The sequence below is a fragment of the Flavobacterium myungsuense genome, from assembly GCF_042677265.1.
In the GTDB taxonomy this organism is placed as follows: domain Bacteria; phylum Bacteroidota; class Bacteroidia; order Flavobacteriales; family Flavobacteriaceae; genus Flavobacterium; species Flavobacterium myungsuense.
This window is the reverse complement of the sequence record NZ_JBHTIZ010000005.1, coordinates 288,357-346,027: the sequence shown is the minus strand read 5'-3', so window position 1 is coordinate 346,027 and position 57,671 is coordinate 288,357. Positions and strand designations below refer to the sequence as shown.

At 32.7% G+C, this 57,671-nt stretch carries 55 protein-coding genes and 2 tRNA genes (2 of these 57 cut by a window edge); 23 read left to right on the top strand and 34 right to left on the bottom strand.

All coding sequences use genetic code 11. The features are described from left to right. The 3 genes from ACFQ0S_RS01995 to ACFQ0S_RS01985 all read left to right on the top strand — a co-directional run. A protein-coding gene (locus ACFQ0S_RS01995) for a hypothetical protein (RefSeq protein WP_379752661.1) crosses the window boundary here: on the top strand, window positions 1–907 show its 3' portion. It extends 83 nt beyond the left edge of the window; only the last 907 of its 990 coding nucleotides appear in the window; its start codon lies beyond the left edge, outside the window; the stop codon is at window positions 905–907. Between the two features lie 75 nt (window positions 908–982). Continuing rightward, entirely contained in the window at window positions 983–1,684 is a 702-nt protein-coding gene (rsmI, locus tag ACFQ0S_RS01990) for a 16S rRNA (cytidine(1402)-2'-O)-methyltransferase (protein ID WP_379752659.1), read from the top strand. 11 nt (window positions 1,685–1,695) lie between these two features. Next, the gene (locus tag ACFQ0S_RS01985) at window positions 1,696–2,040 is read left to right on the top strand and encodes a HopJ type III effector protein (RefSeq protein WP_379753037.1); all 345 of its coding nucleotides are present in this window, start codon (window positions 1,696–1,698) and stop codon (window positions 2,038–2,040) included. Window positions 2,041–2,116: 76 nt separating this feature from the next. On the opposite strand, the gene ade is transcribed toward ACFQ0S_RS01985, so the two are convergent. Continuing rightward, window positions 2,117–3,739 carry an adenine deaminase gene (gene ade / locus ACFQ0S_RS01980; RefSeq protein ID WP_379752657.1) on the bottom strand — a complete coding sequence of 541 codons (1,623 nt, stop codon included), beginning with the start codon at window positions 3,737–3,739 and terminating at the stop codon, window positions 2,117–2,119. Between the two features lie 166 nt (window positions 3,740–3,905). Between ade and recJ the strand changes: the two genes are divergently transcribed. The 3 genes from recJ to ACFQ0S_RS01965 all read left to right on the top strand — a co-directional run bounded on the left by recJ (window position 3,906) and on the right by ACFQ0S_RS01965 (window position 11,161). Further along, on the top strand, window positions 3,906–5,594 hold the full coding sequence (gene recJ / locus ACFQ0S_RS01975) for a single-stranded-DNA-specific exonuclease RecJ (RefSeq protein ID WP_379752655.1): 1,689 nt from the start codon (window positions 3,906–3,908) through the stop codon (window positions 5,592–5,594). A gap of 97 nt (window positions 5,595–5,691) precedes the next feature. Beyond that, the gene (locus ACFQ0S_RS01970) at window positions 5,692–9,759 is read left to right on the top strand and encodes an FG-GAP-like repeat-containing protein (RefSeq protein WP_379752653.1); all 4,068 of its coding nucleotides are present in this window, start codon (window positions 5,692–5,694) and stop codon (window positions 9,757–9,759) included. A 142-nt stretch (window positions 9,760–9,901) separates the two neighbouring features. Beyond that, entirely contained in the window at window positions 9,902–11,161 is a 1,260-nt protein-coding gene (locus ACFQ0S_RS01965) for an MFS transporter (RefSeq protein ID WP_379752651.1), read from the top strand. Between the two features lie 4 nt (window positions 11,162–11,165). On the opposite strand, the gene ACFQ0S_RS01960 is transcribed toward ACFQ0S_RS01965, so the two are convergent. The 3 genes from ACFQ0S_RS01960 to ACFQ0S_RS01950 all read right to left on the bottom strand — a co-directional run bounded on the left by ACFQ0S_RS01960 (window position 11,166) and on the right by ACFQ0S_RS01950 (window position 14,600). Continuing rightward, window positions 11,166–13,016 carry a cellulase family glycosylhydrolase gene (locus ACFQ0S_RS01960; protein ID WP_379752649.1) on the bottom strand — a complete coding sequence of 617 codons (1,851 nt, stop codon included), beginning with the start codon at window positions 13,014–13,016 and terminating at the stop codon, window positions 11,166–11,168. 178 nt (window positions 13,017–13,194) lie between these two features. Then, window positions 13,195–13,953, bottom strand: coding sequence for a UDP-2,3-diacylglucosamine diphosphatase (locus tag ACFQ0S_RS01955; protein WP_379752647.1), 759 nt, complete (start codon window positions 13,951–13,953; stop codon window positions 13,195–13,197). Window positions 13,954–14,147: 194 nt separating this feature from the next. After that, window positions 14,148–14,600: a 6-pyruvoyl trahydropterin synthase family protein gene (locus tag ACFQ0S_RS01950; protein ID WP_379752645.1), complete on the bottom strand. Its 453-nt coding sequence runs from the start codon at window positions 14,598–14,600 to the stop codon at window positions 14,148–14,150. A 313-nt stretch (window positions 14,601–14,913) separates the two neighbouring features. Between ACFQ0S_RS01950 and ACFQ0S_RS01945 the strand changes: the two genes are divergently transcribed. Beyond that, window positions 14,914–14,987 (top strand) — tRNA-Ala (locus tag ACFQ0S_RS01945). A gap of 34 nt (window positions 14,988–15,021) precedes the next feature. Next, complete coding sequence (locus ACFQ0S_RS01940) at window positions 15,022–15,270, top strand: GIY-YIG nuclease family protein (RefSeq protein WP_379752643.1); 249 nt, start codon at window positions 15,022–15,024, stop codon at window positions 15,268–15,270. Window positions 15,271–15,360: 90 nt separating this feature from the next. Here the strand turns inward: ACFQ0S_RS01940 and ACFQ0S_RS01935 are convergent, their stop codons facing one another. Together ACFQ0S_RS01935 and greA are read right to left on the bottom strand one after the other, a co-directional pair. Continuing rightward, on the bottom strand, window positions 15,361–15,750 hold the full coding sequence (locus ACFQ0S_RS01935; RefSeq protein ID WP_379752641.1) for an HIT family protein: 390 nt from the start codon (window positions 15,748–15,750) through the stop codon (window positions 15,361–15,363). Between the two features lie 5 nt (window positions 15,751–15,755). Continuing rightward, window positions 15,756–16,232 carry a transcription elongation factor GreA gene (gene greA / locus ACFQ0S_RS01930; protein WP_379752639.1) on the bottom strand — a complete coding sequence of 159 codons (477 nt, stop codon included), beginning with the start codon at window positions 16,230–16,232 and terminating at the stop codon, window positions 15,756–15,758. 155 nt (window positions 16,233–16,387) lie between these two features. Between greA and ACFQ0S_RS01925 the strand changes: the two genes are divergently transcribed. After that, complete coding sequence (locus tag ACFQ0S_RS01925) at window positions 16,388–16,807, top strand: hypothetical protein (RefSeq protein ID WP_379752637.1); 420 nt, start codon at window positions 16,388–16,390, stop codon at window positions 16,805–16,807. Window positions 16,808–16,853: 46 nt separating this feature from the next. Here the strand turns inward: ACFQ0S_RS01925 and ACFQ0S_RS01920 are convergent, their stop codons facing one another. The 6 genes from ACFQ0S_RS01920 to ACFQ0S_RS01895 form a co-directional block, all read right to left on the bottom strand. Next, window positions 16,854–19,034: a TonB-dependent receptor gene (locus tag ACFQ0S_RS01920; RefSeq protein ID WP_379752635.1), complete on the bottom strand. Its 2,181-nt coding sequence runs from the start codon at window positions 19,032–19,034 to the stop codon at window positions 16,854–16,856. A gap of 267 nt (window positions 19,035–19,301) precedes the next feature. After that, on the bottom strand, window positions 19,302–19,706 hold the full coding sequence (gene arfB, locus ACFQ0S_RS01915) for an alternative ribosome rescue aminoacyl-tRNA hydrolase ArfB (protein ID WP_379752633.1): 405 nt from the start codon (window positions 19,704–19,706) through the stop codon (window positions 19,302–19,304). 2 nt (window positions 19,707–19,708) lie between these two features. Further along, complete coding sequence (locus tag ACFQ0S_RS01910) at window positions 19,709–21,823, bottom strand: DUF4301 family protein (RefSeq protein WP_379752631.1); 2,115 nt, start codon at window positions 21,821–21,823, stop codon at window positions 19,709–19,711. Next, window positions 21,787–22,407 (bottom strand): nicotinamide riboside transporter PnuC, encoded by a 621-nt coding sequence (gene pnuC, locus ACFQ0S_RS01905; RefSeq protein ID WP_379752629.1) that lies wholly within the window; start codon window positions 22,405–22,407, stop codon window positions 21,787–21,789. Before pnuC ends, ACFQ0S_RS01910 begins: the two co-directional genes overlap by 37 nt. Before the next feature lie 2 nt (window positions 22,408–22,409). Continuing rightward, window positions 22,410–23,126, bottom strand: a complete 717-nt coding sequence (locus ACFQ0S_RS01900) for a geranylgeranylglyceryl/heptaprenylglyceryl phosphate synthase (protein WP_379752627.1) — start codon at window positions 23,124–23,126, stop codon at window positions 22,410–22,412. Window positions 23,127–23,144: 18 nt separating this feature from the next. After that, complete coding sequence (locus ACFQ0S_RS01895; protein WP_379752625.1) at window positions 23,145–23,816, bottom strand: 4'-phosphopantetheinyl transferase family protein; 672 nt, start codon at window positions 23,814–23,816, stop codon at window positions 23,145–23,147. Window positions 23,817–24,089: 273 nt separating this feature from the next. Between ACFQ0S_RS01895 and ahcY the strand changes: the two genes are divergently transcribed. Together ahcY and ACFQ0S_RS01885 are read left to right on the top strand one after the other, a co-directional pair. Then, window positions 24,090–25,406 (top strand): adenosylhomocysteinase, encoded by a 1,317-nt coding sequence (gene ahcY, locus ACFQ0S_RS01890; RefSeq protein ID WP_379752623.1) that lies wholly within the window; start codon window positions 24,090–24,092, stop codon window positions 25,404–25,406. A 95-nt stretch (window positions 25,407–25,501) separates the two neighbouring features. Continuing rightward, window positions 25,502–26,743: an ATP-binding cassette domain-containing protein gene (locus ACFQ0S_RS01885; protein WP_379752621.1), complete on the top strand. Its 1,242-nt coding sequence runs from the start codon at window positions 25,502–25,504 to the stop codon at window positions 26,741–26,743. Between the two features lie 69 nt (window positions 26,744–26,812). Here ACFQ0S_RS01885 and rpmA read toward each other — a convergent pair whose 3' ends face one another. Continuing rightward, entirely contained in the window at window positions 26,813–27,073 is a 261-nt protein-coding gene (gene rpmA, locus ACFQ0S_RS01880) for a 50S ribosomal protein L27 (RefSeq protein ID WP_379752619.1), read from the bottom strand. A 23-nt stretch (window positions 27,074–27,096) separates the two neighbouring features. Next, the gene (rplU, locus tag ACFQ0S_RS01875) at window positions 27,097–27,522 is read right to left on the bottom strand and encodes a 50S ribosomal protein L21 (RefSeq protein ID WP_379752617.1); all 426 of its coding nucleotides are present in this window, start codon (window positions 27,520–27,522) and stop codon (window positions 27,097–27,099) included. Window positions 27,523–27,778: 256 nt separating this feature from the next. Between rplU and ACFQ0S_RS01870 the strand changes: the two genes are divergently transcribed. Continuing rightward, window positions 27,779–29,104, top strand: coding sequence for a M16 family metallopeptidase (locus ACFQ0S_RS01870; protein ID WP_379752615.1), 1,326 nt, complete (start codon window positions 27,779–27,781; stop codon window positions 29,102–29,104). Window positions 29,105–29,116: 12 nt separating this feature from the next. Beyond that, window positions 29,117–31,159 (top strand): M16 family metallopeptidase, encoded by a 2,043-nt coding sequence (locus tag ACFQ0S_RS01865; RefSeq protein ID WP_379752613.1) that lies wholly within the window; start codon window positions 29,117–29,119, stop codon window positions 31,157–31,159. Between the two features lie 45 nt (window positions 31,160–31,204). Here ACFQ0S_RS01865 and ACFQ0S_RS01860 read toward each other — a convergent pair whose 3' ends face one another. After that, a complete protein-coding gene (locus ACFQ0S_RS01860; protein WP_379752611.1) occupies window positions 31,205–32,071 on the bottom strand; it encodes a DMT family transporter in 867 nt (288 codons plus the stop codon). A gap of 117 nt (window positions 32,072–32,188) precedes the next feature. Here ACFQ0S_RS01860 and ACFQ0S_RS01855 point away from each other — a divergent pair, with 117 nt between their 5' ends. Continuing rightward, window positions 32,189–32,704, top strand: coding sequence for a heavy-metal-associated domain-containing protein (locus tag ACFQ0S_RS01855; protein ID WP_379752609.1), 516 nt, complete (start codon window positions 32,189–32,191; stop codon window positions 32,702–32,704). A gap of 45 nt (window positions 32,705–32,749) precedes the next feature. Here the strand turns inward: ACFQ0S_RS01855 and gldD are convergent, their stop codons facing one another. The 4 genes from gldD to mutY all read right to left on the bottom strand — a co-directional run bounded on the left by gldD (window position 32,750) and on the right by mutY (window position 36,242). Continuing rightward, a complete protein-coding gene (gldD, locus tag ACFQ0S_RS01850; protein WP_379752607.1) occupies window positions 32,750–33,313 on the bottom strand; it encodes a gliding motility lipoprotein GldD in 564 nt (187 codons plus the stop codon). Window positions 33,314–33,398: 85 nt separating this feature from the next. After that, window positions 33,399–34,697 carry a gliding motility-associated protein GldE gene (locus ACFQ0S_RS01845; protein ID WP_379752605.1) on the bottom strand — a complete coding sequence of 433 codons (1,299 nt, stop codon included), beginning with the start codon at window positions 34,695–34,697 and terminating at the stop codon, window positions 33,399–33,401. A 23-nt stretch (window positions 34,698–34,720) separates the two neighbouring features. Further along, window positions 34,721–35,158, bottom strand: coding sequence for a single-stranded DNA-binding protein (locus tag ACFQ0S_RS01840; protein WP_379752603.1), 438 nt, complete (start codon window positions 35,156–35,158; stop codon window positions 34,721–34,723). Between the two features lie 31 nt (window positions 35,159–35,189). Further along, window positions 35,190–36,242: an A/G-specific adenine glycosylase gene (mutY, locus tag ACFQ0S_RS01835; protein WP_379752601.1), complete on the bottom strand. Its 1,053-nt coding sequence runs from the start codon at window positions 36,240–36,242 to the stop codon at window positions 35,190–35,192. 106 nt (window positions 36,243–36,348) lie between these two features. Here mutY and ACFQ0S_RS01830 point away from each other — a divergent pair, with 106 nt between their 5' ends. Together ACFQ0S_RS01830 and ACFQ0S_RS01825 are read left to right on the top strand one after the other, a co-directional pair. Beyond that, on the top strand, window positions 36,349–36,666 hold the full coding sequence (locus ACFQ0S_RS01830; RefSeq protein WP_262714079.1) for an HU family DNA-binding protein: 318 nt from the start codon (window positions 36,349–36,351) through the stop codon (window positions 36,664–36,666). Window positions 36,667–37,059: 393 nt separating this feature from the next. Beyond that, window positions 37,060–38,604, top strand: coding sequence for an Rne/Rng family ribonuclease (locus ACFQ0S_RS01825; RefSeq protein ID WP_379752599.1), 1,545 nt, complete (start codon window positions 37,060–37,062; stop codon window positions 38,602–38,604). A 59-nt stretch (window positions 38,605–38,663) separates the two neighbouring features. On the opposite strand, the gene accC is transcribed toward ACFQ0S_RS01825, so the two are convergent. The 6 genes from accC to pdxA form a co-directional block, all read right to left on the bottom strand. Then, entirely contained in the window at window positions 38,664–40,010 is a 1,347-nt protein-coding gene (accC, locus tag ACFQ0S_RS01820) for an acetyl-CoA carboxylase biotin carboxylase subunit (RefSeq protein WP_379752597.1), read from the bottom strand. An 88-nt stretch (window positions 40,011–40,098) separates the two neighbouring features. Continuing rightward, window positions 40,099–40,581 (bottom strand): acetyl-CoA carboxylase biotin carboxyl carrier protein, encoded by a 483-nt coding sequence (accB, locus tag ACFQ0S_RS01815; protein ID WP_151107256.1) that lies wholly within the window; start codon window positions 40,579–40,581, stop codon window positions 40,099–40,101. Between the two features lie 21 nt (window positions 40,582–40,602). After that, a complete protein-coding gene (locus tag ACFQ0S_RS01810; RefSeq protein WP_379752594.1) occupies window positions 40,603–41,598 on the bottom strand; it encodes a beta-ketoacyl-ACP synthase III in 996 nt (331 codons plus the stop codon). Between the two features lie 163 nt (window positions 41,599–41,761). Then, window positions 41,762–41,959: a 50S ribosomal protein L32 gene (gene rpmF / locus ACFQ0S_RS01805; protein WP_151107258.1), complete on the bottom strand. Its 198-nt coding sequence runs from the start codon at window positions 41,957–41,959 to the stop codon at window positions 41,762–41,764. Window positions 41,960–41,968: 9 nt separating this feature from the next. Next, entirely contained in the window at window positions 41,969–42,508 is a 540-nt protein-coding gene (locus ACFQ0S_RS01800; protein ID WP_379752592.1) for a YceD family protein, read from the bottom strand. A gap of 80 nt (window positions 42,509–42,588) precedes the next feature. Further along, window positions 42,589–43,653 carry a 4-hydroxythreonine-4-phosphate dehydrogenase PdxA gene (gene pdxA, locus ACFQ0S_RS01795; RefSeq protein ID WP_379752590.1) on the bottom strand — a complete coding sequence of 355 codons (1,065 nt, stop codon included), beginning with the start codon at window positions 43,651–43,653 and terminating at the stop codon, window positions 42,589–42,591. 57 nt (window positions 43,654–43,710) lie between these two features. Here pdxA and ACFQ0S_RS01790 point away from each other — a divergent pair, with 57 nt between their 5' ends. Further along, a complete protein-coding gene (locus tag ACFQ0S_RS01790; protein WP_379752588.1) occupies window positions 43,711–44,301 on the top strand; it encodes a riboflavin synthase in 591 nt (196 codons plus the stop codon). 18 nt (window positions 44,302–44,319) lie between these two features. Here the strand turns inward: ACFQ0S_RS01790 and ACFQ0S_RS01785 are convergent, their stop codons facing one another. From ACFQ0S_RS01785 to mce, 3 genes are all read right to left on the bottom strand, one after another. Beyond that, window positions 44,320–44,529, bottom strand: a complete 210-nt coding sequence (locus ACFQ0S_RS01785) for a hypothetical protein (protein WP_379752586.1) — start codon at window positions 44,527–44,529, stop codon at window positions 44,320–44,322. Window positions 44,530–44,739: 210 nt separating this feature from the next. Beyond that, window positions 44,740–44,813 (bottom strand) — tRNA-Ile (locus ACFQ0S_RS01780). Window positions 44,814–45,019: 206 nt separating this feature from the next. Continuing rightward, window positions 45,020–45,421: a methylmalonyl-CoA epimerase gene (gene mce, locus ACFQ0S_RS01775; RefSeq protein WP_379752584.1), complete on the bottom strand. Its 402-nt coding sequence runs from the start codon at window positions 45,419–45,421 to the stop codon at window positions 45,020–45,022. A gap of 301 nt (window positions 45,422–45,722) precedes the next feature. On the opposite strand from mce, the gene rbfA reads away from it, so the two are divergent. Beyond that, window positions 45,723–46,115, top strand: coding sequence for a 30S ribosome-binding factor RbfA (rbfA, locus tag ACFQ0S_RS01770; protein ID WP_151107234.1), 393 nt, complete (start codon window positions 45,723–45,725; stop codon window positions 46,113–46,115). 1 nt (window position 46,116) lies between these two features. Next, a complete protein-coding gene (locus ACFQ0S_RS01765; RefSeq protein ID WP_379752582.1) occupies window positions 46,117–47,316 on the top strand; it encodes an ABC transporter permease in 1,200 nt (399 codons plus the stop codon). Between the two features lie 6 nt (window positions 47,317–47,322). On the opposite strand, the gene dusB is transcribed toward ACFQ0S_RS01765, so the two are convergent. Then, entirely contained in the window at window positions 47,323–48,315 is a 993-nt protein-coding gene (gene dusB / locus ACFQ0S_RS01760; protein ID WP_379752580.1) for a tRNA dihydrouridine synthase DusB, read from the bottom strand. Between the two features lie 309 nt (window positions 48,316–48,624). On the opposite strand from dusB, the gene lepA reads away from it, so the two are divergent. From lepA to ACFQ0S_RS01745, 3 genes are all read left to right on the top strand, one after another. Next, window positions 48,625–50,421, top strand: coding sequence for a translation elongation factor 4 (gene lepA / locus ACFQ0S_RS01755; protein ID WP_379752578.1), 1,797 nt, complete (start codon window positions 48,625–48,627; stop codon window positions 50,419–50,421). 330 nt (window positions 50,422–50,751) lie between these two features. After that, entirely contained in the window at window positions 50,752–50,973 is a 222-nt protein-coding gene (locus ACFQ0S_RS01750; RefSeq protein WP_379752577.1) for an addiction module protein, read from the top strand. Between the two features lie 4 nt (window positions 50,974–50,977). Continuing rightward, the gene (locus ACFQ0S_RS01745) at window positions 50,978–51,280 is read left to right on the top strand and encodes a type II toxin-antitoxin system RelE/ParE family toxin (protein WP_379752575.1); all 303 of its coding nucleotides are present in this window, start codon (window positions 50,978–50,980) and stop codon (window positions 51,278–51,280) included. A 25-nt stretch (window positions 51,281–51,305) separates the two neighbouring features. On the opposite strand, the gene ACFQ0S_RS01740 is transcribed toward ACFQ0S_RS01745, so the two are convergent. Beyond that, window positions 51,306–52,238 carry a 1-phosphofructokinase family hexose kinase gene (locus ACFQ0S_RS01740; protein WP_379752574.1) on the bottom strand — a complete coding sequence of 311 codons (933 nt, stop codon included), beginning with the start codon at window positions 52,236–52,238 and terminating at the stop codon, window positions 51,306–51,308. A 201-nt stretch (window positions 52,239–52,439) separates the two neighbouring features. On the opposite strand from ACFQ0S_RS01740, the gene thiL reads away from it, so the two are divergent. Next, a complete protein-coding gene (gene thiL, locus ACFQ0S_RS01735) occupies window positions 52,440–53,489 on the top strand; it encodes a thiamine-phosphate kinase (protein ID WP_379752572.1) in 1,050 nt (349 codons plus the stop codon). Window positions 53,490–53,561: 72 nt separating this feature from the next. Here the strand turns inward: thiL and ACFQ0S_RS01730 are convergent, their stop codons facing one another. From ACFQ0S_RS01730 to ACFQ0S_RS01715, 4 genes are all read right to left on the bottom strand, one after another. Beyond that, window positions 53,562–54,221 carry a response regulator gene (locus tag ACFQ0S_RS01730; protein ID WP_379752570.1) on the bottom strand — a complete coding sequence of 220 codons (660 nt, stop codon included), beginning with the start codon at window positions 54,219–54,221 and terminating at the stop codon, window positions 53,562–53,564. A gap of 15 nt (window positions 54,222–54,236) precedes the next feature. Beyond that, window positions 54,237–56,279 (bottom strand): ATP-binding protein, encoded by a 2,043-nt coding sequence (locus ACFQ0S_RS01725; RefSeq protein ID WP_379752568.1) that lies wholly within the window; start codon window positions 56,277–56,279, stop codon window positions 54,237–54,239. A gap of 91 nt (window positions 56,280–56,370) precedes the next feature. After that, on the bottom strand, window positions 56,371–56,607 hold the full coding sequence (locus ACFQ0S_RS01720; protein WP_379752566.1) for a hypothetical protein: 237 nt from the start codon (window positions 56,605–56,607) through the stop codon (window positions 56,371–56,373). A 172-nt stretch (window positions 56,608–56,779) separates the two neighbouring features. Continuing rightward, window positions 56,780–57,671, bottom strand: partial view of a LytR/AlgR family response regulator transcription factor gene (locus ACFQ0S_RS01715; protein ID WP_379752564.1) — the 3' portion only. Its footprint extends 89 nt past the window's final position; 892 of the gene's 981 nt are visible here — the last part of the coding sequence; its start codon lies off the right edge, out of view; it ends in the stop codon at window positions 56,780–56,782.

Below are 57,671 nucleotides of genomic sequence, written 5' to 3'. Positions count from 1 at the left end.
GCATCAAGAAACTCAAAAATTATACGAAAAGTTATCCGTATTACTTTTTGTAGAAGAAAATTTTGGTGATGTAAAACCAACTATTGGCTATGCAGAAATAGAAGAAAAATTAGAAATTGCTTTTGAATCTCCTGCTGATGTAGTTGAAGAAGAAGCAAAACCTTCAGTTGAAGCTATTGCTGAAACAATAGAAGAAGTTGATACTATAGAAAATGAAGTTGAAGAAGAAATCACAGAAGAACCTATAATTGCTATTCCTGAAGCTGTTGAAGTGGCAGAAATAGAAGAAGAACCTATTGCTGAATTAGAAGAAGAAATAGATGAAGAAGAAATACCAGAACCTTTTCTTAAAGAAGAACCTGTCGCTGAATTAGAAGAAGAAGAAATACCTGAAACTTTTATTAAAGAAGAACCTGCTTTTAAACCCGCTTTTGAATTGGCCTTTGAATCTAAAATCGAAGAAGTAAAAGAGGTTAAGGAAGAAGTAAAAAGTAAACCTTCTCAAATTTCTTTTGATGATTTATTAGGAGCGGACTATGTTGATCCCGTTTTTGTAAAACCCGAAGAAATAAAGCCTGAAAATGTAATTCCAATTAGTAGAAGTTACTCAGATTCACCAGTAATTGAACTTAATAAAACAGATGATTATAAAGCTATTTCTTTAAATGATAGGCTTTCTAAAGGAATTACAATCGGATTAAACGATAGAATTGCTTTTATGAAACATCTTTTTGCAAACAGTAGCGAAGATTATAACAGAGTTTTAAATCAATTAATTACATTCGATACTTTTCAGGAAGTGCAGTCCTTTATAGACACTATGGTAAAACCAGACTACAACAATTGGGAGGGCAAAGATGAATATGCTGAGCGGTTTATGGGAATATTAGAAAAAAAATTCTCCTAATCACAACAACTTTCAACAAACACGAATTTTACTTATTTGCAAAAAGAGTAAGATTCGTGTTTCAATTTTAGGGCTATGTCAAAATTATATATTGTTCCTACGCCAATTGGCAATCTCGAAGATATGACTTTTCGAGCGGTTCGAATTCTTAAAGAAGTTGATTTGATTTTGGCTGAAGACACACGAACCAGCGGAAAACTTTTGAAGCATTTCGAAATTGGCACTCACATGCACAGCCATCACATGCATAATGAGCACAAAACCATCGAAAATTTAATTTCTCGATTAAAAGCCGGAGAAACAATAGCATTAATCTCAGATGCGGGAACTCCAGCCATTTCCGACCCCGGGTTTTTATTAACTAGAGCTTGTGTCGAAAACAAAATTGAAGTAGAATGTTTACCCGGAGCAACGGCTTTTGTACCAGCATTGGTCAATAGTGGTTTGCCTAATGACAAGTTTGTTTTTGAAGGTTTTTTGCCTGAAAAAAAAGGAAGACAAACTCGATATTTGGCTTTAGCCGAAGAAACTCGAACCATGATATTATATGTTTCGCCGCATAAATTAGTGAAAACTTTAGCGGAGTTTATCACTTATTTTGGAGAAGATAGACCCATTTGTGTGTCTCGCGAATTGTCTAAACTACACGAAGAAAATGTTAGGGGAACTGCTAGAGAAGTGTTGACTCATTTTGAAAAAACGGCTCCAAGAGGTGAAATTGTAGTTGTGGTTGGCGGGAAAACAACAATAAAAGAGAATAAGAAACAAACAGAGTAACTAATTATATGATGAGTATTGCATCTTTCCTACAAAAACTAAAACAAACGCCAAAAGGCATTGCATTTGCAGAAACTATTGCTGTGATTGAAGAAAATTATAATTTTACCCCAACAGCATTCCAAAATGGTTTACAACATAATAGCGTTGGAGAAAACTCAGGTTCTTGTAAACTATTTGCTTTTGCCCAATTGCACAATTTATCTCAAGAAGAAACATTAGCGTGTTTTGGTGACTATTATTTTGATGAAGTATTAAAAAATCCAGAAGGGACAAACCATCAAAACATCCGTAATTTTATCATAACGGGCTGGAGTGGAATTCAATTTGAAGGAAAGGCTTTGACTTTGAAATAAAAAAAATTAACCACAGATTAAAAGGATTTTTACTGATCTTTTTGTGCCCTTTGTGCCTTCTTCGTGCACTTCGTGGTTAAATAACTTCCAAATCCACAAAAGAAAACGTATTTCCACTAAACAATCCTTTATCTGATAATTTCAAATCGGGAATAACCAAAAGTGCCATGAAGGAAAGCGTCATAAATGGCGCTCTCAAATTGCTCCCTAAGGCTTTGGCCATAGCATCAATTTCTTCATATAATTTTCCGGTTTCCCAGCCATCTTTGTCACTCATGATTCCCGCAACCGGCAAGGCTAAGGATTTGTTTTCAGTACCATTTACTGCACAAATTCCACCTGTATTTTTAATGATAAGATTCACAGCATTGCAAATTTCTTCGTCAGAAGTGCCTACAACTAAAATATTATGACAATCGTGAGCCACAGAACTGGCAATAGCTCCTTTTTTTAAACCAAAGTTTTTGATAAAGGCAACGGCTGGTTTTGTATTCTGATAGCGATTGACCACCGCCATTTTTAAAACATCATTTTTTACATCAGAAATGATTTTTCCGTTTTCAAGTAACGAATCGTGATGAATCTCGTTAGTAATCAATTGTCCTTCTAAAGCTTCAATAACTCGAATTGTTGAGGCACTACTTGGAATTTCGAAATCACTTGTTGTTTTGGCAGTAATATTAAAATTATTCGGTGTTTCAAAAGGAACGTGTTTTACAAACGACTGCCCTTTTTCGGCAACTAATTCTCCGTCAATGTAGGTTTGTATAATTTTAAAATCAACCAAATCTTCCACCACAATAAAATCAGCTGCATCGCCTTTCAGCAATAATCCTACATTCATTTTATAATGATGCACCGGATTAATACACGCAGCTTGCAATACTTTAAAAACATCCATGCCTTTAGCCACAGCACGTGCGCACAACAAATTAATATGACCTACAATTAAATCGTCAGGATGTTTATCGTCTGAACAGAACATCATATTTTCATAATGCTCTGGAAGCAAATCAATCAAGGCATTGAAGTTTTTTGCAGCGCTTCCTTCCCGAATAATTACTTTCATTCCGAGGTTTAATTTTTCCTGAGCTTCTTCAAAAGTAAAACATTCATGATCTGTTGTAATTCCGGTAGCAATATATTTTTTCGCATTTTCGCCACGCAATCCTGGGGCATGACCGTCAATAGGTTTGCCAAAATGCTTAGCCCATTCTATTTTTTTCAGAACTTCCTCATCGTCAAATAAAACGCCAGGATAATTCATCATTTCGGCCAAATAATAAATATCAGGTGAAGCCATTAGCTCTTTAATTCCTTCCGAATCGATAATCGCTCCTGCAGTTTCAAAAGAAGTAGCAGGAACACAAGAAGGCGCACCAAAATGAAATTTCAAAGGCACTTTTTTACTATTCTCAATCATGTAATACACACCATCTTTTCCTAGAACATTTGCTATTTCATGTGGGTCAGAAATGGTAGCTACGGTTCCGTGAAGTACAGCCAGTTTTGCAAATTCAGAAGGCACTAACATCGAACTTTCAATATGAATATGCGCATCAATAAATCCAGGAAGAATATAATTTTTGACTTGATGTTCTTTTTCAATGATAGAAGTGATTTTTCCATTTTCAATGGTAACTTCACCGGAATAAATGCTGCGATTTACAATATCTACAATTTGTCCTTGAATTTGCATTGTGAATTGATTTATGTTTTTAATAAAAAAATAATTGGAGGTACAAGAAACGAATTATTTCTGGATTTATAAATTCAATGTTCATAATTTATTAGTAATGAACTCCATTTTAAAAAATAATAGTAAATTTGAATTTCATTTTATACACCATACAAAATTTTAATTTATGCGCTGGACTATCAAACCCACTCCCGAATTCGAAAAAATAAAAACGCTGTCTGAAGCTTTACAAGTGGATCACTTAATTGCGAAATTACTATTGCAACGAGGCATTACAACCTATGAAGAAGCCCGACAATTTTTTCGCCCTAAATTAACTGATTTACACCATCCATACTTAATGAAAGATATGGATAAAGCAGTACAACGAATTGAGAAAGCGATTGCAAATCAAGAAAATATTCTCGTTTTTGGCGATTATGATGTTGATGGAACAACTGCTGTTTCGTTAGTTTCATCGTATCTTAAGAGTTACTACCCTAACGTTGCTACATATATTCCCGATCGCTATGATGAGGGTTATGGGATTTCTTTTAAAGGCATTGACTTTGCCGATGATAATAATTTTTCACTGATTATTGCTTTAGATTGTGGCATAAAATCGATAGATCATGTGGCTTACGCCAAAGAGCGAAATATTGACTTTATCATTTGTGACCACCACAGACCGGGAGCATTTTTGCCTGATGCGATTGCTGTTTTGGATCCAAAAAGAGACGATTGCAGTTATCCGTATGACGAATTGTGTGGATGTGGTATTGGTTTTAAACTGATTCAAGCTTTAGGAGAAAAGAGAAACCAAACGATTGATGATTTAGTTCCCTATTTGGATTTGGTGGCTACTGCTATTGCTGCCGATATCGTTCCTATGACAGGCGAAAATAGGATTCTTGCCTATTTTGGTTTACAAGTAATAAATTCCGAACCAAGACCCGGAATCAAAGCATTAATCTATCAAATCAAGAAAAAGACGTTAGATATTACCGATGTAGTTTTCATTATTGCTCCAAGAATTAATGCCGCAGGAAGAATCAAACATGGAAATCATGCCGTGGAATTATTGACGGAATTTGATTTTGAACAAGCGCAACAATTTGCCTCTGAGATTGAAAAATACAATTCGGACAGAAAAGATTTAGACAAACAAATTACCAAAGAAGCCCTTTTACAAATTGAAACGAATCAAGAAAAAGAGCGATTCACAACGGTTGTTTTTCAAGATGATTGGCACAAAGGCGTTATTGGGATTGTTGCTTCAAGATTGATAGAAACTTATTATCGACCGACTTTAGTTTTTACGAAAAGTGGCGATAAATATGCAGCTTCGGCGCGCTCGGTAAAAGGATATGATGTGTACAATGCTTTGGAAGCCTGTTCAGAACATTTAGAACAATTTGGCGGGCATATGTATGCAGCAGGAATGACATTGACAGCAGAAAAATATGAAGATTTTAAAGCCGCTTTTGAAAAAGTGGTACAAGAAACCATTCATCTGGATTTATTAACTCCAGAAATTACGATTGATGCCGAGATTGATTTTACCGATATTACACCCAAACTGACTCGAATTTTAAAACAGTTTGAGCCATTTGGCCCGCAAAACATGACTCCTGTTTTTTTGACCAAAAATGTAAAAGATACAGGTTACGGCAAGCCAATAGGTAAAGAAGACGAACATTTAAAACTTTTTGTAAAACAGAAAGGGGCTGAAAGTTTTGGAGCTATTGGTTTTGGATTAGGAATGAAATACGACCTAGTGAAAAATCAAAAATTATTTGATATTGTTTATTGTATTGACGAAAATGAGTATAATGGAACAATTTCAGTTCAGTTGAAAGCAAAAGATATAAATTAATTATATCACAAAATGTTAAAAACAATCAATGTAATAATTTGATTATTAAATTATTAAATTAATATATTTGTAGTTGATTTTTTAGAAAATTATGCGTATGAAAAAATATTTTACCTTCAATTTTTATTGTTTAGTTCTTAGTTTATTCCTATTTAATACTACTGGATTTGCTCAAACTTTAGAACGTATAGAAACAATTTCAGGATTATCACAATTAGAAAATAATAATGGTGTTGCAACTGCTGATTATGATTTAGATGGTGATTTAGATATTTTTGTTGTAGCTAAAGATAGAGATGATGACAATGATGAAAAATCTCATAGCCGTTTATATCGCAATAACAATGATGGCTCTTTTACCGATGTAACAAACATTTCTAAATTAGTTAATCTTTTTCCAAAACAAGAAGAAATACCTGCTTGTAACCCCTTAAATATTCATAATTGTGAAGTCTTAGATGGTTATAAATACGGCGTTTATTGGGGCGACTATGATAACGATGGATATCCAGATTTATTTTTTACAAATATCTATAAAGTACAACTTTTTCATAATGAAAAAAACGGAACATTTTCAGATGTTACCCTTCTTGCAGGAATTAAAAAAAATACTGGCTGTATCAATACAGGAGCAACATGGGTAGATTATAATAACGACAGCTTTCTAGATCTTTTTATTTGTGATTGGAATAATTGTGGAGGAAATACATTGTACAAAAACAATGGAGATGGTACTTTTCAAAATGTTACTTCTAGTACAAAAATAGATCAATATCCAAACTTACCAAGTTATACTATGTTTCCCTTTGATTTCAATAATGATGGTTGGATGGATTTCTATATTGCTAATGACGGATCTCCAAACTCCTTACTAATAAATGAAAATGGAAACACTTTTATTGAAAAAGCTGGTGATTATGGCATAAATAATCAAAGTACCAGTATGGGAATTACAACAGGAGATTATGATTTAGATGGAGATTTTGATTTTTTTATAACTGCAACAAGTGATGCTTCATTCAATACAAATGCTTTACACAATAATAACGGTGATACTACTTTTAAAAATGCCGCCAAAGAATTAAATGTTGAATTTTCTGGTTGGGGTTGGGGTTGTCGTTTTTCAGATTTTGATTTAGATGGTGATGAAGATTTGTTTATTGTAAATGGCTTTAAAATATTACCACAAGGTCAAAAAAATGTATATTTCAAAAACTTATTTAAAGAAGGTCAAAAATCACTCATAAACATAAGTTCTGACCTTGGTCTAAATGAGTTAACAAGGAGTACCGAAGTTCTCGATTTTGATTATGATAATGATGGTGATTTAGATATTTATGTAACTAATGCAGATAGTAAGTCGTTTTTTTACGAAAATAAAACTTTAAATGCTAATATAACAAGTGATTTAGCATGGTTAAAAGTTTCATTAGTAGGAACTGTTTCTAATAAAGATGCAATTGGCACAAAACTTTCTCTTACTACCAACGAAGGAACCTTTATCAGATATTATAATGGCGTAGGTATGTTATCGCAAAGTTTAAAACCCGTACATTTTGGTTTAAATAAAGCAACAATAATAAACTATTTAAAAATTACTTGGCCTTCCGGTATTGTACAAGTATTTCCCAATTTACCCATTAATAAAAACATAAGATTCACCGAAGGGAGAGGATTTGAAATTTTGGATTCTTCCCCAAGTGCTAAAATATATGGATGCACCGACCCTAATTCTTGTAGATATAATTCTCTTGCCACAGCAAATGATAATAGTTGTTACAATGAGACTTCTAATATAATATCAGGGGCAATAGATTCTGGATTTAATTCCATTGAATCCTACAATTATCCTTTAGAAAATAATTCAGAGGCCATTTGGACTGTTGAAGGAGGAAAAATACTAAGCGGGCAAGGTACAGGTACAATTACTGTAAATTGGAAAATTGAGTCTAATGGAAAAATAAAGGTACAAGAAAAGCGCGATAATTGTATCGTTTCTACTAAAGAATTAAGTGTTAATCTGAATGTCAAAAACGCTCCAGAAAATATTTCAGTGGCTAGAATATGGAATGAAGCTTTACTCGCAGCCATTAGAAAAGATTTTGCACGACCTACAATACACGCTCGAAATTTATTTCACACTGCCATTGCATTATATGACAGTTGGGCCATTTATGATACTAAAGCAAAACCTTATTTAATGGGCAATACCTTAAACGGATTTCAAAGTACTTTACAAGAATATACTCCAAATGAAGATAAAGCAGATGCCGTAAATAAAACCATGAGTTATGCCGCATACCGGTTATTAACCTATCGTTTTTTAAATTCTCCTGGAGCTGTAAAAAGTAAAGCTCGATTCGATTTGATTATGAATCAATTAGGCTATGATATTAACAATTCATCCGTAGATTACGAATCAGGAGATGCAGCCGCTTTAGGAAATTACATCGGACAAACATTAATCAATTATGGTTTAATCGATGGATCAAATGAATTTAATGGTTTTAAAAATACATTTTATAAACCCATTAATCCACCACTTGATTTAAATTTAAAAGGACAAGGAACAGGAATATTAAATTGTAATCGTTGGCAGCCATTAAGTTTTAATACTTTTATAGACCAAAGCGGAAATATTATTCCAGGCTCGACTCCCTCTTTTTTAAGTGCGGAATGGGGGAAAGTATTTCCATTTGCTCTAAAAGATAAAAAAATACTACAACATGAGGGTAATGATTATACCGTTTACCATCAACCCAATTTGCCACCCCAATTAGATATCAATACACAAACAGAATCAGGTGAACAATACAAATGGAATTATAGACTTGTCTCCAAATGGAGTTCTCACTTGGATGCTTCAGACGGTGTCTTAATTGATATTTCGCCTAAATCTCTTGGAAACATTGCTTTTGAATCTTTACCAACATCACCAGCTGATTACCCTAATTTTTATGATGAAACTGAAGGAGGAGATATTGGAAAAGGGTATAGTATAAATCCTGCAACAGGACAGCCCTACCAAACGCAAATGGTTCCAAGAGGAGATTATGCTAGAGTATTAGCAGAATTTTGGGCTGATGGTCCTGATTCTGAAACACCTCCAGGACATTGGTTTTCTATATTGAATTATGCAAATGATCATCCCCAATTTGTAAAAAAATTCAATGGTAAAGGTGACGTTTTAGTTCCATTAGAGTGGGATGTTAAAGCCTATTTTATATTGGGCGGAGCTGTTCATGATGCCGCTGTTACTGCTTGGGGTATTAAAGGTTGGTCAGATTCTATCCGACCTATTTCGGCTATTCGTTATATGTGTGAATTAGGACAAAGTACCGATCCAAGTTTACCCAATTATCATATAGGAGGAATTCAACTAGATCCAGGTTTTGTAGAGTTAGTTAAAGAAGGTGATCCTTTAAGCGGCTTAAATAATGTTAATGTTGGAAAAATTAAATTAAAAGCATGGATAGGACACGACGCCATCAAAAATGCGAAAACTGATATATCAGGTGTAGGTTGGATATTAGGTGAAAACTGGTGGCCTTACCAAAGACCTACATTTGTTTCTCCTCCTTTTGGTGGATTTATTTCTGGACATTCTACTTTTTCTAGAGCAGCAGCCGAAGTAATGACACTTATAACAGGCAATAACTATTTCCCAGGAGGTATGTCCGAATTTAAAGCGCCTAAAAATGACTATTTGGTTTTTGAAAAAGGTCCAAGTCAAGACATCTTTTTACAATGGGCAACTTATCAGGATGCCTCAGATCAATGTAGTCTATCTCGAATTTGGGGTGGAATTCATCCTCCAGTAGACGATATTCCGGGACGATTAATTGGTAAAGAAATTGGAATTGAAGCTTATAATTTTGCTATTCCTTATTTTGATTCGGCCTTGTCAAATACAAGATTCCAAAAGGATAAAGAAATCATAATGTATCCTAATCCTGTAACACGAAGTGAAATTTATATTGCTAACACTTCGAAAACAGATGAAATAAAAGTATTTGATATGCAAGGAAGAGTAATACAAATCGAAAGCAAATCTTTTGATGTGCAAACAAGTACTTCAAAAATAAATTTATCAAAAAATACCGCAACTGGAATGTATCTACTAAAAGTGAATACCTTTTCTAAAATTATTTTAGTGAAGAATTAAATTATAAAACACACCTAAAAAAGGGACGAAATAAATTGATTATTTTCGTCCCTTTTTGTTTAATTTTTTATAATCAAAGCACAAAAATTAAAAAGATTACTTTTTAAAATTATCTTTGTTGTATCGATAAACAACTCATTAAATGAAAAAAAACGATCCTTATTCTGCCTTGCGTTACAAAGAATTTAATGTTTTTTTATTGTTGCGTTTTACTATGGTTTTTGCTTGGTCGATGCAATTTATAGTGATTGAATGGGTGGTGTATAGTTTAACTAAAAACCCACTTTCTCTGGGAATTATAGGATTAATGGAGGTAATTCCGGCTATTGGCATGGCTTTGTTTGCTGGGCATATTGTAGATCAAAACGAAAAAAAGGGATTGTTCCTGAAGTGTATTCTTGCATTTTCGGCAATTAGTTTAGGATTATATTTTTTAACCTTGCCCTCAATTACAGCAAAATATTCAACAGAATTAATTTTGTATAGTATTTATACGTTAGTCTTTCTTGGCGGATTAGTAAGAGCTTTTTTAGGCCCAACCATTTTTACTTTATTATCATTGATTGTCCCAAAAAAGGAATATTCGAACGCAGCAACTTGGAGCAGTTCGGTGTGGCAAATAGGTTCTGTTTTAGGACCTGCTGTTGCAGGTTTCTCGATTACTTGGATTGGCGTACATGGGTCAATGAGTTTCGTTTTTGGATGCTCTGTTTTGTCATTACTCTTTTTATCACAAATTGCAACAAAACCTATTTTGAATCCTAAAATTGGGGAACCCATCATGGATAGTCTTAAAGAAGGAGTAAAATTTGTATACAACAATAAAACCATTTTGGGAGCCTTATCGTTAGATATGGTTGCGGTACTTTTTGGCGGTGCTGTGGCGCTTTTACCCATATTTGCTCAGGATATTTTAAAAGTAGGTCCAGAAGGATTTGGTGTTTTGAGAGCTGCGCCAGCGGTAGGCGCCTTTATTACCATGTTTATTACCGCTTATGTTCCTTTAAATAAAAATGCCGGGATGAAATTGTTGACAGCTATTTTCTTATTTGGAGTTTGTATCATTGTTTTTGGATTGTCCACCATTTTCTGGTTATCTGTTTTTGCGTTATTTATGAGTGGAGTTGTTGATGGTATTTCGGTAGTCATTCGTCAAACCATTTTACAATTAAAAACACCTGATCACATGAGAGGGAGAGTAGCAGCAGTGAATTCTATTTTTGTGGGCTCCTCAAATGAGTTGGGTGCTTTTGAAAGCGGCTTGACAGCTAAATTGATGGGTACGGTAACGGCAGTAGTTTTTGGTGGAAGTATGACGATTTTGATTGTGCTGGGTACTGGTTTCTTTTCTCCTTCGTTTAGAAAGTTGGATTTACAGAAAGATTTGGAGGAGCATCAATAAGGAATTAAAACTTGTTTTTTATAAATTTTCCTTTCCCTATCGTTTTTCCAATTTCATTTTTGATACTGTATAAGTAAACTCCTTCTGAAAGAGTTGAGGCATCTATTTTTAGTACTCCATTATTCAAAACAGTTTTTTGTATTTTTAATCTGCCAAGCATATCATAAATAGCTATACTTCCTGCATTAAAATCAAGATGATCTGTAGTAATATACATTTCATCTTTAACTGGATTTGGATAACAGATTGATGTAGACTTCTCTTTCTGTGAAAATTGAACTTGCGCTAAATTTTGCTGAAAATAAGACCGAAGAAGTAACTCTCTATCCGTTTTAGTACTTGGAAATACATCGTCATAATATCCATTTGAATTCTCCACACTCCAGCCATTCCATGTTCGGAAAGAATAATAATCATAATCCCAATTGTATTCTTCAAAAATTTCTATACAATCCCGAATATAATTAAAAGCACTATTGTTTGGAGCCCATCTTACGCAACTAAACTCCCCAATATAAATAGGCACTCGGTATTTATCTTGATAGGCCTTTAAGGGTGCCAAGAGCTCTTTTAATTTGGCTTTGTCATAATACACATTATCAATAATTCCAGGATACGAGTATGAGGGGATTTCTGGTCCAAATTGGTGAGTAAGTTGCCTTGGCAAATACATGTGTACGCTGTAAATAATATTTGGGATTGAAGCGTCGATTGGTTTAATATCGTCCAAAGTTATACCATAATTTAAACTTTCGATAATGATTGCCTTTACTGGATCAATCCCTCGGATTGCATTTACAAGAACTTCTGCCAATTCAGGCCATCTTAATATAGAATTATCAATTGGATAAGTATAATTATAAGGATATTGTCTGCTAATCACTGGCTCGTTTGCAAGATCGTATGCCCAAACGGTATTATTCATTTTATATCTTTCTGCAATCAATTTCCATGCACTGATAAGTCTTGTTTGTGCTGCCTGACTGCTGAATAATCCATCTGAGAGACCTGCTAAACCTACATTCATCTTGAGTCCATTTGCAGTGCACCAGCTAACTAATTCATCCATTCGGATTAGTTCTTCCTGTAAAATGGCATCATAATTTGAGAGAAGTAAACCATCAGGATAATATTTCTCCCCACCAATCATAACACGAATTGTATTTGCTTTCCAATCGTAACTTAGCTCATCTAAACTACTTTTGCTGATGGTATTGGCTGGGTTATCACTTGTAGCAGCTACATTCACCCCTCTATATATGCCTTGATGGGTTTTATTAATTGCAATTGAAGGGTCACGAGCTGGAGGCATAGGCTCGGAAATTACTTGAATGTGAAGGTCATCCACCCAAAATTTTCCGGTGGCATTATAAACACCAATATTTAAACTTAGACTAACTATATCATCATCAATCTTAAAAGTACGCCCTACTTGTTCCCAAGGAAATGTGCCTGTTTTTAAGGGAATTCTACAATATCTTAACCCACCTAAACTAGGTGTGGCGACCAATTGAATAACCATTCCGGGTGTTCCACCTCCAGTCAAATTTTCTCCCTTCATACTTGCCGAAATAGCAATAGTTCTTCCTATCAAGTTCGTTAAAGAAATGGCAGCCGAAGAGGTAAAATTTGTTATTGAATTATTGCTATTGAATAGCAACCCATTACCAGAGAAGCCCGAATCAATCGAATAATAGGAAGTTGGACTCCAAATGGTTTGAATATTAGGTGATGCTTTTTCAAAATCTTCATGAAAAACTTCGCGGTTTATTTGAGAAAATCCCGTAATGTATGAAAATAGAGTGCAAGTAAAAATCAGAAATTTAAATGGATTGCGATTAAATAGTTCATTCATTTGTAATAATTTCTTTGAATTTTAAAAACCAAATTAGTCCATTAAATTTTTGATTTATAATAAATAAAGAACGAAAATAGGATAATAATTTAAACTAACTAGATAATTTAGCTATACAAAAACTATACATAGTTAATTATTTTACCTAGAACATTATTAAAAAATCAAAGAAAGACTTCTAGTCTTCTAGTTTCTTCAACTCAAAAGTCTTTCCATCAAAAACTCCATATGTGAAATAACCTATCCAGTCACCAAGATTAACATATTCGGAGTTTTTCCCTACTGCGAGTTTCATTGGTAAATGGCGGTGTCCGAAAACAAAGTAATTGTAATGTTTGGTTTCGAGTTTGCGTTTAGAGTAGAGCACGAGCCATTCATTTTCTTCGCCTAGAAATTTTACATCTTCGGCTCCTGAAATTAGTTTGTTTTTTACAGAAAGGTATTGCGCCAGTTTTACGCCAATGTCGGGATGTAGCCATCGGAACAACGTTTTGGAAATCGGATTGGTAAATACTTTTTTCATGCGCTTGTATCCTTTGTCTGCTGGGCCTTTTCCGTCGCCATGACCTATGAGAAAGGTTTTTCCGTTAAAAGTAAATTCTTTGTTGTCGTGGTATACTGGAATGTTAAGTTCTTTTTCGAAGTAATCGGACATCCATAAATCATGATTGCCCACGAAGAAATAGATAGGAATACCACTGTCTCGGATTTCGGCTAGTTTGCCTAAAACACGCACAAACCCTTTCGGTACAACAGTTTTATATTCGAACCAAAAATCGAATAAATCGCCAAGTAAAAAAACAGCCTCGGCATCAACTTTTATTTCGTCGAGCCAAGCCACAAATTTTTGTTCTCTAGGAAAACTCAATTCGGGTGTTGGAGCTCCAAAATGCTGGTCGGAAGCGAAGTATATTTTTTTATTTTGGGCTAATTGCATGATGCTAATTTAATATTTTTTTCTTTTTTACCACATAGAAATATAGTTTCTAAAAAATCGCAAAGACGTTTCACTTTGTTTTAGTGCATCATAGCTATGTGAAAACTAGATTTGGCTAGATTCCTTTTATGCTCCTATTTCTCTTGTATAGTTTGCTTTTCATCATTTCTTTGAATTCCTAATTTTAAAGAGTATTATAAATTATCACTAGCATACCACTCTGCAAATGAGGTGTCTGTTTCCTGCAATTTTAGAGAATGAAGCTTAATAACCTCTGGCAATCGACTTATGATTTTTCTAGCAAAATCAATGACCATGTTCTCACTTGTAGGCTGATAATCAACTAAAATTACATGATGCCCGCGCGTTTTTAATTCGTTAGCCAATTCAATATGTGGGGTTGTTTCGTTAAAAACGGTGGCATGATCAAACTGATCGACGATTTCTTCCTTTACAATTTTTTTTAAATCTGAAAAATCAATCACCATCCCAAATTTCACATTAGTTCTATCAGTAATGGGTTTACCAATAACGGTAACCGACAATTTATAGCTATGACCGTGAACGTTTTTACATTTTCCGTCATAACCATAAAGGGCATGCCCGGTTTCGAAACTGAATTGTTTGGTAATTCTAATGTTACTCATTGTAATGATTTTGATGCAAATTTAGTGAATAGAAATGATTCTATTTTGAATTTTACAATTTGCTTTTTTAAAACGAAAAAAATGTATATTTGCCACTTAATGGGGGATTAGCTCATTTGGCTAGAGCGTCCCGATGTAATCGGGAAGGTTGTCAGATTTTGTTGCTTCTTTTTAGTTGTATATCAGCTGGTTACAGTGTGCCGATGTAATCGGTAAAGTCTTAGTTTTTAATTATTTATATTGGGGATGTAGCTCAGCTGTTTAGAGTGTACCGATGTAATCGGTAAAGTGGCGGGTGTTAATTATTTATATTGGGGATGTAGCTCAGCTGGTTAGAGTGCTTGCCTGGCAGGCAAGAAGTCGTGGGTTCGAGTCCCATCTTCTCCACAAAGTCCCTAATTTGGGACTTTTTATTTTTATTATGTTTTACGTATACATATTATATTCAAAAACTGTCGATAAATATTATGTTGGTTCTTGTCAAAATATTCAAGAACGATTGAATAATCATTTGAATAGTAGAAGTAAATACACAAAAATTGCTAAAGACTGGGAGTTAAAATACTCAGAAAGTTTTGATTCCAGAAGTGAAGCCTGCCGTAGAGAAATGCAGATTAAGAAAATGAAAAGTAGAAAATATATTGAAAGTCTGTTAGGGCCTAAAGATTAGAGTGTCCCGATTGCAACAGGGAAAGTCGTCGGTTCGAATCCGATATTCTCCACAAGAAAAAACGCAACATTCAAAGTGTTGCGTTTTGTTTTATAAGTTATCCTTAATTTTTTTTGCTAAAGCTTCGAATTCTTCTTTTTCTAACTTTACTTTATTCTGAAAACGCATTTCGTCCATTTCGTTAAGCGGAATTAAATGTACGTGAGCATGAGGAACTTCAAGTCCGATAACTGCCATTCCTACTCTTTTGCATGGAACCGCTTTTTCGAGTGCAATTGCCACTTTCTTAGAAAATTGCATTAAAGCCAAATACTTTTCATCTTCTATATCAAAAATCTTATCTATTTCGGTTTTAGGAATGCATAATGTATGCCCTTTAGCATTTGGATTTACATCTAAAAAAGCTAAAAAACTATCATCCTCAGTGATTTTATAACAAGGAATTTCTCCGTTTACTATTTTTGTAAAAATACTTGCCATTGTAGTTAGTCTCTTGAAATTTCTAATATTTCAAATTTTAAAACTCCGTTAGGTACTGTTATTTCTGCAATATCGCCAACTGATTTTCCTAGTAAACCTCTACCAATTGGCGATGTCACCGAAATTTTTCCTGCTTTTAAATCGGCTTCGCTTTCAGCTACCAGCGAATATTTCATTTCCATTCCGTTGGCCTGATTTTTAATTTTTACATTAGACAAAACCAATACTTTAGAAACATCAAGATGCGTTTCATCAATAAGCCTTGCATTAGAATGTACTTCTTCTAATTTGGCAATTCGCATCTCTAGCATACCTTGTGCTTCTTTCGCGGCGTCGTATTCTGCATTTTCAGATAAATCACCTTTGTCTCTTGCTTCTGCTATGTCTTGAGATGCTTTTGGTCGCATCACTGATTTTAAATAATCTAATTCTTCTCTTAATTTTTTTAATCCTTCTGCTGTGTAATAAGATACTGCGCTCATAATTTCCTCGTTTATATAAATAGAAAAAATCCCATCGGGACGGGATTTGTAGCTACAAAGATACATTATTATTTTTAATATTAAAATTATATGTTAATCCTATTCAAACCAAAGCGAAATAATTTAAATTTGTTTGTATTATTACCATATTTTAAATGAAAAACTTTTTATTTTACTTATTTTTAGTCGGTTTACTAATTGGATGCTCAGGAGATTCGGTTCGAAATAACAATCCTTACATTCCAAGTTATAATTTTTCGTATGTCATTAACCTAAATTTAAATACTCCATTAACAATTCCTGTAAACCCTGTTATTGTAACAGAGCCTACTGGAATTAGTATGATGGTTATGAAAATTACCGATACCGATTATAGAGCGTGGAATGCCAACTGTCCCAATCAAGCAATTAGTTCTTGTTCGAGATTAATTATAAAAGAAGATAAAGTGAATGCAAAATGCACTTGTGAAAATTATGAATACAGTTTGTTTACAGGAGTTGGCTCAGCGAAATATACTATGATTCCTTATCAAGTTGAGGTATTAGGAAGTGATTCTATTCGCATTTTTAATTAAAAAATAGAAAATCCTGAAAATATAAACTTTCAGGATTTTTTGTCAATTAAAATTTTAAAGTTAATCCAGCTAGAAAATTGATTCCTGCTTGTGGATAATAATAGATAAATCCTCCCCCATAGTCGGCTCCATTTGAAACGTATTTTTTATCAAGAAAATTATTCACAAGTCCAGTAAAAATAATAGATTTAAAAATACTATTTGAATTTAACTCATAAGTAATATTAAAATCGTTAACAAAATAATTTGGAAGTTTTGACTCCTTTGAATCAATATTATTTAGGTATTGTTCTCCGACAAATTTTGATAGCCATGCAATTTGAACGTTTTGAATAGGTTTAAATGCCAAAATATTCCCGCCAATGATTGAAGGAGAAAAAGCAATAGTCGTTTTACCTAAATTTTCCAAAGTAGCATCATTAACAAAATCAAGATTTTTATTTTCACTCAAAGTAAAATTTGGACGAATATTCCATCTTTCGGACAACTGTAAAGACAAATCTACTTCTAAACCAAATCTATAACTTTCTCCGACATTGGTTCGAATTGGGGCTCCAACATCATTAAGCTGACCTGTTAAAACCAACTGATCCTTGTACAACATCAAATAACTATTGACATTCAATTTCACATTCTCTTTGGCATATCTCCATCCTAACTCAAGGTCATCTAGTTTTTCAGGTCTTGGATTTCCGTTTTCGTAGTCGTTTCGGTTGGGTTCACGTTGAGCTTTGGCATACGAAAAATAAAAATTATTTTTTTGGTTTAAAGTAAAAGTAATTCCCGCTTTTGGATTGATGAAATTAAAAGTGTCGTTCACAATTCCAGTGTCTTGACCATTGGCTTTAAATCCAACATTTCTGTATTGAATATCCCCAAAAAGCCTCCATTTTGTAGTTAAATCATAATTCAGCTTAGCAAAAACATTAACATCAGTTTTATTTGAAAAATCATCATAATAACGGTCTCTGATTTCGCTTTGCGATGCATATTCAGCCCAAATGATTTCACCAAAATGAGCTCCTTCATACTTGTTTGCTCCTCCGCCCAAAATAAAATCTACTTTTTCTTTTTTATAGTTTAAGGAAAATGTAGTGCCATAAAAATCATTGTCCAGCCAACGACGACGAATTAAATCAGTCACATCGATAGTTTCTCCGCCCAAAGAAATTGGATTTAAACCATAATCAGCAAAATCTTCGTCTTCTTTGTATTGTTCAAAATAGCCTTTACCTTTGGTGTAATGAAAAGCTAGATTCGTGCTCCAATTTTCATTCCAACGTTCATTCCAATGCAATTGGTAATGATCTTGTTGATAATTATCTGTTTCATTATCATAGAATTTCATATTTCCTTGATCATCAAAATACATTCCCGCCACATTAAAAGTTCTATCATTTCTTAGTTTTTCAGCATCTTCTAAACCATACCAGGCTTGATAAGTTTGTTGAATTCCCCCGAAAGCCAATGCTTTAATTAAGGTTGTTTCGCCAACATACGTTCCTTGTAAAAAATAAGATTTTAAATCAGAAGAAGCTCTGTTGATAAAACCATCAGAAGCAATATTGGATAAACGCCCTGCTATTTCAAATTTATCATTAATTAAACCGGTGCTAAATTTAACAGTATGCTTTCTGGTATTAAAGCTTCCGAAGGAATTAGAAATTTCGCCGCTGCCTTCTTTAGCATACGAATCGGTTAGCACGTTTAAACTTGCTCCAAAAGCTCCCGCTCCATTGGTTGAAGTTCCAACACCTCGCTGCAATTGCAAACTTTCGGTCGAGCTGGCAAAATCGGGCATGTTGACCCAAAATGTTCCTTGGCTTTCGGAATCGTTATAAGGAATTCCGTTTATTGTAACGTTAACTCTTGTAGCATCGCTCCCACGAACTCTTATACCTGTATAACCAACACCATTTCCAGCATCAGTAGTAGTAACAACTGATGGTAAATAATTCATTAAAATAGGGATGTCTTGACCTAAATTTCGAAAAGCAATTTCTTTTTTATCTAAATTGCTGAAACTTATAGGTGTCTTTGAATTTATTCTAATGGCAGAAACCAATACCTCATCAAGTGCATTCACTTTTGTTGAATCTTTTGGCTTTTCTTGTGAAAAAGTGATAATAGAGAATAGAAGAAAGAAAATAGATAATAAAATTGGCGTCTTTGCGCCTTTGCTCCAGAAGTTTCGGGATTGCGCCTTTGTAACTAAAATAGTATTCATCCGTAAAAAGTTTTACGAATAAAAGGGGGAATTATTCTTTTGTTAAATTAATAAATGATTGTTTCCTATGACAAATAAATAGCGTGCACTCTATAATTTTGTCATTTTTTCCCTTAACAGCATTACCTGTTCAGGTTCGTTGGGTATAATCTCAGCTCGTTATTTAGAGCACCCCTTTGAGACAGTGCAAATCTAAAAAAGTTTTTTTGATTTTATTTGTTAAAATAATTTTTTAGAAGAAAAAAAATATAAAACATTAAATATCAACTAGTTTAAGTCAGGTCTTTTTCTTAATTTTTTAATTTCAGATAAGTTTTTCTTATCTTTAATTCTCTTTTTTATGACCGATTTAGGGATTTTTGTCACTTTTCTAATTTTAGGTACTATAAGTCCTGTAGTAATTATATTTAGAAACCGTTTGGTTACAATCTCTTTGTTTTTAAGCTGGCTTCTATCTTCATCGCAGTTTAAAATTAAGTTGCCTTCTGCCGTTAATCGTGAAGCTAGTTTTGTTTCTAAATGCCATTTTTCTTCATCTGAAAAGACTTTTGAATTTTTTAAATCAAAACTCAAAACAACCTTTGATGAAACTTTATTCACGTTTTGTCCTCCTGCCCCAGAACTACGAACCGCCTTGAATTGTAACTCCGATATTATTTTATCTTTTTCCAAAATTATTGTGGTTGATGTGCTGTTTTTAGCAAATCATTTACTGTTTTTACTGGATTAAATGTTTCTATAGGAACTTCTACAAAAACAGTCATCCATTTAGCCATAGCGCCGTTCCATAAACCTGGTAATTCATAGGCTTTTAAGTCTCTTCCGTTTTTATTTTTTTCTACAATAAAACCTGCAGATGAATCAATATACTCTAATAAATTGAATTTATTGCCTTTGTAATCTTTGATTCCGCAAACTAAATCTACTGGATTAAAATGTGTAGAACTCTCTAAAATCCACTTCTGATTTAGGTTTTGTAAATCTATTTGAGAAGTTTCTATAATTTGCAACGATACATTTCCTTTTTGGTCTTGTACCCAAAATGGACCGCCTCCAGCTTCACCTTCATTTTTGACCATACCACAAACGCGTATAGGTCTGTTTAAAATATTTTTAATGTAAACAATCTTATTTTCGTGAGTATATTTTAAAAAGTCTTCGGATATTGAAATGAATAATCTGTTTTGAATAAACGAAAAAATGATTTCAAAATCTTCTTCATGAATTTCCCCGTTTTCAATTTTATTCAAGAAATTAAAAACTTGTTCTTGCAATTCAACAAGAATTCCAGCCAAGCCTTTTTTATATAAAGTAATAGTTTCTAGATGATTCTGAATAACATTATCTATATTTTTTACAAACACAATATCGGCGTCAAGATCATTTAAATTGTCAATCAACGCTCCGTGACCAGCGGGTCTAAAAACTAGATGACCATTTTCATCTCTAAATGGTTCGTTGTTAAAATCGACAGCAATAGTATCTGTTGCTGATTTTTGAACAGTAAAATTAATGTTGATTTTACTATTGAACTTTGATTCTACTTTGTGTTTTACTTGCTCAATTACTGCATTAAATTGTGATTGGTGTTTTTCGGATATTGTAAAATGAAGGTTTGAAACATTGTTCGTTTTAGCATATAATACCGACTCAATGAGATGCTCTTCTATTGGAGTTGCTATATGTGTAGTATACTTATGAAAAGGGAGAACGGCTTTAGGTTTATTAGCAAAATCAAAATGTTCCGATTCTAAAAGTAGTTTTATAAAATGATACTTTTTTTTGTCGCTTTCCCAAGATTGAAAATCAGGGTACAATTCTTTTAATTTCTCATCAATACTTTCAAAAAAAGGAAATTTTTCTAAACCAGTTAAAAAAACAGTTAGGCTTGATGCGTTTTTTCTGTTTACATAGGCGTTTATCGTTTCGTTTTCTATATCAAAATCATTAATAAACTCGCTCAAAAACTTAAACATTCTGCTTGCTGCTCCAGAGGCTGGAACAAATTTTTCAAACTTAATTGTTTTGATTTTTTGGTCTAGTATATTTGAAAATGATTGAAAATCTTCTTTGCTTAATTTTATAATGCCATCATTTTTTATTGCTGGCCGAACTAAAATTGCTTTTGAAATTCCAAATTTAAAAATATTTAAGTGCTTATTAATTGTGTCTAACGGAATTCCTTTTTCATAAATCTGAACAAAATCATAGGAAGTAAACCCCATTTGTTTGGCTTTCTCTAAGTTTTGAATGATTATTTTTGCTTGCTCAAATCTAGAATCAGCATCACCTGAGAGTGTTATAAACGGCTTATTGTTTTCAATTAATGCATTTTTAAAGATAGCAAATGTTTTTTCTCTATCATTAGGTTGATCTCGCAAACCATCCTGTTGCCAAGGCACATCAATATCTGTCAAAAAGAATAAATCGTATTTGTGTTTTCTTGCCGCTTTATTTAGAACTGGATCGCAAAAATTATACACAATTTCCGAAAAAACTTTCGTAACCAATAAAGAAGTATCACAAAAAAGATATTTGTTAGCTGTAAGTAGCGCATCGTTTTCTGCTTTTGTCTGCCCTACTGCTATTGGCAATAAATCTTCTGGCTCACAAATTTGTTCTGTTTTATCTAACTTATTTTCAAGATACTCTCGAGCATATTCAGGAGCCCAAACCGTATCAAAATAATCTGCTAATTGTGAAGCCAAAGTTGTTTTTCCGGAACTTTCAGGACCAAAAAGCGCAAATTTTACTATTGATGTATGTTGTTGTTTAAGATTTTCTTCCATTCTAAATAAGCCGCTATAGCTAAAATTGTAAAAATTAAATATTGCAACGCTAACATTCCTAAACCTCTATAGGCATATAATGGAACAACAATAATGTCGCCAAAAATCCAAAGTGTCCAGTTTTCAATCTTCTTCTTAGCCATATACCACATTGCAGTAAAGAAAATGCCAGAAGTAAAAATATCAATATAATTTTCGAATTTTATTTCATAATCAAAGTAATTATAGATTCCGAAAACTACGAAAATTGTAATAAAAAACAATACAATTCCTATTATTTTTTCTTTACTATTAATTCTTGTGATTGCAAGATTGGTGCCGTTATTGTCTTTTTTGGACCAATTGTACCAGCCATAAACACTCATTACAGAGAAATAAGCGTTTACCATCATATCTCCCAAATATCCAGCAATGTATAGCAAATAGTAGGTTAGAACTGTTGCTAACAATCCTGTTGGATAGACCCAAATGTTTTCTTTTTTTGCAAACCAGACACTCAAAATACCAAATACAAATGCTAAAAACTCAATAACTATTTGAAATACTGTTGCATTTTTATAGGCATTCAAAAAAAACTCTATCATATTTATGTGTTAAAAAAGTTCAAGTCGTTTTCGAAAGCAGTACCAATAACTACCAAGTCTGCTCCAGCATCATACATTTTTTGAATTATTCTCAAATCTGTAATTCCGCCACCAACGATAACAGGCACTCCAATATTTTTAGAAACTAGTGTCACCACTTTTTGAGGAACCGTATAATCAGCTCCGCTTCCCGCCTCTAAATATATTAATTTATTACCCAACATTTCGCCAGCTTGTGCTGTTTGAAGAATATATTCAGCATTATTTCTCGCTAATGGTTTAGTTTGACTCACTCTAGAAACTGCAGTTTCGTTTCCGCTTTCAATAAGAATATAACCAGTGGCAATAACCTCTAGATTAGTCTGTTTTAAAATTGGAATAGCGTTTACATGATGTTCTATTAAATAATCTGGATTTCGACCAGAAATTAGCGAGAGAAATAAAATTCCATCTGCAAAACTTGAAATCTGTGATGGATTGCCCGGAAAAAGAATGATAGGCAACTCACAATCTTGTTTTAATTTTAAAATTAAATCATCTATTTTGTTTGATAAGACTAAGCTACCTCCAACAAAAATATGAGTAGCTGGCGACAAATTTATTTTATCAATTAAAACGGAAGCATTATCTAAATCGACTTTGTCTGGGTCGAGTAAAATGGCTAATAATTTTCGATTTTCGATTTTCGATTTTAAAATGTCTGAATAAATATTTGTCATTTTTTGATATACTGAATACTATTTTTCGAAAGCATAAACTAAGATAAAATTTTGTTTCGCCTGTTCGTTCTGAAAACTTTCAGAACTTGAGTCTATTTCTTTAAAATATATAGAAAATGGTATTTTTAAATTTTCCATGTGAAGCCAAGCTAATGCTTCTTTCCCTTGCATTTGAAAAGAATTTACTTTGATGTTATTTTTAAAACTTATTCCAGGTTCATTTCTGATTTTAAATATCGATTCTTTTACACCCCAAATCACGGTTAGTTTACTAATATAATCTTGAGGCTCTTCTTTATTTAGATAATGAAACTCATAATCAATAAATTTATCGGCAATTCTAATAATTTTTTCACGTTGCATTTCTATATCGATTCCTACTTTTTGATTACTGATAATAAGTGCTGCAAATTCGTGCGAATGAGTTATTGAAATATGATTGCCGTCTTTTAAATGTGGTTTGCCAAATTCGTCATAATACAAATCAAAATCAGTGTAATCGACTTCTTGCAACAATTTTCTAACACTCAGAAAAGCGCATTGATGCAATTGCGATTTCATTCCGTTTAAACGAAGTTTGCTCTTATCGTTGAGTTGGACTTCATTAAACAATTCACTGAAAGTTTCGGTTATTTTCCAAATTAGAATTGTTGTTGAAACGTCATGATTTATAGTTTTAAATAATGGCATTTTGTAACGTTGTTTTTAGCCCCGATAATAGTGAAAATCCTTTTATATTCGTCTCAACGAATATAAAATATTACTTCACAATACTTTCATTTTAATCGGAGTTCAGTGAACTTCGTTTGTAACGAATAGCGGGATTAGCTCCTGAAAAAAATTATTTTATTGATTTTTAATTCTTTACGAAATTAAACAATTCATAAATAGTACAAAATCCTTTTTAAATTATAAGTTATTGCCTAAATTTGCAAAAATTTTATAATTACAAATATACTATAAATGAGTACATCGACTATGCCTTATGTGGCTTTCAAAGTAAAAGACATTTCTCTAGCGGCTTGGGGAAGAAAAGAAATTGAATTAGCAGAAGCTGAAATGCCAGGTTTAATGGCGCTTCGCGCAGAATATGCAACCGAACAACCGCTTGCTGGTGCTCGTATTGCGGGATGTTTGCACATGACCATACAAACTGCAGTTTTGATTGAAACTTTAATTGCTCTTGGTGCTGAAGTGACTTGGAGTTCTTGCAACATTTTCTCTACGCAAGATCAAGCGGCGGCGGCTATTGCGGCTGCTGGAATTCAGGTTTATGCTTGGAAAGGTCTTGACGAAGAATCTTTTGATTGGTGTATTGAGCAAACATTATTTTTTGGTGAAGACAGAAAACCATTGAATATGATTTTGGATGATGGTGGAGATTTAACTAATATGGTTATTGATCGTTACCCTGAATTAATTCCTGGAATTAAAGGATTGTCTGAAGAAACTACAACTGGTGTTCATAGATTATACGAAAGAGTAAAAGCGGGAACATTACCAATGCCTGCTATTAATGTGAATGACTCGGTTACTAAATCAAAATTTGACAACAAATACGGATGTAAAGAAAGTGCAGTTGATGCAGTTCGTCGTGCTACTGATATTATGTTAGCTGGAAAACGTGTTGTTGTTTGCGGATATGGTGATGTAGGTAAAGGAACCGCAGCTTCATTTAAAGGTGCTGGTTCTATTGTTACTGTTACTGAAATTGACCCTATTTGTGCTTTACAAGCGGCAATGGACGGATTTGAAGTTAAAAAATTGTCGACTGTTACGGCAAATGCTGATATAATTATTACTACAACTGGAAATAAAGACATCGTGTTGGAACGTGATTTCCGAGCTATGAAAGATAAAACGATTGTTTGTAACATTGGGCATTTTGACAATGAAATTGATATGGCTTGGTTGAACAAAAACTACGGTAACACGAAAGTTGAAATTAAACCACAAGTGGATAAATATACTATTGATGGTGTTGATATTTTAGTTCTTGCTGAAGGTCGTTTGGTAAACCTTGGTTGTGCTACAGGTCACCCAAGTTTTGTAATGAGTAACTCCTTTACCAACCAAACTTTAGCTCAAATTGAATTATGGAAAAACAGCGCGGCATACAACAATGAAGTGTATATGTTACCAAAACACTTAGATGAAAAAGTGGCGGCTTTGCACTTGGCTAAATTAGGAGTTGAATTAGAAACACTAAGAAAAGATCAAGCAGATTATATTGGAGTTCCTGTTGAAGGACCATTTAAACCGGAGTATTACAGATATTAATCCGATTTATCATTTCGATGACAAAAGAAATCTAACCCTTGCAGCAATGTGAGGGTTTTTTTTAATTTAAAAAGAATAATAATAATTTTTACAAAATGCACCATTTAGAACATTGGGATATTCTCTTATCAAATAGCGTTAATAAAAAAGCTTTTATCGAAATACTACTTTCAGGAAAAGCAACAGAAAAACTAAGTTATCTCAATTCTTTAAAAGGAATGCTGTTTTCAGATATTGCAATAGCAGAATGTATTGAAAGAGAGTACCGATTTGACACTGTTGAAGTTGTAACTGAAACCAATAGAAAATTAAGTTCTTTATCCTCAGGCGAGCGCAAAAAAGCATATTTAATATATTGTTTGAAACAAAAACCAGATTATCTGATTATTGACAATCCGCTGGATCATTTAGACCATGAGTCAAGGAAAAGTTTGAAAGGCAGTTTAGAAAATTTATCAAAAACAGTTCGACTTATTCAGCTTGTAAATCGACATGCCGATTTACTGCCTTTTATTCAAAACAAAGCACAAATAAAAGACAATTCTTTTCGGTTTTCATCAATAAATTCAAACAAAACAGAACAAATACACTTTGAAAAATTAACCATTCCTTCTACAACAAATGCATCTGATGCTGTAGATGAAGTCTTAGTTCAATTTGATGCCGTATCTGTTAATTATGCCAATAAAAAAATAATAAATTCCATTTCTTGGAGTATTAAAAAAGGAGAGTTTTGGCAACTAGTTGGCCCTAACGGTTCTGGAAAAAGCACTTTGTTGGCTATGATTTCAGGAGACAACCCTAAAGGATATGGTCAGAATTTATATTTATTTGGAAAGAAAAAAGGAAGTGGCGAAACCATCTGGGAAATCAAACATAAAATTGGTATTTATGCTTCTGTAATAACCGATTTGTTTCAAAAAAGAGAAACTGTTGAGAATATGATACTCTCTGGTTATTTTGATTCAATTGGTCTGTATACTGAGCCTACGTCTTTACAAAAACAAACTGTAGAGAAATGGCTTTGTTTAATAAATATGAGTGCTTTAAAAAAAACCTTTTTCAACCAGATTTCTATTGGACAGCAAAGAGTTGTCTTAATTATTCGAGCCATAATAAAACAACCGCTTTTAGTGATTTTTGACGAGCCTTTAGAAGGATTAGACGATGAGAATGTGGCTTTAGTGAGTCAGCTTATCACAATTTTAAGAAAAGAAACCACTATTACATTTATATGCGTATCGCATCGAATAGAAAGCACTTTGATTCCTGAATTAATTTACGAATTAATTCCAACTGATAATGGTTCAATAGGTAAAATAAAAGAAGTATTTTAATACAAAAACAACTCTCATAAAAAAACCCGTTTCTATCGAAACGGGTTTTTAATAAGTTTAGTAAATCAATTATGCTTCAAATGGAAGTATAGAAACGTATGATTTATTATCTCTTTTCTTTTGAAATAAAACAACACCATCAACTCTTGCATGTAAAGTATGATCTTTACTTATGTAAACGTTTTCACCTGGATTATGTTTTGAACCTCTTTGTCTTACGATGATGTTCCCAGCAATAGCAGCCTGACCACCAAAAATCTTAACACCTAAACGTTTTGATTCTGATTCTCTACCATTTTTAGAACTACCGACACCTTTCTTATGAGCCATGACGTATTAGTTTTATATTGTTATTATTCTACTGTATCTTCTTTTTTAGCCTTTGGAGCTTTTTTTACTTTTGGAGCTTCAACTTCTTCAGTTGCTACTTCAACAGTTTCTTTCTTAACAGCAGCTTTCTTTGCTCCTGTTATTGAAATGCCTTCAATTACAATTTGAGTAAGATATTGGCGGTGGCCATTTCTCTTTTTGTATCCTTTTCTTCTTTTCTTTTTGAAAACGATAACTTTATCTCCTTTTAAGTGTTGTAACACTTTAGCCTCTACTGAAGCACCTTCTATAGCTGGGGCGCCTATTGTGATTGTACCTTTATCATCTAACAAATAAACTTTGTCGAAAGAAACTTTAGTTCCTTCTTCATTTGCTAAACGGTGAACGTAAACCTTTAGGTCTTTGCTAACTTTAAATTGTTGCCCTGCTATCTCTACGATTGCATACATAACAAATTGTTTTATTAATTTTTAAGGTTGCAAATATACAACTTAAAACCATTCATACAACAAGTTACTAAAAATGTTTTAAGGAATTTTATTTTTATTATTAAGGAAGTTTTACAGTAAGTAAAATTTACAAATAATTCATTTTTTTGTTAATTTTAATTATAATTTATAAGACTGAAAGAAAAAAAAGTATTTTTGACGTAACAAAATCCTCGACAAGACTACATATCTACTTAGAACAAAAAAGTATTAACCAATGAAAAACATATTAATGACTTTAAGCGCATCACTTATGCTTGGAGGTATCGCAACTGCTCAAAAAGTTACTTTTGAAGAGTACACTTTAAACAATGGCTTACATGTTATTTTGCATAACGACCCATCAGCTCCAACAATCATAACTTCAGTAATGTACCATGTTGGTGCTAAAGACGAACAACCAGACCGAACAGGCTTTGCTCACTTTTTCGAGCATTTATTGTTCGAAGGAACAGAAAACATTAAGCGTGGAGAGTGGATGAAAATTGTTTCTGGAAATGGCGGTACGAATAATGCTAATACTTCTGAAGACAGAACGTATTACTATGAGGTTTTTCCTTCTAATAATTTAGAATTAGGTTTATGGATGGAAGCCGAGCGTATGTTGCATCCAATTATCAATCAAATTGGTGTAGACACTCAAAATGAGGTGGTAAAAGAAGAAAAAAGATTACGTTATGACAATAGTCCTTATGGGCAATTGATTCCTGAGGTTAAGAAACAAATGTTTAAAAATCATCCGTATCGTTGGACAACTATTGGCGCGATGGAGCATTTGGACGCAGCTAAATTAGAAGAATTTCAAGCCTTTAATAAAAAATTCTATATTCCAAATAATGCAGTACTTGTAGTTGCAGGGGATATAAATACGACGCAAACTAAAGAATGGATAGAAAAATATTTTGGAAAAATCCCCAAAGGGACACCAATAAAAAGACAAACTTTTGTTGAAGAACCAATAACGCAAACCATCAATGCTGTTTATGAAGATCCTAACATTCAAATCCCAGCTATTGTAACTACTTATAGAACTCCATCAATGAAAACAAGAGATGCAAGAGTTTTAGATATGATTTCAACAATTCTTAGCGATGGTAAAAGTTCTAGATTGTACAAGAAAATAGTTGATGATAAAAAAATGGCTTTGCAAATTGGTGCTTTTACATACAATCAAGAGGACTACGGAACTTACATTGTATATGGCCTGCCACAATCGCCCTTTACAACAGAAGATGTTTTAAAAGAAATTGATGAAGAAATTGTAAAATTACAAACGGAATTGATTTCTGAAAAAGATTTACAAAAATTACAAAATAAATACGAAAATCAATATGTAAATAGTAATTCTTCAATTGAAGGCGTTGCAGAAAATTTATCTACTTATTATTTATTGTATGGAGATATTAACTTAATTAATACAGAAATAGAAATATACCGTTCTATAACTCGTGAAGAAATTAGGACTATTGCCAAAAAATATTTAAATCCAAACCAAAGATTATTATTAAATTACATCCCATCTAAAGACAAAGCTCAAAACTAACATATACTAATTATGAAAAAATCAATATATATTTTGTCAGGCTTGTTCTTAACTATATTTATGCAAGCACAAATAATCCCTCAGCCAAAACCAGGTCAAGATCCAACTATTAAAATTGGGAAACCAAGAACATTCGAATTAAAAAATGGTTTGAAAGTTTTAGTGGTAGAAAATCACAAATTGCCAAGAGTATCTTTTAGTTTAAGAATTGACAACACCCCCTATGCCGAAGGTGATAAAAAAGGTGTGTCTGATTTAACTAGCGCTTTAATTGGTAGTGGCACCAAAACCATGACCAAAGAAGCATTTAATGAGGAAGTAGATTTTTTAGGAGCGTCAATTAATCTAGAAAACAATGGTGGTTATGCCTCTGGACTTTCAAAATATTACAATAGAATATTAGAATTAATGGCAGATGCTGCTTTAAATTCTGTTTTTACACAAGAAGAATTAGATAAAAATAAAGCTAGATTAATTGAAGGTTTAAAAACTGACGAAAAAAGTGTTGAGGCTGTAGCTTCAAGAGTACAAAATGTTTTAACTTTTGGTAAGTCGCATCCGTCAGGCGAATTCTTAACAGAAGAATCTATAAACAAAGTAACATTAAATGAAGTAATTGCTAATTACAACACCTACTTTGTTCCAGAAAAAGCCTATTTGGTAATAGTGGGTGATGTAAATTTTGATAAAGTCAAAAAACAAGTAGAAACCTTGTTTAACCCTTGGTTAAAAGCGACTGCTCCAAATCTTACCATTTCTGATCCTAAAGATGTACAGTATACTCAAATCAATTTTATTGATATGCCTAACGCGGTTCAATCTAATATTGCAGTTATGAATGTTAGCAATTTAAAAATGACTGACAAAGATTATTTTGCCACGATACTCGCTAATGAAGTTTTAGGAGGTAACTTTAACAGTTATTTAAACATGAATTTACGAGAAAAACACGCTTGGACTTACGGTGCAGGCTCTGGAATTGATGGCAGTAAATATGTATCTACTTTTGGTGCTTATTCTCAAGTAAGAAATGCTGTAACTGATAGTGCAGTAGTCGAATTTTTGAAAGAAATAAAAAGAATTAGAACTGAAAAGGTTTCCGATGAAGATTTAAAAAATGTAAAAGCAAGTTATATTGGTAATTTTGTGATGCAAATAGAAAAGCCTCAAACTATAGCGGGCTATGCTTTAAGAACAAAGACTCAAGGGCTTCCTGAAGATTTTTATGAAAACTACATCAAAAATATTAATGCAGTAACTCCTGAAGATATTATAATAGCGGCTAATAAATATTTCCTTGCCGATAATGCTCGAATTGTAATAGTTGGTAAAGGATCAGAAGTATTACCTGGATTAGAAAAACTTAAAATTCCAATCTTTTATTTTGATAAATACGGAGCCCCTGTAGAAAAGAAAGTCTTAAACAAGACTATTCCTGCAGGTGTTACCGCTAAATCAGTTCTAGATAATTACATCAAAACCATAGGCGGATTAAAAGCACTAAGTGATGTAAAATCTATACTAACCATTTCATCAGGAACCATTCAAGGCGCTCAATTAGAGCTCACCTCAAAAACGACTTCAAGTAATAAAATGCTCAGAGAAATAAAAGCTATGGGAATGTCTATGATGAAGCAAGTGGTAAATGAAAAAGGAGCTTATTTGGTGCAACAAGGACAAAGAAAAGATTTAACTGGCGAAGAATTAACAGAGATGAAAGCTAGCGCCAATACTTTTGATGAATTATCATTATCTAAAAAAGAAGGAATTATCCTAGGAGGTATTGAAGAAATAAATGGCGCTGAAGCCTATGTAATTAAAGACAAAGAATCCCTTTATTATTATGATGTAAAATCAGGTTTAAAAGTTGCAGAGTCTAAAACCTTAGAACAAGAAGGGCAAAAAATAACACAAACCACGAGCTATAGTGACTATAAAGAGGTAAAAGGAATAAAATTCCCTTATAAAATAGTTTTAAATATTGGAATGGAAATTGAATTGACTACAACCGATGTAAAAATTAACGAAGGAGTCTCAGATTCCGATTTTAAATAATTAAAATTCATTTTACTTATAAAGGTTCTCATTTTGGGAGCCTTTTCATTTTTTACTTGATAGATAAATTCCAACTAAAATCACAAAAGCACCCAAAAACTGAATTGGTGTTAGCATTTCATTATCTAATAATCCCCAAAAAAAAGCAACAACTGGAATTAAATAAGTAACAGAAGAAGCAAACACTGGCGAAGACAATTTTATTAGTTTAAAGAAAAGAATATTGGCAATTCCAGTTCCTAAAACCCCTAATATCATTACAAATAATAAAGAATGTTGCACTTTTTCGAGTTGTACAATTTCATAAAAATTAGAAAAACTAAGTATTCCTAATGCTGGAAATATTAAAACGGTAAAGTTCCCTGTTGAAATAGCTAACGGACTCAAATCTGACAAATATTTATTAACCAAATTTACATTTATAGCATAACAAATAGAAGCAATCAGAATCAATATCGCATAGTAGTAATTTTGTTCGGGATGATTTACTGCGCCATTAAATACTAAAAGAATACTGCCAAGCAAACCAATTCCTACTCCAATAATCTGACTTCTTTTAAAATTAAGTCCAAACACTGTAATTCCTAAAATTAAAGCGTTTAATGGCGTTAAAGAGTTAAGAATGGCACTAACAGAACTATCAATTTCTGTTTGAGCAATAGAAAAAAGGTAGGCGGGAATAAAAGTACCAAACAAAGAAGTAATTATTATAAATTTCCATTGCCCTAAAGGTATTTTTGGCAAAGTCCTAAAGCCAATTAGCAATAAAAAGATTGCGGCAAATACAATTCGCAACGAACCTAACTGAAAAGGATTCAGTCCTACTAAACCTCTCTTTATCAATATAAATGAGCTTCCCCAAATGAGCGCAAGAATAAATAAGAAAAACCATTTTGTTTGTTTTGAGCTCATTGTGAAATTTTTACATCAAATTTGTAACAATTTTATGAATTACCACTTCTTTTTTTAGTTATTTTTGTTTTTGATTAATAATGTACTTGAATCTTTAATCTTAAAACCTAAATTATTATGAATTATCTAAAATCAATAGTTGTAATATCTATTTCATTTTTTCTTTTTACAAGTTGCAAAGAAACCAATAGCGGACCTAAAGAAGAAGCTACAGAAAACGCTACACCTGTTGCAAAATTAGAAACGGCAAGTTTCAACATCGAAGGGATGACTTGTGCCATTGGTTGTGCAAAAACAATTGAAAAAGAATTGTCAGAAACTGAAGGTGTTCAAAAAGCATCAGTAGATTTTGACAATAAACTAGCTAAAGTTTCATTTGATGCTTCAAAATTAACTCCAGAGTCTTTAGTTAAAATTGTTGAAGCTACCGCTGACGGAAAAACCTATAAAGTTTCGAATGTAAAAGCGTCAGGAAACAAAGCGATGCTTTTGGTACAAGAACCAGAAAAAGAAAAAAAAGAAGATCAAAAAAAATCCTGCGATTCAGATAGTAAAAAGACTAAAAAAGCTAAAGGGTGTTGTGCAAAGAAAAAGCATTGTGAAAAAGACGATAAAAAAGCATCAACAATGTAATTTTTTTATAAATTTATTTTAAAGAGAACCAAATGGTTCTCTTTTTTATTTCCAGCGCAAACTTTCCATTATTCGTTGCATGTCATTTTTAACATAACTTGCAGCTGGCATAATAGAATCAAAATTAGGCTTGGCGTAAAAATATACAGAGCAATCTAAAAAATGTTTAACACTATCGGTAACATAAAATTGAGCATTTGTAGCTGCATTACCGTTAACTTGATAAAACATACCGTAAACTTTGTTTGTGTTGTTTAAGAACGGTTGTTCTAAAATTCCGTCAGCTTTAATTACATGCTCATAGGTCAGTTTTTGAGCGTCTTTTAAAAGAAGATTAATATTGTTATTTATGGGTTTATAGCTCAAATAAATGGTTGCTTTCATTTTTGGATAATCTATCGTAAAATTACAATCGGGTTTTCCTTTAATTATAGCTTCTGAATTCATATCAAAAGTAAAAGGACATTCGTTTTCAAAATGTGCATATTCCGCTTCAGGATAATCCAATCGCAACTGACTTGAAGGTTTTGGCAACACATCGTTTTTACAACTAAAAACCAAAAAAAAGATTATTGACAATATAGAAAAAGTAATTATTTTTTTATGCATTTTTATTCTAAATTTATTAATTTCTCGAAATTTTAAAAATATAATAGGCTATTATTTCCCCTCCTTCGGAGGGGTTAGGGGAGGTTTATTCAATGGTTACCTTAATTTGTTTGATGCGTTTTTTATCGACAGTCTCAATAGTAAAACGGATTTTTTCAAAATTTATTTTCTGCCCTTTTCTAGGGAAGTTCCCTAAAATTTCTAAAATAAATCCAGCTAAAGTTTCTGCTTCTCCTTTTCTAATTTCAAAAAGTTCTTCATCAACATCAATAATTCTATAGAAATCTTTTAGATTTATTTTTCCTTCAAAAATAAAATTTTTATTGTCTATTTGAGAATAATTTAAGTTTTCAACATCAAATTCATCACTAATATCGCCAACAATTTCTTCAATAATATCTTCTAAAGAAACCAATCCTGAAGTTCCGCCATATTCATCAACTACAATAGCCAAATGACTTTTCATGTTCTGAAAATCTTTTAGTAAATTGTCCAGTTTCTTATTTTCAGGAACAAAAAACGGTTCTCTTAACAATGTTTTCCAATCGAATATTTTTTTGTTAATATGTGGAATTAAATCTTTTACAAACAAAACACCTTCAATATGGTCTATATTATCTTTATAAACTGGAATTCTTGAGAACCCTTTTTCTGTGATTTTAGGTATAATTTCTTCAAATGCTTCGTCGATTTCTAAGGCAAAAATATCAATTCTCGGGCTCATTACTTGTTTGGTATCAGTATTTCCAAACGAAACAATTCCTACTAATATCTTTTGTTCTTCATTAGAAGTTTCTGCCGATGACGTCAATTCTAACGCTTGAGATAATTGATCTACCGAGAAGCTTGATTTTTGTTTGCCAGCCAGCTTTTCATGAAGATAAATCGTCAATGAACGCATAGGGATACTTATTGGCGATAGCAACTTGTCTAATATTGATAATGAGTAAACAAAGAATATAGCGAACTTTATATTGTTTCTGCTTGCATAAACTTTAGGTAAAACTTCACCAAACAATAAGATTAAAAAAGTAACAACAATTACCTCAACTACAAATTTTAGTATTGCAGAAGCGATTGAAGTAAATAAATTTTGACCAATAAATGAAAATAATATGACAACACCAATATTAATAAAATTATTTGCAACCAGTAATGTAGCTAATAATTTTTTGGGTTTCTCTAAAAGTGTTGCAATTATAATAGCTTCTGACGGATGTTTTCTAGAGCATTCGTCTATGTCTTTTGGAGTCAAGGAAAAATAAGCAACTTCAGCAGCAGAAACTAAAGCTGAACAAAAAAGCAATATAAAAATTGCAATAAAACCAAAGAGTAAGTTGGTATCTATGGTTGACAAAAATGAAATACTGGGCTCTGGGTCCAAATTAAAAAGGATTAATTAAACAATTAAAACGGCAAATCATTTTCAGGTAAAGGATTCGTTGGTGCTTCAAAGTTATGGCTTTTTGATTCAGAAGTCGAAATTGACTTTTGGTGTTCTGTATCTTTTTTTGTGGTTAGAAACGTAAACTCAGTAACCTGAATCTCAGTTGTATATTTTGTAGTTCCGTCTTCGGCTTGCCATTGACGAGATTTTATTCGGCCTTCAACAAAAATTTTATCTCCTTTTGATAAATATTTCTCACAAATCTCGGCGGCTTTATTACGAACCACAAGATTATGCCACTCGGTAGAAGTAATTTTCTCTCCTGTAGTTTTATTAATATAAGTTTCATTTGTTGCTAACGGAAACCGCCCAATACAATTTCCTCCATCAAAATAATGCATTTTAATTTCATCGCCTAAATAGCCTATCAACATTACTTTATTTAACGTTCCGCTCATATTGTGTTAATTCTTATATAATTCAAATGTACTAATTTTTAAAACTATTTTTGTTTTTTTCTACAAAATTATAAATCACGATAGGAAAAGGAAACTGCAAAAGTGCTTCATAATCTATTCCGTTTTCAATAATCCCTTTAACATTGACCTTCCAAAACTTAATATGCAAATGTTGGTGCGACAATTTATGAACTTGAGGTATTGTATTTAATTCTGACATTAAAACAATACCATTTTCTACAAATGATTGCTCTTGAATTTGTTTTAAAATAAATTCGAAATCCTCTACTCTTTCAGTTTCAATTAACGGAAATTCATACAAATTATGCCAAATGCCTTTTTCAGAACGTTTTTGAATAATTGTATTCTCCTTCTCATCTAAGAAAACAAAATAATTAAAAAACCGATTTCTAACTTTTAATTTCTTTGATTTTACTGGTAATAAATTGACTTTCTTTTTTTGCAAAGCCAAACAACCTGAATTTAAAACACAACTTAAGCAGTTCGGGCTTTTAGGAACACATTGCAAAGCACCAAATTCCATTATTGCTTGATTGAATAGTGCTGGATTATTTTTGTCCATTAATTCAAAAGCCAAATCAGAAAACTCTTTTTTTGTAGATGCGATTGCAATATCGGTTTCAATATCAAAATAACGTGACAAAACCCGAAACACATTTCCGTCAACAACCGAAACAGCTTCGTTATAGGAAAAAGAAGCAATAGCTGCAGCGGTATATTCACCAATTCCCTTTAACTTTAATAATTCGATATACGATTTTGGAAATACACCATTCATTTCAAAAGCTACTTTTTGAGCCGTTTTGTGCAAATTTCGAGCACGAGAATAATAACCTAAACCCTGCCATAATTTTAAAACCTGCTCTTCAGAAGCATTTGCCAAATCAAAAACAGTAGGGAAAGCAGTTGTAAAAGCATAAAAATAAGGCATTCCTTGCGCCACACGAGTCTGTTGCAACATGATTTCTGACAGCCAAATGAAGTATGGATTTTGGTTATTTCGCCAAGGCAAATCGCGCTTGTTTTGTAAATACCATTTGGTTAAGGAGTTAGTAAAATTCATTAGTTATTTATTGGTTAACAAAAGTATATCTTTATGTAATTAAATTTTAATGAATTAGGTTGATTAATTGTTTTTTAAATTCATATATTTGCAACCTCAAAAAAATATCACTCAATATAAAATACGAAAGAAAATGACGAAAGCAGATATCGTAGCAAAAATTTCAGAAAAATTAGGCCTTGAAAAAGGAGATGTTCAAGCAACCGTTGAAACATTCATGGAAGAAGTAAAAAACTCTCTTGAAACAGGAGATAATGTTTACTTAAGAGGTTTTGGTAGTTTTATCATCAAAACAAGAGCAGAAAAAACAGGTAGAAATATTTCTAAAAATACAACTATCAAAATTCCGGCACACAACATCCCAGCATTTAAACCTGCAAAAGTGTTTGTAGAAGGAGTAAAAACAAATAACGAAGCAAAATAAAAATATTTATTAATCACAAAATCACCAACTATGCCAAGTGGTAAAAAAAGAAAAAGACATAAGGTAGCTACGCACAAACGTAAAAAAAGAGCGAGAGCTAACCGTCACAAAAAGAAAAAGTAGTCTAAAAACTACTTTTTTCTTTTTAACCGTTCATTGAAATTGAAAGTTAGTCATCAGTGTTCAGTATTTAGTGCTCAGTCAGCTGCTCGCTGAATACTGCAAACTGCACACTAATTTTCCTCGGGTACAATACCTGTAAAATTATTGTTTAATCCATCCTTGCTGAAGTTAGAAGTTGGAAGTTAGAAGTTAGAAGTTTTGTACAATTATAAAAACTTGAAACTTAAAACTTGAAACCTAAAACAAACAGTTCGGATAAAAATGTACAGCATGAATAAAGAATTAATCATCAGATCAAGTTCTGAAGCCGTAGATTTTGCCTTATTAAAAGATGGAAAACTAATTGAATTACACAAAGAACAAGAAACAAGCAAATTCCAAGTTGGCGATATTTTTATTGCTAAAATCAGGAAACCTGTTGCTGGATTAAATGCTGCTTTTGTAAATGTAGGCTTCGAAAAAGATGCTTTTTTACATTATCACGATTTAGGTCCTAATCTTGCTTCTCAACTGAAATTCATAAAACTTGTAAGCGCAGGTAAATTAAAAGATTTCTCCCTAAAAAACTTTCAGTTTGAAAAAGAGATTGATAAAGATGGTACAGTAGCAAATGTCTTAAATGCCAATCAATCTATTTTAGTACAAGTTGTAAAAGAACCTATTTCAACCAAAGGACCAAGAATTAGCTCTGAGCTATCCCTTGCCGGAAGATTTATTGTTCTTGTCCCCTTCTCTGACCGAGTTTCTATTTCTCAAAAAATAGAAGAAAAAGGAGAAAAAGACCGACTTAAAAAATTAGTACAATCAATCAAACCAAAAGGATTTGGTGTTATTGTTCGCACAGTAGCCGAAGGCAAAAGCACAGTAGAATTAGAAAAAGATTTGCAGAACCTGTTAGACAGATGGACTGCAATGTGTAAAAAATTACCAACTGCTCATCATCCGTCAAAAGTTTTAGGAGAGCTCAACAGAGCTTCTTCGATACTAAGAGACGTTTTTAACGATACCTTCAGTGGTGTTTTTATAGATGACGAAGAGTTGTACAACGAAACCAAGGACTATGTTCAAGAAATAGCGCCTTCAAAACAATCAATTGTTAAGTTTTATCAATCTAATGACACTCCTATTTTTGAGAAGTTCAACATAGAGAGACAAATCAAGACTTCTTTTGGGAAAACGGTTTCCATGAGCAAAGGGGCTTACCTTATTATAGAACATACTGAAGCGTTGCACGTTATAGACGTAAACAGCGGCAACCGTTCTAATAAAGCCACCAATCAGGAAGACACCGCCATGGAAGTAAATATGATTGCCGCTGCAGAAATCGCCAGACAATTGCGTTTGCGAGATATGGGCGGAATTATAGTCATTGATTTTATCGACATGTCGAATCCAGAAAACAGAAAAGTATTATTCGACTTCCTTAGAGAAGAAATGAATGATGATAAAGCCAAGCACAAAATCTTACCTCCGAGTAAATTTGGATTAGTTCAGATTACAAGACAAAGAGTAAGACCAGAAGTAAACATAAAAACTAGAGAAGAAGATCCAAACAATATTGAAGGCGAAATTGAAGCGCCAATTTTAATTATTGATAAAATTACTTCCGATTTAGAACGAATTTTAAAAACCCACAATAAAGTGATTCTTAATGTTCACCCCTTTGTGGCTGCATACCTCAGTAAAGGTTTTCCATCATTACGTTCAAAATGGTTTTTTGAACATAAAAAATGGGTGAAAATCATACCACGTGACGCTTACACGTATTTAGAATATCATTTCTACGACAAAAAAGGAAATGTTATTACAGAATAAAACAAAAACCGTCCCGATAGCTATCGGGACGGTTTTTTTATGGCTTAAATTTATGCTATTTACTCCGGATCATTCATTTTAAAAGTGTCCATAAATGCTGTAGTATAATCGCCTTCAACATATTTTGGATCATCCATTAATTGTCTGTGAAACGGAATGGTAGTTTTAATTCCTTCTATAACAAATTCATCTAGGGCTCTTTTCATTTTATTAATAGCTTCTTGACGCGTTTGTGCTGTAGTAATGAGCTTTGCAATCATCGAATCATAGTTTGGCGGAATAGAATATCCTGAATAAACGTGAGTGTCTAATCGAACGCCATGACCCCCTGGAGTGTGCAAAGTGGTAATTTTTCCTGGTGAAGGACGAAAATCATTATAAGGATCTTCGGCATTAATTCTGCATTCTATAGCGTGTAATTGCGGTAAATAATTTTTTCCAGAAATTGGCACACCCGCAGCAACAAGTATTTGCTCTCTAATTAAATCATAGTCAATTACTTGCTCAGTGATAGGGTGTTCTACTTGAATACGTGTATTCATTTCCATGAAGTAGAAATTTCTGTGTTTGTCGACTAAAAACTCTACAGTTCCTGCACCTTCGTATTTTATAAACTCAGCGGCTTTTACGGCTGCTAGTCCCATTCTATCTCTTAATTCATCAGTCATGAAAGGAGAAGGGGTTTCTTCAGTTAATTTTTGATGACGACGTTGAACGGAACAATCTCTTTCAGATAAATGACACGCTTTTCCGTAGGCATCACCAACAACCTGAATTTCTATATGTCTAGGCTCTTCTATTAATTTCTCTAAATACATTCCGTCATTTCCAAAAGCAGCAGCAGATTCTTGACGAGCACTTTCCCATGCTTTCAGTAATTCTTCTTTCTTCCAAACAGCGCGCATCCCTTTTCCTCCTCCTCCAGCAGTAGCTTTTAACATTACTGGATAACCAAATTCGTCTGCAATGCTTTCTGCCTGTTCATACGACTCTAAAATCCCTTCCGATCCTGGCACACAAGGTACACCCGCGGCTTTCATTGTAGCTTTAGCAGATGCTTTATCTCCCATTCTATCAATCATTTCTGGAGATGCTCCAATGAACTTTATACCGTGTTCCTGACAAATTTTAGAAAATTTAGCGTTTTCTGAAAGAAAACCATACCCAGGATGAATAGCATCTGCATTAGTAATTTCAGCCGCAGCAATAATATTAGACATCTTTAAGTAGGACAAATTACTTGGTGGTGGACCAATACAAACAGCTTCATCAGCAAATTTAACATGCAAACTTTCAGCATCGGCAGTAGAGTAAACGGCAACAGTTTTAATTCCCATTTCTCTACAAGTACGAATAATACGAAGCGCAATTTCTCCTCTATTGGCAATCAATATTTTTTTAAACATCTTTTTATTAGATTTTTTGATTTATTAGATTACTATGTAGATTTATGGATGTCAATGAAATCCTAAATCTAAATTCCTAAATCTTAAATTAAGACGGATCTACTAAAAATAAAGGTTGGTCAAATTCTACGGGAGACATATCATCTACAAGAATTTTAACAATTTTACCTGAAACTTCAGATTCTATTTCGTTAAAAAGTTTCATAGCTTCAATTACACAAAGCACATCGCCTTTTGCAATTGTATTACCTACTTCTGTAAACATTGGTTTATCTGGCGATGGTTTTCTATAAAATGTTCCAATGATAGGTGATTTTATAGTAATATATTTTGAATTGTCATCTGCAGCAACTGGAACCGCGGCTACGGGAGCAACTGGAGCGATTTGTTGAGGAACTGCCTGTTGTAAAACATTTTGAGCTGGCATTTGTTGTACATAAGTAACATCTGATGAATTACCTTCTAGTGTCGTTCTAATGGTAATTTTTACATCTCCTGTTTCTAATTTTACTTCAGCAACTCCTGAATTTGCTACAAACTTGATTAGATTTTGAATTTCTTTTATGTCCATAATAATTTAGTTTTTTATTTATTATTTGTTATATGCCCATTTTAAATAAACAGAACCCCAAGTAAACCCTCCTCCAAAAGCAGCAAAAATAAGATTGTCTCCTTTTTTAAATTTATCTTCGAAATCGCTCAATAATAATGGTAAAGTGGCTGAAGTGGTATTTCCGTATCTTTGTATATTAATCAAAACTTTTTCTTCTTCGAGTTCCATTCTTCCTGATGTTGCATCAATAATTCGTTTATTGGCTTGGTGAGCAATTAACCAATTTACGTCGTCTTTGGTGAGATTATTTCGTTTCATTATTTGTTCGCTTACATCAGCCATTCCCATAACTGCGTATTTAAAAACGGTTTTCCCGTCTTGATAAATAAAATGCTGTCTGTTCTCAACCGTTTCTTTTGATGAAGGAAGTATTGATCCTCCTGCATCAATTTTTAAATATTCACGACCTATTCCATCGCTTTTTAAAATTTCATCTTGTAGTCCTAATCCTTCATAGTTAGGCTCAAACAATGCGGCACCTGCTCCGTCTCCAAAAATAATACATGTTGCTCTATCAGTATAATCTAAAATAGAGGACATTTTATCTGCTCCAATTAACAACACTTTTTTATATTTTCCAGACTGTACATATGCAGAAGCTGCTGACATTCCGTATAAAAATCCTGAACAAGCTGCTTGAATATCGAATCCAAAAGCATTTGTTGCACCTATTTGAGTAGCGACAAAAACTGCAGTTGCTGCAACAGGCAAATCTGGTGTGGCAGTAGCAACAAGTACTAAATCTATATCTAAAGGATTTACATTTCCTCTTTGTAATAAATCTTTTGCAGCTTTGATACAGAGATAGGAAGTGCCTAGTCCGTCACCTTTTAACACTCGCCTTTCTTTAATTCCAGTACGAGAAGTGATCCATTCATCGTTAGTTTCTACCATTTTCTCTAGTTCAGAATTGGTAAGAACGAAATCCGGTACATAACCTCCAACAGCGGTTATAGCGGCAGTAATTGTACTCATAATTTTTAAAATTTTCTAACGAAAAATTAAATATTCATTAGAGGTGGAAATTACAAAAAAAAATTAAATCAATTCGTTTTATAAACGCTTATTTAGCTAAAAATAGAGACAACAAAAAAACCCCCACAATAGTGAGAGTTTCTGTATATTCTATAGAAAAATATTAAGCAAGTGCAACAGTTGACTTATCAACAACTACTTGACCTCTGTAGTACATTTTTCCTTCATGCCAATATGCTCTGTGATATAAATGAGCTTCTCCAGTTATTGGACAAGTAGCTATTTGTGCTACTGTAGCTTTGTAGTGAGTTCTTCTCTTATCTCTTCTTGTTTTCGAGATTTTTCTTTTAGGATGTGCCATTTTACTATATTATTTATCCGTTAATAGTTTTTTTAATTTGTCCCAACGCGGGTAAGTATTCTCTTCTTGTATTACTTCTTTTTTTTCATTACCTGACAACTCTTTTAGCTTGTCAAGAACTGGTGTTTTTAAACTACCATCTTTTATACCAGGATGAACTCGTTTAAGAGGAACAGAGAGTACAATCATTTCATAAACATATTGCGATATATCTATTTGATGTTCTCCATGTGGTAATATTAACAACTCCTCATTATCGTCATTAAATTCTTCTCCAAAATTAACTATCAAGTTGATTTTTCCTTTTATGGGCAAATCAAACATCTCATTTGTCAAATCACAAGACACATGAATGGTTCCTTTATGCTTAAAAGCCAACTCCATTAAGGTGCTTTTTTTTTCTAAAACAACATTTACTTTGATATTTGAACTTTCAAATTCATCATAATCAAAGTTTGCAAAGAACGTATTATCTACCTGATATTCAAACTGATGTTTTCCTAATTTTAATCCTACAAAAGGAATCAAATATTCATTTAACTTCTTCATTTCAACAACAATTTTCCGAATGATTCGGGAGCGCAAAGATATAAAATTATTAGATATTCAAAAGTGTTGAATACATTTTTTTATCTATTATTTTTTTCTTCTTGTTTTTCCCTTATTTTCATGGGGTTAACACTGATTTCATTGTATCTATTTCTGGAACTATAAATATCTAAAGCTAAATAAACAGCTTCCTTAAATGAATTGAAATCAGCCATATTTTTTCCTGCAATTTCATAAGCTGTTCCATGGTCTGGAGAAGTTCTAATTTTGCTTAACCCTGCTGTGTAATTGACTCCTTTGCCAAAAGATAGCGTTTTAAAAGGAATTAATCCTTGATCATGATAAACCGCGATAACTGCGTCGTACTTCTCGTATTGGTTGTTACCGAAAAAACCATCGGCAGCAAAAGGCCCAAAAACCAATGTTCCTTTTTCAAATATTTTTTTTATTGTAGGCTTTATTATTTCTTCGTCTTCCTTTCCAATTACTCCGCCGTCGCCTGCATGGGGGTTTAATCCTAAAACTGCTATTTTAGGCTTGTTAATACTAAAATCTTGAATCAATGCTTTTTTTACTGTTTCAATTTTTTGAATAATTAATGATTCCGTTAAATGTTTTGCTACTTCATTTACTGGAATATGATCCGTTAACAAACCCACTCTCAAATTGTCTTGAACCATTAGCATCAATGCATTTCCATCTAACTCTTGATTTAAATAATCAGTATGCCCAGGAAACTTAAAATCTTCGGATTGAATGTTGTATTTATTTATTGGAGCTGTTACTAAAACATCTATTAACCCTTCTTTTAAAGCTTTTGTTGCAGCAACAAATGATTTTATGGCGTGTTTTCCAACAATATCGTTATTCACTCCAAAATTCAAATCAATTGGTTCTCTCCAAACATTCAAAACATTTATTTTACCTAAAGCGAGTTGATCTAATCGATCTATTCCGTGCAGAATTGAATTCGAATTAAATGTTTTCTTTACAAAAGAAAGAATTTTTACATTGGCAAAAATAACGGGCGTACACAATTCTAACATTCGGGCGTCTTCGAAAGTCTTTAGTACCACTTCGCTTCCAATACCGTTTAAATCTCCAATTGAAATTCCAACAATTATATTTTCTGCATTTTTTATCATGACATCAGGTTATTTATTGCTAATTTTGAGGAGCAAATTTAGTAAAATAAAACAACAATGTTTACAGGAATTATAGAAACACTTGGTATCATCCAAGAAATTAAAAAAGAAAATACTAATCTCCATATTACCATACGATCTTCGCTTGTTGATGAATTTAAAATAGACCAAAGTGTTGCTCACAATGGAGTTTGTCTTACTGTAGTTGCTATTACTGAAGATAATTATACAGTAACTGCAATACACGAAACAATAATGAAAACAAATTTATCAGATTGGAAAACTGGCGATATTGTAAATCTAGAAAGAGCGATGAAGCTAGGTGATCGATTAGACGGTCATATTGTGCAGGGACATGTAGACCAAACAGGAACTTGTAAATCAATTGCAGAAATGAACGGAAGTTGGTATTTTACTTTTGAATACGATGAAAAATTAAATAATATAACAATAGAAAAAGGTTCTATTACAGTTAATGGAGTAAGTTTAACGGTTGTAAATTCTAAGGAAAATGAATTTAGTGTCGCTATTATTCCTTATACCTACGAACATACTAATTTTAAAAATTTTAAAATTGGCACAATAATAAACCTTGAATTTGATGTTATAGGAAAATATGTAAGACGTCTTTATTCAATAAAAATTTAAAGTAAAAAAGACTCCAATTTATAAAGGCGTTTTCTTATTTATTTTTAAATTATTTATTTTATACAGCCCAAAAATTATAGCGATAAAAAGCAATGCTAAAACACTGCCATCAATAGGTAAACCTGGCGGTGGTGGAATTCCGGGAGGCGGTGGTCCTTTAGGCCCAGCAAAAGCTGAAGCAGTAAGAAAAACCAAAACGCCTAAAATGCTATTTGGGGGTATTCTCATAGATGTAAAAGTAATTAAAAAAAGTTTTTGTTAAACTTTTTTTTAATAATTTATAAATAAGCTAATTCAAACGCCAAATTATAACTAATATCAAAAAAACGATTGGTTATTTGTATGCAGACATAACATAAGTTTTAGTTACAGTTAAAAGAAAAAAATTAAATTAGCCAGCATTATTGAAAAAAAAGACTCCTAAAAAGGAGTCTTTTGTGGTCCCACTTGGAATCGAACCAAGCACCTACTGATTATGAGTCAGTTGCTCTAACCGAATGAGCTATAGGACCAATTGTACTTCACTGAAATTTTATTTTATATTGGTGTTCAGTGAATAAAGCTAGAGCTTTATTTGAGGTTGCAATATTAGTACTATTTTTATTTTTCTGCAACTATTTCTTGTCCGGATTTTTAGATTTCTATATTTTTAGATTTTTATGTTCTCGAAATCCTTGATTTTTATTGTTTTGTAAAATCTTAGCCTAAGAAAAACGAATTAAACAATCTCTTGACACAATTCTATCAAAACTCCATTTGTAGTTTTTGGATGTAGAAAAACCACTAATTTATTATCGGCCCCTTTTTTTGGGATTTCATTAAGCACAACAAATCCCTCTTTTTTTAATCTTTCTATTTCCGAAAAAATATCTTCTACTTCAAAAGCAATATGGTGAATTCCTTCTCCTTTTTTTTCGATGAATTTTGCGATGGGGCTATCCGGATTAGTAGCTTCTAATAATTCTATTTTATTAGGACCATTTCTGAAAAAAGAGGTTTTTACACCCTCACTAGCCACTTCTTCTTGTTTGTAGGCTGACACTCCGAAGAGTTTTTCGAAAAGCAAATTCGAAACTTCTAAATCTTTTACAGCAATTCCTATATGTTCTATTTTTTTCATCTTTTGACTAATTTTATTTAAAGCTTATAAGGTATTTGTAAAAATACAAATTTTAAAACTATTGAAATTGAAAAGTATAATAAACTACCTCAGGGCAGAGCCCAGAAGTTTTATAAAAACACAGATTTCACAAATTTGCACAGAAAAATGGGTGTTAATTTGTGAAATCTGTGTCAAAAAATCGAAGCAGAGCTTCGAAGAATTAAACCTAAAGAGATTAAATTAAACAACAATGATATCCTAAATTTAAACTTTGCACCTTTGTGGCTTTGTGGCTGTAAAAAAATTGTATTTTTGCAACATGGAAACAAATAGACAGAAAAAAATAGGCGGAGTTATTCAAAAAGATTTAGTGGATATTCTGCAAGGTGAAGTGAGAAAAAACGGAATTTCAAATTTGATAATTTCAGTATCCAAAGTTAGTGTTACGACAGATCTATCGGTTGCAACTGTACATTTAAGTATATTTCCACAAGAAAAAGCAAAAGAAACATTAGCTGCCATCAAGTCGAATGCTATTTTAATAAAACACGATTTATCGCAACGCGTTCGGTTGCAATTGCGTAAAGTGCCCAACTTAACTTTTTTTATTGACGACTCGTTAGACTATATCGAAAAAATCAATAACGCTTTAAGCAATAGAGAGAATCCTATAGAAAATCGTGAACTTCTAGAAAAACGAAAAAAAATCTAACTTGAATTTTTCGTTATACATCGCTAAGCGTTACATTTTTAGTAAAAGCAAGAATAATGCAATTAACATTATTAACAGAATTGCATCTGCTGGAATTGTAATTGGAGCCATGGCGTTGTTTGTTGTTTTATCAGTTTTTAGCGGATTAAAAGATTTTAGTTTGTCCTTTAGTAATAATTTTGATCCTGATTTGAAAGTTTTGGCTGTAAAAGGCAAATCTTTCATAATATCTAAAGAACAAGAACTACAATTACTGAAACTAGAAGGTATCGCCGCTAAAAGCAAAATTATCGAAGAGCGGGTGTTGTTTATGTTCAATGGCAAAGAAGAAGTTGCTGTTCTTAAAGGTGTTGATAGCGTTTACAGTCAAGTAAATGATGTAAAAAAAACACTGTTCAACGGGCAATGGCTCAAACCAGAAACCTATCAAGTAGTAGTTGGTTACGGAATTTCTGAAAAATTATCTTTAGGATTATTCGATTTTAACAGCCAATTGGAAGTTTTTGTGCCTAAATCTGGAAAAGGCACGATAGAAAATCCTGCTGAAGCATTTAATAAATCGACTATTTTTCCGGTTGGAATTTATGCTATTAATGAGGATTTAGACTCTAAATATGTTTTTGCTGATATTGGTTTAGCACAAGAATTGTTAGAATACAAACCCAATCAAGTTTCAGGAATTGAACTCAAACTAAAACCAAATGTTGATGAGGCTAAGTTAAAAAAACAACTCGAAGCTATTTTTAATAATAAAGTCATTTTAAAAAACAGAGCGCAACTTAATGATAGTTTGTATAAAATGCTCAATACTGAAAATACTGCGGTATATTTAATTTTTACACTCGTAATTATTTTAACCTTATTTACACTTGCTGGAGCCATAATCATGATGATTCTAGACAAAAAAGCAAATCTAAAGACACTATATAATCTTGGGACAGAAGTAAAAGATTTACAGAAAATTTTCTTGCTTCAGGGAGTACTATTAACCACTTTTGGCGGGTTAATTGGGTTGCTTTTAGGAATAATTATTGTGGTTATTCAACAATATTTTCAACTCATAATGATAACACCATCGCTTGCTTATCCTGTAGTTTTTAATCTTCAGAATGTAGTTGTGGTTTTAGCAACTATTTTCAGTTTGGGACTTATTGCTTCATGGATTGCAAGTAGTAGAGTGAGTAAAAAATTGTTAGATTAAATTATTTTAAACAACTTGATAACCAGCATACACTTCATCAATCTCGTCCAGGGTTCTAAAAAGCTCATCAGGATGATCTAGTGTAACCAATTGTTGTTTGAATGGTTTAAAAGAATGAATACCTTTGAAATAATTAGTATAATGCGGACGCGTTTCTACAATTCCGAGTCTTTCTCCTTTCCATTGCATAGCCCAAGTGAGATGATTGCGTACTGCTTCTACACGATCTACAACAGTTGGTTTCGGCAAATGTTCTCCGGTTTTGAAAAAATGTTTTATTTCGTCAAAAATCCAAGGATAACCAATGGCAGCTCGACCTATCATTATGCCATCGATGCCGTATTTATTTTTATATTCTAATGCTTTTTCGGGTGAATCAATATCACCATTACCAAAAATAGGCATGGTGATTCTAGGATTATTTTTTACTCGGGCAATATGAGACCAATCTGAATGACCTTTATACATTTGTGCACGCGTTCTGGCGTGAATACTCAAAGCAGCTACTCCAATGTCTTGCAAACGCTCGGCAACCTCATCAATATTGATAGAATTTTCATCCCAACCCAAACGGGTTTTTACTGTAACTGGTAAATGGGTGCTGTCGATAACGGCTTGAGTAAGGCGAATCATTAAATCGACATCTTTCAAAACTCCAGCGCCAGCGCCTTTACAAACGACTTTCTTTACTGGACAACCAAAATTAATGTCAATTATGTCAGGATTTACTGTAGAAACAATTTTAGAAGAAAGTGCCATTGCTTCTTCGTCTCCACCAAAAATTTGAATTCCAACTGGTCTTTCGTAGTCGAAAATATCTAATTTCATTCGGCTTTTGATGGCGTCGCGAATTAATCCTTCAGAGGAAATAAATTCGGAGTACATCAAATCAGCTCCGTGCTGTTTGCACAACCTACGAAATGGCGGATCACTCACATCTTCCATAGGCGCGAGAAGTAACGGAAAATCAGGAAGTTCTATGTTGCCAATTTTTATCAACGGAATTTTTTTGCAAAGATAGCGGTTTCTATGAGAATAGAAAAAAGATAAAAGAATAAAGACTAGATTCGGTTATTTGAAACTGTTGAATTTAAACTATATTTGCAGATTAATTGCGTGAGGGATAAAAGCGACATCCTTTTGTAAAGCGGTAGCGAAACAAAAGATAAAGCGGATAGCCCGACGGCTTTTTCTGCCGGCACGCCCATCCGAGGCAAAGCCGAACGGAGCGAAGCTAAAAAACTGACATACATAGAGAATGACATGCGAAGCATTGCATGTTTCAAAAAAAAATAATATTCATTTTACATGAAACACATAAGAAATTTTTGCATTATTGCACACATTGATCACGGAAAAAGCACACTTGCCGATAGACTTCTTGGTGCTACACAAACGGTTACTGCTCGTGAAGAAAAAGCGCAATTGCTTGATAACATGGACTTGGAGCGCGAACGTGGGATTACTATCAAAAGTCACGCGATTCAAATGGAGTATAAATACAAAGGGGAAGATTATATCCTGAATTTGATTGACACTCCTGGACATGTCGATTTTTCGTATGAAGTTTCTCGTTCGATTGCGGCTTGTGAGGGCGCACTTTTGATTGTGGATGCTGCGCAAAGTATTCAGGCACAAACGATTTCTAATTTGTATTTGGCATTGGAAAACGACCTGGAAATTATTCCTGTTTTGAATAAAGTGGATTTACCGAGTGCCAATCCTGAAGAAGTAAGTGATGATATTATTGATTTATTAGGTTGTAAACTAGAAGATATTATTCACGCATCAGGGAAAACTGGTTTTGGAGTCGAAAATATTTTGGCTGCCATCATTGAGAAAATTCCACCGCCAAAAGGCAATATTGATGAACCATTACAGGCGTTGATTTTTGATTCGCATTACAATCCGTTTCGTGGAATTGAGGTTATTTTTCGTGTAAAAAATGGAGAAATCAGAAAAGGTCAGAAAATTAAATTTATGGCTACTGGAAATGAATATTTTGCGGACGAAATTGGCACATTAAAATTGAACCAAGTTCCAAAAAATGTTATTTCGGCTGGAGATGTGGGTTATTTGATTTCAGGAATTAAAGAGGCGAAAGAAGTAAAAGTAGGTGACACACTAACAGATGCTAAAACGCCAACAACAAATATGATTACGGGTTTCGAAGACGTAAAACCAATGGTTTTTGCAGGAATTTATCCGGTTGATACAGAAGATTATGAAGAGTTGAGAGCTTCAATGGAAAAACTACAATTGAACGATGCCTCACTAGTGTTTTTGCCAGAAAGTTCGGCGGCTTTAGGCTTTGGTTTTCGTTGTGGATTCTTGGGAATGTTGCACATGGAAATCATCCAAGAACGATTAGAACGCGAATTCGACATGACGGTAATAACTACCGTTCCCAACGTTTCCTATTTGGCTTACACCAAAAAAGACCCAGAAACTCCTTTTATAGTTAACAATCCTTCGGATTTGCCAGAACCCTCTCGTTTAGACAGAGTAGAAGAACCGTTTATAAAAGCAACAATTATCACTAAAGCCGATTTTGTAGGTAACGTAATGAGTTTGTGTATCGAAAAACGTGGGGTTATAACCAACCAAACGTATTTAACGACAGAAAGAGTCGAATTGAATTTCGATATGCCATTGGCCGAAATTGTATTCGATTTTTACGATAGATTAAAAACGGTTTCTAAAGGATATGCTTCGTTTGATTATTCACCAATTGGAATGCGAACTTCTAAATTAGTAAAACTAGACGTGCTATTAAATGCACAGTCTGTTGATGCACTTTCTGCTTTGATTCACGAAAGTAATGCTTATAACATTGGTAAAAAAATGTGTGAGAAATTGCGTGAATTGATTCCGAGACAACAATTTGATATTCCGATTCAGGCCGCAATTGGGGCTAAAATTATTGCTCGTGAAACGATAAAAGCCTTACGTAAAGATGTTACTGCCAAATGTTATGGTGGAGATATTTCTCGTAAGCGTAAACTGCTGGAAAAACAGAAAAAAGGTAAAAAACGTATGCGATTGGTTGGGAATGTTGAGATTCCACAAGAAGCTTTTATGGCGGTTTTGAAGTTGAATGATTAAAATTTAGAGTTTAGATTTTTAGATAAAAGACGAATAGATAATAGACAAACCCGATAACGAAAGTTGTTGGGTTTTTTGTGTAAATTTGTCTAATAGTATTTATTAATTTTTGCTACAAAAAATAATTCTTCAATAAGGACATACATTGTATTTTAAACGTTAATGAAACATTACTATTTTAAAAAAAAATTCAATTCTATTGCTTTCTTAGATTAATTCCATTTATTCTTGTTAAGATTGCTGTTGCCTTAGGCATTTATGAAACGATTTAATCTTTTAGGAAATTTAAAGCATAAATTTTATAATAATTTTTTCACTAACTTTGTTTTTATGGAAACTATAAAATTAAATATCGATTTAAATGTCAATCAATTGATTGAAGCCGTTAAGCAACTTTCTCCTAAAGATAGATTGAAAGTGAATGATGCTATTTGGAATGAAGATATGGAGATTCCTGATGAACATCAAAGAATTGTTTTAGATCGAATTGCAAAAGCAAAAAAAAATCCCGAGAGACTTTTAGATTGGGATGAGGTTTCTAAAACACTTTAAGGACTTGAAATTTCATCTAAAAATAGATATTGAGGCTTTAAATGACATTCAAGAAACTTTTGAATGGTATGAAGAACAATTGAAAGGTTTGGGTTTGCGCTATAAAATCCAAGCTAAAAAGCAAATCAATTTATTAAAAAAAGACCCTTATTTATTTAGCATAAAATACAACGAAATTAGATGTAGAAAAATAGAAAAATTTCCTTTCTTGATCCATTATTTGTTTAACGAAAACACAAATACCGTTACTGTTTTTGCAGTTTTTCATACTTCAAGAAGTCCGAAAATCTGGTATAAAAGACAATAATAGTTAAATTTTTGAATACGTAATCCTACTTCTTTCCCAACCACTCAAACAATCGTTTCGCGTCTTCCGCTTTAAACAATTGTGTACCTTCGTTCATAGTTGCTGCAGAGCCGCAGGCAACACCCCATTGCACGACTTCTTTTAAACTTTTGTTTTGTGATAATGCCCAAGTCATAGCGCCAACCATACTATCGCCGGCTCCTACGGTACTTTTCTTAACTACATTAGGAGCAGCCACAAATTCGGTTTGATCTTTTGTAACTAATACTGCACCTTGTGGTCCTAGAGAAACAACTACTATTTCCGCGCTTCCTTTTTCAATTAGTTTTTTGGCTGCAGCTTCTACTTCCTCCATTTCTAGTTTTTCGACACCTATAAGTTTGGCTAATTCTCCTACATTTGGTTTTACTAAATAGACTCCGGTTTCAAGTGCTTTTTGTAAAGCCTCTCCTGAAGTATCTACTATTATTTTGGTGTTAAATGGCTTTACCTTATCAATAATTATCTGGTAAAAATCTGCCGATAATCCTTCGTTTAAACTACCGCTCAAAACCAAATATTTCGGTTTTAAATCGATAATGGTTTTAAAAATCGTTTCTTTCTCAGTATTTGAAATTGAATCTCCTGTAAACCCAAAACGGTATTGCGAATTGGTATTATCATCAACAGCCACAAAACTTTCTCTGGTCCAGTTTTGGGTGGCTATGGTTTTATATTCGATGTCTTCTTTTTCTACTAATTTTTCAAGCATTTCGCCTGTTGGACCACCTGAAGTAAAGATGCATAAGGATTCACCACCCAAACGTGAAATTGCTTTCGACACGTTAATTCCGCCACCGCCAGCATCGTATCGTGGCGATTCGCATCGAATTTTTTGTTCAGGAACCAATCCTCTAAAACGAGTACTTTTATCAAGTGCTGGATTAACAGTTATTGTTACGATGTCGAATGTTTTCATTTCTAAAAATATTTTTTTGAACGGTATAAATTTAAAGATAATTGCTACTCTCAACCCATAAAAATAGGTAATTTTCTACCGCAAAGATACAAAGGTGCAAAGTTTTAATTTTTCTTTGTGGCTTTGTGACTTCGTGGCAATTTTATTTCACAAAAAGCCTTCTGTTCTTCGTACATTTGCAACTTTAAAATACAAATTACAATGATTGAAGATAAATCCCCACAACGAACTAGCATTGCACAATTAGGTGAATTTGGACTTATAGACCATTTAACTGCTAACTTTACTATAAACCAACCTTCTACTATAAAAGGAATCGGAGATGATGCAGCTATTTTAGATTTCAAAGATAAAAAAGTAGTGATTTCTACTGATTTACTGATTGAAGGAGTTCATTTCGATTTGGCTTATATGCCATTGAAACACTTAGGATATAAAGCCGTTGTTGTTAATATTTCAGACATTTGTGCCATGAATGCAAAAGCAACGCAAATTACGGTTTCTATAGCGGTTTCTAATCGTTTTCCTTTAGAAGCTTTAGACGAATTGTTTTCAGGAATTACGCTTGCTGCCAATGAATATAAAATAGATGTTATAGGTGGTGATACGACTTCATCACAAAAAGGATTAATTATTAGCATAACTGCTATTGGCGAGGCAGATGAATCCGAAATCGTATATAGAAATGGTGCCATGCATACTGATTTATTAGTGGTAACAGGAGACATTGGTTCGGCTTATATGGGATTACAAGTTTTAGAACGGGAGAAACAAGTTTTTCAAGTAAACCCAAATTCACAACCTGATTTAGATGCCTATACTTATATTATTGAACGCCAACTAAAACCAGAAGCCCGAAAAGACGTTCGCACTTTATTACATGCTTTAGAAATAAAACCAACCTCAATGATTGACATTTCTGACGGATTATCATCAGAAATTATGCATTTGTGTAAACAATCGGGCGTGGGTTGTAACTTATATGAAGACAAATTACCACTAGATCCGCAATTGATAAATGTTTGTGAAGAATTTAATATTGATTCTACAACTGTTGCTATTAATGGCGGCGAAGATTATGAATTGCTTTTTACAATTGCCATTGAAGATTTTGATAAAATTAAAGGGAATCCGAATTTTACGATTATTGGTCACATGACAAAAGAAAGCGAAGGAATTCATTTAATTACTCGAGCTGACACTAAAATTCCTTTAAAAGCTCGAGGTTGGAACGCAATAAGTGAAGAGTAAACGGAATAAAAAAGCGAAATCACTTAAATAGAATTGTCGCTTTTTTAATTATTTCAAAATGGGTTTTAGAAACTATATAAGCCCTTTATTTTTGGATTCTCTAATAAGATCTATATCGGTTCCATCAGCTATTTCTAATATTTCTTTCAGGCTTTGTTTTCTTTTTTCTATTGCATTTAAAGAAAGTGGTACATATTGTGGAATATCTTTAGTTTTTGTTCCTTTAGATAAATGAAATAAAATTTGTTTATCAAAAGCATCAATTTCTAAATTGTCAAATGGCATTTGACTTACTATTTGCACTACTGTTTGGCTATAATAATTTTCATCTTTCAATATTTTATCAAAAGCCAAAAGCAACTCGTCAAACGTTAAATCATTTTTAATCACTAATCCGTTTGGATTTATATTTTTTATGATTTGATTGATTTTTAACAACTCCGTATGCATAGTAAGCAAAATGATTTTACATTCTGGCATCTCGTTTTTAACGAGATGCGCTAAATCTTCGCCAGAAAAAATTCCTTTTTCCTCATAAACCGGCATGCTTAAATCGAAAAAAGCGACTCCATACGAACCAATTCCTTGTTCCATAATCGCTTCATATCCGGTTTTACAATCTTTTGCTTGTGTAATTACAAACTCATATATTCCTTTAGCATTGTATGCTTTAATTGCATTTTTGTAGGCTTCTATAATAAACGGATGGTCGTCTACTATTAGAATATTCATTTTAATTGCCATAATTTAAACCGTTACTTTATTTTTTATCATTGGGACTGAAATAGAAATTGTTGCTCCTTTTCCTTTTTTCGAGATGACTTCAAAAACACCTTCACATTCAATTGCTCTTGCTTCCATATTTTGCAAACCTATGCCTTTTTTTCTTCCAATTGTATCAAATCCTATTCCGTCATCAACAATTTTTAGTACAATATTGTCAATATCTTTTTTAAATGTTACTTTAACATTTTTAGCTTGAGCATATTTATTAATATTTTGAAGCGATTCCTGCACGATTCTATATAAATTTATTTTTGTTGTATTGTCTATCATTTCCCATTTTATAGCTTCATCCATATTAAAAATAATATTAGGTGTAAAAGAGGCTTTTTGCTCTTCTATTAAATTATTTACAATGGCAACAAAATTATTGACCAAAACGCTTTTCTCTCTACTCAAATCATGTGAAATTTCTCTAATATCCTGTTCAATATTTTTAAGCTCGTTCAGGTAATTGAATCTGGTTTTAATTGATTCTTCGTCTGTAAACGAATTCAAACTGTCTAGAGTAAGTCTTGCACCAAACATTCTTCCCAAAACCCCGTCGTGCAATTCCTGGGCAATTCTCTTTTTCTCCTTAACACGATTTTCCTCAATAGTAGCTTGTTGTGAAATCATTAGATTGTAAATTTCTTCATTTACTTTCTGTTGTTGTTGCTTTAATAAAAGTTCACGGTTTTTGGCTCTTTGTGTTCTTATCACAAACAACAAGACTCCTAAAGCAAATGTGCCTATAAAAAAGTAAAGTAACGTTCTGTTTCTCTCTTCGAGTTTGTCGTTTTCAACAATAATTTCATCCGTTTCGAAAGCAATTCGAGCAAATTTTTCTTTGGCTTTTCGTTCTTCTTGCTGAATACTGTCGTTAATTTTAATATATTCTTTAGAGTATTGCGAGGAAAGTTTATGCTCTACTGCAGATAATTGCTTAAGTGAAGCCAATAAATCTCCTGAAATTTTTGTTTTTTTTGCCAATTGCATGGCTTCATTAGCAAACAATTGAGATTTAATTGTATCATTATTTGCGGCAAAAAACTCAGACAGGTGAATTTTACTATTGATAACTCCTGAAGTTAGCTCGTTTTTCTCTCTTATTTTTAAAGCTTGGAAAAATAAATCTGGAAGGTCACTATAATCTCTAATCTTAAATTTTGAATATGCTAAATTATCTAAATTTAAAGCATAAATATAAGGATCTGTATTAACTAAATTTTTGTTTTGAAGTGCAGCTTTAAAACTTTCAATAGCTTCTTTAGGTTTATTTAAATTTTGATAGACATAGCCAATGTTGTTTAAAGACAATTCATAATAATTCAGATTGTCAACCAATTTTTTAGAGGTAATTAATTCTAAAGCTTTTTTATGGTATTTTAAAGCGTTTTCATAATTTTTAGTTTCGTTGTAGCAAACTCCTATTAAATTATAAGCATCGTACTCTCTTTGCAGATTCTTGTTGGCAGCATTAAAATTTAGTGCTTTGAAGGAAGATAACTCACAACCTGCATAATCATTCTCTTTTAATTGCACGTAGGCTTTCGAAGAAAAGTTTGCTGTTAAATTAAGACTGTCTTTCAGTTTTAAAAACAGCTTTTCTGATTTTAGTAAATAATAAAAGGCACTATCTGTTTTACCAATAATGTCATTTTGATTTCCTAATAAATAGTACGATTTTGCAATAAACAATGAATCTTTTTCATTTGTTGCTTTTTTCAAAACTATTTTAAGAGCCTTTCTTAAATATTTATCTTCGCTTAATTCGCAAAAAGTGAAAGCTACTTTATATAGCTTGTCGTTGTAATCAATATAATCTTTGGAGTTTTCAAGAAGAGAAAAAGCTATTTTATTGTACTGTAATCTACTTTCTGAATTCAATTTTTTGTTTTGTGCTGATAACAAATAAGAATCTAAACTGTCCGATGATTCACCAGCAGTGTTGAAATTGTTTTTGCCTTTGGAACAACTCAAAGACAAAAATAGAAGAAATAATAAAATGTAAACTTTATTTTTCAATAGCTAAAATAAATTTGGCTAATGTAGCAAAAGTATAGATACAAAAAAAGGCTTTCAAATTGAAAGCCTTTAAATATTATAATAATATGTGTTACAGTGTTCTTTTTGCACCGTTTCCACCACCTATTTCATAAATTAATGTTCTTTTAGCTCCATTCCCACCACCTATTTCATAAATTAATGTTCTTTTTGCTCCATTCCCACCACCTATTTCATAAATTAATGTTCTTTTTGCTCCGTTTCCTCCGCCTATTTCAGCTGGAGATGTAAATGATGTTAACACCATCATTAATGAGAATAACCCGATTGTTAAGATTGACTTTTTCATAGTTTGAGACTTTATAAGTTAGTACGTTTTTACTGTTTAGTGTGTAAACCTTTTTGATTCACATTGTAAAAGTATATATAGAGTCTCTGTTAAGCACCGTGTTTAGTGGTGTTTTTGGTAGAATGGTATTGTTTGATAGTGAATGAATGTCAAATCTGTGTGGATGGTTTTTCTAAATTTCTAAATAATTGCCATTTGTGATACTATTTATGATAGAATCGACATTTTCTTTATAAGATTTAGAGAACGGAAGTTTGGTGGTTGTGTTCTTAATGTAACAAACAGCATTGCCCGTATGTATTCTAGATACATAATCAATGTTTACAATATAGCTATTGTGTATACGAACAAATGGAGAGGCAAGAACACCTTCAAAATGTTTCAAGGTTTTAAAAGCGGTAATCATTTCGCCATTATACAAATGAATATCGGTTGAATTGTTGTCTGCCTGAAGGTAACAAATGTCTTTAGCTTCTATAAATCGGTAGTCTCCGTAAGATTTAACACAAATAATTAATGGTTTGTCTTCTTTACGAAATTGCTCAATAACAGGAATTGATGGATGCTCTTGATTAACAATACTTAAAGGTTCATCTAGTCTATTTTCAGTTTCAGCATGTTCAGAACCGTTATCAGATATAGCTTCTTCTTCAATTTCAAGAGTAGCATTATCGATTACAGCCTCAACAATTGGGATTTCTATTGTTTTAGTTTCTATAATTGGAGCAAAAGCCTCTGGTGGTGCTGTTGAAGGACTAAAAACCTGAGGGACATCGATAATTACCTTTTCAAATTTTAATATGCTTTTTCTTACCTCACTTTTTGAAACAGGCTTTATTAAATAATCTAAAACTTCATACTTAATGGCATCGAAAGCCTGCGTAGTAGAACTTGTTGTTACAATAATTTTAGGAACAACCTTTAAATACCTATGCAATTCATCAATTAATCGTAATGACAAATTACTAGTTGTATCTGTTGGGTTTGTTTCTAAAAAAACAATACTAGGATTATGCTCTAAGATTAAATTAAGACCGTCATCATAATTTGAAGCAGACGCAACT

Bases quoted from the DNA above. Each gene is read 5' to 3' on its own strand.
- ACFQ0S_RS01920 (WP_379752635.1), bottom strand. From the start codon at position 19,034: ATGAATACTATTTTAGTTACAAAGGCGCAATCCCGAAACTTCTGGAGC.
- ACFQ0S_RS01950 (WP_379752645.1), bottom strand. From the start codon at position 14,600: ATGAGTAACATTAGAATTACCAAACAATTCAGTTTCGAAACCGGGCAT.
- ACFQ0S_RS01955 (WP_379752647.1), bottom strand. From the start codon at position 13,953: ATGCAATTAGCCCAAAATAAAAAAATATACTTCGCTTCCGACCAGCAT.
- ACFQ0S_RS01740 (WP_379752574.1), bottom strand. From the start codon at position 52,238: ATGAAAACATTCGACATCGTAACAATAACTGTTAATCCAGCACTTGAT.
- accB (WP_151107256.1), bottom strand. From the start codon at position 40,581: ATGGACATAAAAGAAATTCAAAATCTAATCAAGTTTGTAGCAAATTCA.
- rsmI (WP_379752659.1), top strand. From the start codon at position 983: ATGTCAAAATTATATATTGTTCCTACGCCAATTGGCAATCTCGAAGAT.
- ACFQ0S_RS01800 (WP_379752592.1), bottom strand. From the start codon at position 42,508: ATGAAGAAGTTAAATGAATATTTGATTCCTTTTGTAGGATTAAAATTA.
- ACFQ0S_RS01935 (WP_379752641.1), bottom strand. From the start codon at position 15,750: ATGGCAAGTATTTTTACAAAAATAGTAAACGGAGAAATTCCTTGTTAT.
- pnuC (WP_379752629.1), bottom strand. From the start codon at position 22,407: ATGATAGAGTTTTTTTTGAATGCCTATAAAAATGCAACAGTATTTCAA.
- mce (WP_379752584.1), bottom strand. From the start codon at position 45,421: ATGAAAAAAATAGAACATATAGGAATTGCTGTAAAAGATTTAGAAGTT.
- lepA (WP_379752578.1), top strand. From the start codon at position 48,625: ATGAAACACATAAGAAATTTTTGCATTATTGCACACATTGATCACGGA.
- ACFQ0S_RS01965 (WP_379752651.1), top strand. From the start codon at position 9,902: ATGAAAAAAAACGATCCTTATTCTGCCTTGCGTTACAAAGAATTTAAT.
- ACFQ0S_RS01840 (WP_379752603.1), bottom strand. From the start codon at position 35,158: ATGAGCGGAACGTTAAATAAAGTAATGTTGATAGGCTATTTAGGCGAT.
- ACFQ0S_RS01730 (WP_379752570.1), bottom strand. From the start codon at position 54,221: ATGAATATTCTAATAGTAGACGACCATCCGTTTATTATAGAAGCCTAC.
- greA (WP_379752639.1), bottom strand. From the start codon at position 16,232: ATGAGCGCAGTATCTTATTACACAGCAGAAGGATTAAAAAAATTAAGA.
- ACFQ0S_RS01895 (WP_379752625.1), bottom strand. From the start codon at position 23,816: ATGCCATTATTTAAAACTATAAATCATGACGTTTCAACAACAATTCTA.
- ACFQ0S_RS01885 (WP_379752621.1), top strand. From the start codon at position 25,502: ATGCACCATTTAGAACATTGGGATATTCTCTTATCAAATAGCGTTAAT.
- ade (WP_379752657.1), bottom strand. From the start codon at position 3,739: ATGCAAATTCAAGGACAAATTGTAGATATTGTAAATCGCAGCATTTAT.
- rbfA (WP_151107234.1), top strand. From the start codon at position 45,723: ATGGAAACAAATAGACAGAAAAAAATAGGCGGAGTTATTCAAAAAGAT.
- ACFQ0S_RS01790 (WP_379752588.1), top strand. From the start codon at position 43,711: ATGTTTACAGGAATTATAGAAACACTTGGTATCATCCAAGAAATTAAA.
- ACFQ0S_RS01860 (WP_379752611.1), bottom strand. From the start codon at position 32,071: ATGAGCTCAAAACAAACAAAATGGTTTTTCTTATTTATTCTTGCGCTC.
- rpmA (WP_379752619.1), bottom strand. From the start codon at position 27,073: ATGGCTCATAAGAAAGGTGTCGGTAGTTCTAAAAATGGTAGAGAATCA.
- gldD (WP_379752607.1), bottom strand. From the start codon at position 33,313: ATGCATAAAAAAATAATTACTTTTTCTATATTGTCAATAATCTTTTTT.
- ACFQ0S_RS01970 (WP_379752653.1), top strand. From the start codon at position 5,692: ATGAAAAAATATTTTACCTTCAATTTTTATTGTTTAGTTCTTAGTTTA.
- ACFQ0S_RS01910 (WP_379752631.1), bottom strand. From the start codon at position 21,823: ATGGAAGAAAATCTTAAACAACAACATACATCAATAGTAAAATTTGCG.
- ACFQ0S_RS01960 (WP_379752649.1), bottom strand. From the start codon at position 13,016: ATGAATGAACTATTTAATCGCAATCCATTTAAATTTCTGATTTTTACT.
- rplU (WP_379752617.1), bottom strand. From the start codon at position 27,522: ATGTATGCAATCGTAGAGATAGCAGGGCAACAATTTAAAGTTAGCAAA.
- ACFQ0S_RS01940 (WP_379752643.1), top strand. From the start codon at position 15,022: ATGTTTTACGTATACATATTATATTCAAAAACTGTCGATAAATATTAT.
- recJ (WP_379752655.1), top strand. From the start codon at position 3,906: ATGCGCTGGACTATCAAACCCACTCCCGAATTCGAAAAAATAAAAACG.
- ACFQ0S_RS01785 (WP_379752586.1), bottom strand. From the start codon at position 44,529: ATGAGAATACCCCCAAATAGCATTTTAGGCGTTTTGGTTTTTCTTACT.
- ahcY (WP_379752623.1), top strand. From the start codon at position 24,090: ATGAGTACATCGACTATGCCTTATGTGGCTTTCAAAGTAAAAGACATT.
- accC (WP_379752597.1), bottom strand. From the start codon at position 40,010: ATGTTTAAAAAAATATTGATTGCCAATAGAGGAGAAATTGCGCTTCGT.
- ACFQ0S_RS01825 (WP_379752599.1), top strand. From the start codon at position 37,060: ATGAATAAAGAATTAATCATCAGATCAAGTTCTGAAGCCGTAGATTTT.
- ACFQ0S_RS01720 (WP_379752566.1), bottom strand. From the start codon at position 56,607: ATGAAAAAGTCAATCTTAACAATCGGGTTATTCTCATTAATGATGGTG.
- ACFQ0S_RS01870 (WP_379752615.1), top strand. From the start codon at position 27,779: ATGAAAAACATATTAATGACTTTAAGCGCATCACTTATGCTTGGAGGT.
- ACFQ0S_RS01750 (WP_379752577.1), top strand. From the start codon at position 50,752: ATGGAAACTATAAAATTAAATATCGATTTAAATGTCAATCAATTGATT.
- mutY (WP_379752601.1), bottom strand. From the start codon at position 36,242: ATGAATTTTACTAACTCCTTAACCAAATGGTATTTACAAAACAAGCGC.
- ACFQ0S_RS01925 (WP_379752637.1), top strand. From the start codon at position 16,388: ATGAAAAACTTTTTATTTTACTTATTTTTAGTCGGTTTACTAATTGGA.
- pdxA (WP_379752590.1), bottom strand. From the start codon at position 43,653: ATGATAAAAAATGCAGAAAATATAATTGTTGGAATTTCAATTGGAGAT.
- thiL (WP_379752572.1), top strand. From the start codon at position 52,440: ATGATTGAAGATAAATCCCCACAACGAACTAGCATTGCACAATTAGGT.
- rpmF (WP_151107258.1), bottom strand. From the start codon at position 41,959: ATGGCACATCCTAAAAGAAAAATCTCGAAAACAAGAAGAGATAAGAGA.
- ACFQ0S_RS01810 (WP_379752594.1), bottom strand. From the start codon at position 41,598: ATGAGTACAATTACTGCCGCTATAACCGCTGTTGGAGGTTATGTACCG.
- ACFQ0S_RS01985 (WP_379753037.1), top strand. From the start codon at position 1,696: ATGAGTATTGCATCTTTCCTACAAAAACTAAAACAAACGCCAAAAGGC.
- ACFQ0S_RS01865 (WP_379752613.1), top strand. From the start codon at position 29,117: ATGAAAAAATCAATATATATTTTGTCAGGCTTGTTCTTAACTATATTT.
- ACFQ0S_RS01900 (WP_379752627.1), bottom strand. From the start codon at position 23,126: ATGACAAATATTTATTCAGACATTTTAAAATCGAAAATCGAAAATCGA.
- ACFQ0S_RS01855 (WP_379752609.1), top strand. From the start codon at position 32,189: ATGAATTATCTAAAATCAATAGTTGTAATATCTATTTCATTTTTTCTT.